Genomic DNA, 55,399 nt, shown 5'->3' on the forward strand with positions numbered 1-55,399 from the left:
AGAACCTGAAGAATTTGTATAAGTGGTTTCTAGTGCTCTACTGCCTAGAACATTTATGCTATATCGCCCATAACCTGGGATAGGCAGTGAAATATCTTTCGTGCCATCAAATGTTACGCCATTGATAGCGCGTGGAAATGCTAATCGTCCAGCTGATGATGCCATACCGATACCATTACCAGTACCACCATTCGACTCTGGTAGCGGAATATTCCCAATATTAGGGTCGTAACACCCCCAATTGCCAGCATTGACAAAAAGATAGCGACCAGCATTATTACGAAGTACTGCTTCTGAACTTGTACAGGAAAAACCTCCTGCAGAAACAACACCTGTAAAAGTTTCATTATCTGTATAAGCAAGTCGTCTAGAGGCTCCCCAATTTCCAGCTCCATATGGTGCATTGTAATGATGAATACCTTGGCCATTTTTTCCTAAGAATAAACCATTCTTATTTCCGCCTGATTGATCACCATAAGTATTGAATGTTAAAAAATCGCCATACGAAGCATTACCAACTCCAGAATTTAATCCACCCGAGCTAGTAAAATAAGACATAACACCTGATGGAATATCAATGGGTTTAATTGCTCTATTATCAGATGAAATTAATGAAACAGCTTTATCAATTGATCCTGTGATTTTTTCATCGAATGTCACAGCATTCGCAAATCTCCAAGCACCTGATGTATATGTCCCATTGATGTCAATCCAAATACCATTGCCATTTCCAACCTCCCAAGGACTTGTTGAATTAATAGTCATGAAAATTCGTTCACACGTATCAGCCTGACCATAGGCTCCTTGCATTGCTTGTTTTGTAGTATTTGGAGTTGCTTTAAATAAATTACCCGTCGCCCAACCACCACTTTTGTGTGTATCCCAAATAAAAGACCCAGCATCTGTCATGGAATTTATGCTGTTTACGTCAGTCAATGTAATATTTTTGAGATATTGATATGAGCCATCAGGGCGACGAACGCCATTCATAACTTTTACTTTAGTATCGGTAGGAGCCATTCCCATGATGAAATAAGAACCATCAATAAGATTAGAAACGATACCTGTCGTATATGGAGAAAAGAATTTTCCTGATCCATTATCGTAAAAAAATGAACTCGTTCCCGAAGCGGTGACTTCATTCAAAAATGCAAAATCTGTTGTCATTGTCGATGATTTTGTTTGATTTCCACCATTCAAAGTCCCTGTGAATGAAGGTGCTTTTATATCGCCTGTAGCTGTACCACCAGCCTTATCAAGTTTGGTATCTTGTAATACTTTACCTTGTGCTGCTGTGAGTGCCTTGGTTGAATCGTTTGTAAGTAAATCATTAACCAATTGCACTACACCTGTTTGAGTGGTGGATGCTGAACGAATGGCTTGTTGTGAAATAGCGGTAATTTGGCCTTTGGCATTGACTGAAATAGTGGGGATTTGAATAGTTGAACTATATGTTCCCTCAACAACACCTGAATTGGCCAGTGTAATTAGACATGAAGTATTTGCAGAGCCGTCAAAATTAAATGAACCAGTCGCAGCCCCCGAAAAACTAATGGTGCGTACAATTTCTAATTTCGATGCTGAAACAGCATTCGCAGCTCTATCTAATTTTCCATCAATAACTTCATTAACTTTCAAAGTTAAGTCATTGAATAACCAGTTAAACCACTGACGTGCAGGTTTAAGGTTGACGGGAAAGCCTGTATCTAAGTTTAAATTGTCAGTATTCTTATTGCCGTTTTTAGCAAATTCAATTAACTTTTCTATAGCCATGTTAGTTCTCAATAATTAATTCAACGCCTGCTGGCAATGGAAAAAACATTTTTACAAGGATGCGCTGCGTGGTATTTGCATTGGTTAAAAATGTAAAACTGACCGTCATATCATTATTGTCGGTGACTTTAAATAACTCGTGGTCGAGTACTAATTTGATAATCTGCTTGGATTCATCAATATTCCCAGTACAGTTATTTCTTAAGATTTTTGCTTGAATTAAGCGTCTTAGAAACTCACCTTTCGGTACTAGACCACCCGTCCCAGACTGACCACTTTCACGAAAATATCCGCCTACTTCTGGATCATCAATTTCGCCAAAGGTCATAGAATTGTCTTGATCGATAAAACCGAAATACTCCAACTGTGCAGCACCAGAAATAACCAAGGGTGCACCAACCCAATGTGCTAGGGTTTGTAAATATGGATCATTCGCGCTATCTACATCGTAGTGAGCATTTAGCTGATCTAAGAAATTCAGACAATCAATTAAAGGATTAATAGAAGTCAGGACTGAAGCTAGAAATAACGGTCGGGTTTTATGTTGGCTTGTAATTAAGCCAATATACTTTTGTTGATCCTTATTCACTGGTAATCACCACTTCAATTGAAGTTGGATCACAAAATGCGACTGACCCAAATGGCAAGGTGTAATCTCCTGAAATCACCACACCATCAGCTTTAATCTGAATACTGGTTACTTCATAGGTTTGGCTTTGAATTGCACCATAGAGATTAGAAACACCTACCAACTTGTTATGCGTAATTTTGTCGCCAATCCCTAAGTCATTGGTATATTCAGCCAGTAATGCTTTAATTTTTTCAGCTGTATCCGCGCTATAAGCTTCATTAGTTACAATGGATAATAAGTAACTAATATTAACGACCGTAGCTCGATAGAAAGAAATAACCTCAGGTTCGTTATACACATTCAGCAATGTAATATTTGTATTGCCATACAGTGCACAACCCATGGATTTTTTGGATTTAATAACTTTGGCTATTTCTTGAGAATCACCGCCATAAACTACTGCACAAAAAGAATTAGCAGGTATGCCGTTTGCATCATCAACTTTTTTGGTATTTGAAAACGTCCGACACCGAGTAACCCCCTCAAGCTCAAGAATTTTACCTCGCGCTGATTCTTCTAGTGATACAGCACTATTCGCAACGGATAAAGCTTGTCGTTGACGTAATTTCGAGTCAGATTCAATTGGCATACCTAAAGTCGATGGAGTTAAATTAATAACGCTTTTCCATCCACGAGTTGGTTTTCCAGTGGTATTGATTGAACCTGCTACTGCAAGGATTGCACCAGCTTTCTCGGCAGTCGCTGAAACAACAATAGATCCGCTAGGTGGAATAATGACATTGGTTGGCAACATCCATTTATTACCGTTTCTATCTGGTGAATAACCATTGGAAATTGCAGTACCTGGTGTGCCGCCTATAGTTAAATCGACTGTTGAAAATGTCGGAATTGCTCGTTTAATTCCATTTATAGCAACATTGCGAGATAGGGCCTCTTTGGTTGCAGTCTTAGGTGAAAATGTTGATACAGCATCAACACATGCAGCACCACAATCGGTAATCACTCTTGCAATCACACCGATCCATTGACCATCTTGGCTATCATTATCTAAATAAGCATCGGGACCATATATTGCTCGGTACTCAGCCTTTAAGAATTCAACCACTTCATAATAGGTTGGTGCAATGACACCCGCATCCGTTATTACTGGCGCAATCGTTGTTAAAGTCATCCATTTAGACTCCTATTTAAAACGGCTGTGCCGTAAATCGTGTTTATAGTCATTGAGACTGAAAGCATTCTTGTTTCAGCATCAAGTGAACTTTGAAATTCTTCTATGCTCTGCACACCCGGTGTTTGTAAAACACGTTGTCGTAGTGTGAGTTCATATAGATTCCCTGATTGCTTACCTAAAATTGATTGATTCCAACCTGTTCCATCCGACGTATCTGCAAACCACTCTCCCATCCAAAGGCGAAGGCGAGTCAAAACCGCTTGCGCCACCGCTTCAGGTGTATTGCTATGGAAATCATTTACACCTGACCCAAACGAGTAATCGTCATTTTCATCTAGTTTTCTATAGCGCATAAAAAAGACGCTTTCGCGCCCTCCTGAAATTTGATGATTTATTTTGGAGTCCCAGTATCACTACCACCAGACTGAACCCCACCATGCTTATGAGTAGAAAACTCAATACCACCAATGCCAGCACCACCTGTAAGTGTTGATTTTCCTTTTACGCTAAGGGTGCTATCTACTGTTGCTGCGCCAGTTACTTCCAAAGTCTGCTGCATTTCAACGGGATGGTGGAATACGGATTTTGTGCCGATGAAGTGTATTTCCCCATTAGGTTTAATCTGAATTTTGCAGGTATTGTCATCATTACGGATTTCTAAAGCAGTGGTTGAAATATCACTTATTTTTTTGGATTGAGATTGAGGTCTAAAGAATGCAAAGCCATCTGATAAATCATGCTTACGTGTATCAAAAGGATTTTGAACACCACCTGACTGCCACCAAATATCTATATTGCGAGATGCAAATGAAACAAAGCATTCATCACCTTCATGAATTGGATGGGTAATGGTGAAGCCACCTGCACATGGAAACATTACAGGTACATCTTCCAAGGTTGGTAGCTCTACTGTCTCGACTACTCCATCTTTATTCCGAATCGGTATTTTGATAGTAGGTTGAACAGATACCGTTACAGCTTCAGGATCGTAACTCTCAACTACACAAGGAAGTGAGGTCCAGAGATTTGCCAATTCTCCACGGATCGCATCTTTAATAATTTGAAGCATATCGGGAGAGCGTTCACTTAATGATATTGCCATTAATTTGCCACTCCTGTAATTGATACACCTGACTTGGGGACAGTAGCACCCACAGCAATACAAACAAGGCTGTCATGCCAATCATTACCGCGATTATCACCTGTTCTTTCAAGTGAGCAGATGATAAACATTCCATCTGCGCCAGTTGCTAAATTTGGGTTTTTATAGGGCTGATCCACCATCTGGCCACCATAATTAATATCATATGACTCGGTCTGCATATTCGTCATATCGACCTGTACGCGACCACCCCACTTTAGTTTTGGATTAAGCAAGCAAGTTATATTTAGACCTTCACTTGTTAGCTGAGGCATACCAATAACGCCAGTTTGTGCACTCAATATCTGTACCGGTTCAACCGTGTATTTATCAATGATACGCATGTGAATTTCTTCATCTGATAGCGTGTAAGCAAGATCGTTGTCTTTACTGAATTGCTGCATATTTGCATCAAGCGAACCAAATAATACACGCCCACGTATTAGTTTTTGATCGGATAATTGCGGTGATTCACCAAGTTGTAAACCCGCACCTTCATACCCTTTTAAAAGTATATTTTTGGTCTGATCTACACTTGTTCCTGCTGGTACAGACTGGTTGATAATTGTATTATTTTTTGCAACAGTACTTGATTGGGCGAGTATGCAGAGCCACGTATCTGTCTGATTGTCACGTCCTCTGCGATATTGAAACACCGTACCTTTGAAAATTATCTCCAGTCCAGAATCAGCATAACCCACCTCTAAAATAACTTGGCCATTTAAATTCTGATCATCTATTCCGCAAAGTAAATCCATCGTCTGCTTAGACATATTGTAGATATAAATCTCAGCAGCCTTAGGTGCTTCAGTTGTTGGTTGTGAGATATGAAAATAAATATGAAAATCGGATAAATCCAGTGCTTCAGGTGCATCTTTATTAATTTGGATTGTGAGGCGACACAGTCTTTCCCATTGCAATGACATATCAATCTCTCCAAAATAATTGAATTTTCACACCTAGATCGTTAAAGGATTGGCTTTCATCGGCATTGTTATTTAATACAAACAGCCCGCCTTTAATTAAATGCTGATGCTGATCTAAAAGGTTTACACCTTGCACCATTGGCAGTGCTGCTAGTATTAATTGGCCCGAACTATCTGAAACATCCAAGAACCAGGTATCTAAGCGGTAAATTAGACGGAGCTTGTAAATTATTGAGCCAAGTCGCACATTGAATTGCTGATTTGTATTGATCAGCGGTATTTCATATAAAGCCATAATCTACCCCCACACCCCACCAACTTGAGCACTACCTGTGAGCTTCCCCAACATAGAGGTTGGCACTTCCTTTTTCTGCACTGTGCCACCATCTTGGACACCTGCTGTAGCTTCGGGTGTTTTTTGATTTTCTACCAATACAGTCGTTTCTGATGTCATCACACGAATGACTTTCTTGAATGTGATATCAATCATAAGGACATTCTCTGTCGTCTTATCTGTTGTGCACCCAAGCGACTTAATAAGCATGTTCGTGTATAAGCGCTTACCACTCATAACAATTAGCGGAACTTTGCTTTTTTGTAGTAACTGTAATGCTTCATAGACAATAATCAGGCTCATTGTTCCGCCTAAAAATGAATTTCCAACATAACCATTCAACTTGCCCGCACTCTCAGACCAACCTACTTTTATTGTTAATTCTGGGGGTTCCATATAAGCGTGATCTGAAATTGATGCCCCCGCCTCGGTTGGATGATCTGTAATATTCAATTCATCTTTATGCTTTTCTTCAATTGTTACATCAGCAAAAAGACCCATGATTGTTCGGCCTTTACCTGCAAGTAGTAAGGATCCAACTGACTCGGTTAAAGATGATGATGTGACAGTATTAATTAATGAGCCAATTGTCATGTTTGCTTTTCCTTAGGTGTAAAAAAACCACCTTATGGTGGTTTTAATTTAGATTTTAAAAATCTGCAAAAATTTAAATATTCTTATTTTTTCCAGACTTTCTTAAACCAGCTAAACATTTTTTTCTCAGGATCATTTGTGGTAACTCCAGCCCATGTGTCTGATTTTTCATTAATTTCAACTACAACAAAACGTTCACCAGGTACAATTTCTTTCACTTTATTTCTAATATCACCAGCGCTGAATTTATCAGATGAATCCGTGACAAACCAAGTGTCGCCAACCCAATGCCACCACCCCAATCCATTGCTTTTAAAAAATTCCCTTAACTTGTTATTGTGCTCTTCTGTTAAATTTTGCAAGCAAATTATATATCTACGCTTCATCATCAACAGCCTCAATTGAGTCAACACTTGTTGATAGTACTTTGGTATTTGTTGCTGAATTGATCGTCTTCAATTGACCATTCAAGCTATCTTCAGGTACATGTTTTTCTATGGCTAGTTTTTCAATATTGAATTTTTCACTTCTTAGTGCATCTGTTTTATTGGTAAATAGACAAAAGAAGAAAGCAACCAGTACAGAAAAGATCATTAAAACCAAAAGCGCAAACAATCCAATTAGAATCCATTTTTCCGCCTTAAATATACTGGATAGGGTTATTGCAGCAAGAATAGACCCAAGTATCCATGCAAGAATACTAAGTATCGAAGATCTTGATCCAAATGAATTTGCTTGAGAAAGCACATGTTTTACAAATTCCATAAAGCTTTCATAAGCCTCATTATTTAATTTTAAATAAGTTTGCATATTACTCACCTCTTCTTTATAAATCTATAAATTGTTGCTTTTTAAAGAAACTCAAGGAATCCATAATGAAAAAAATACTACTTTTGGTAGTCGCATCCACTTTTGGCGCTGGAGCTTGGGCATCACCATACGATTCTAATTCTTTCGGAGCAATGCCCCATAAAGATATTATGAGAATAAATGTAGATAACTGTAATATTGAGGCAAATGCCACTGGAAATAAAACTTCTGCAGAAGAATGTATTAACAATCAAAAAATAGCCTTTGAAAAACTATTAATTATCTACAATGACCATGCTATTACTGCGCCATCTTGGAGTTTATGCGTAGGCGAGGCTAAAACTAGGCACTCCTATGACTACGTGGTTATGTATGCCTGCATGAAGGTTGTTAAAGACATATGTAAGGAAAAACCTGATGGTCAGTGGGAGAATCCTAATTTGTGCATTCGGAGTATGCAATCAGGTGCTTGGCTGAATAATCCTAAAATCTATCAGCCATATAAAAAGCAATGAGTTCCTATGTCAATACACTCTGTGCACCCCTAGCCATAAAGGCTAATGAATTTTCATTATGCCTTTTTACAGCCTTGGCTGATTCAATTGGATCTTTAGCTCCATTAATCGTCATGTCGGTTTTGAAACTCTGGTGGATCGTCACAGTTGAAGCTGACATATTTGACGAATTACTTACTTGTGGTTTATGTGGGTTGCCATTTGGTAATTCTGCATTTTGTGCAAAACTTGCTAATGCTTTAGCCTCTTGAGGGGTTTGTTTTTGGTTGGCAGAAACCCCTGTTCGACTAATCTTACCCTCTTTAACGCCTTCAGCTTTAACCATCCCTTCCGCTAACGCAGCAAACTCAGCTTCAGACATTTCACCAATTTTCTTACCCTTGAGGCTTACACCTTTTGCGGCAGCAGTTTTATTGATTGTATCTTCATATGCTTTGTAATTTGTCTTACCTGAATAATCATCAACTGCGTAGCTTCTAAGCATTTTTGAAAAAGTTTTATCACCATGTTGTTTCTTTAGTAATTTAGCTTTAGCAATCGCCCCAGCTTCCATTGTCTCAAATACAGCATTACCCCATTGATCTAGAGCAACAACACCAGCATATCGCTTTCTAGCATCGCTCAAAGCCTTATCTTTGGTGCGCTTTGACTTGACTGTTTTATCTGCACTACCTTTAAACTCAAACTTTAAATTCCCTGGATTATTGTTTCTCCAGGCAACAGTTCCGCCAGTTCTAGTTTCAGTCTCACCATTTCCCATTTGATAAATGCGTTTTGTCCCCTCGGTCTTAATAAGACTTATAATCTTATTTGACTCTTTGGCTGTAGATAAGACCGCCCCCTTAACAACATCCTGTACAACCTTCGCAGTACCAAGCGCTAAATCCTTTGCAGTCACGGCGGGCTTACCTTCATTAATCTCAACCGCTTTTTTAGCATCTTCGTTACCAAAGAAAGCTAAAGCCTTAGCCACACCTGAGCCAACTGCATCAAGGGCCTTCTTACCCGTGTCAGTTTCAGCAATTTTATCATTGAGAGCATCAGCACCTTTTTGTGCAATTTTTTTAGCTTCATCCTTTGCAAGATCGACTACTTCTTTAATAGCTGTCACTGGATCTGAGATGATCTTCTGAACAAAATTAACGACCTTGTCCTTAACTTTCTCCAGCAGGGCAATAAAGTCCTTAATCTTCTTCATGATCGTATCAAAGCCACCAATCCACTTATCCCAATCTATGAATGACTTACCACCTTCTTGCCATGTTTTGTAGTCGTCATACAGTAAGTACAAAGCGGATGCTAGGGCTAAAATGATGCCGATCGGTGATGCAAGGAAAGCTAGTCTAAATAATTTAAGCAGTCCGATGAAGCCTTTCAACATTGGTATAAATTTAAAGATCATCCCAAAGGTTTTAATGAACGAACCCAGAACCAATGCAGCCATACCAAAGCGTAGCGCAACCCCTAAACCCTCTTTAATCTGCGGATTTAACTGGCCGAATGCAGATACACCCGCCATGATCAAAGTATTAAGCAATTTCAGAATAGGTATTAAAGCCTTACCCGCCTGCATCACAATGACCTGAAATCCTGTCTTGGTCATCATGGTTAAATCGCGGTATTCAGACATGAACTCATTGCCTGATTTAGCAAGGTCATCATTCATGCCGAGTTCTTTTTGTATCTTCTGATACTTGTCCATGTTGGCTATGAATTTACCGTCACGCATGGCAAGCAGTGTGTTTTGATCAATACCTAATGAGCTGGCATAAGCATTAGCTTGGTGCGCTGGCATCGTGGATAAAACACCACTTAAGTCTTTCATGACCTCAACACGGTCACGAATTTCACCATTAGCATTCTTGGTCTGTACGCCAAGGCTATTAATCATCCCCTCGTAGCCTGGAGAATTACGCATTTTTTCAGCTAAGGATTCAAGCGAACCCACAGCACCTTCAGCACTACCACCCATCTGAGCAATGGCGTTGCCGTATGCGTTGATGTTGGTGACGCTTGCACCAATACGCTGTGATGAAAAGTACAGCTTATCTAGCTCACTTGCTGTTTGACGTACCGCTAAAACTGCACCAGTGGCCAATGCCAGTAATGCACCTTTTAACGCTGTTGCTTTAAGCTCAACACCGCCCATGGCATCTTGCATTTGTTTTAACCCTGAATTGTCAGTCTTAAAACCTAATGCAACCATGAAGTCACGAATCACACCTGCTTGTGCCATGAGGATACCCTTTTACATTTTCCAGATATAAGTACAAACCACAATCGTTATGAGGATTGCCATAAATCGCCATGCTTGCATTTTTCGTAACTCCGTTAGACACCAACCTGCTAATTTGATAAAATCTTCCATACGAAATACTTTTCCTCTTTTACTTCTCGGTTAAGTGGATACAAAAAACCCCGATAGCTACCAACTGTCGGGGTTTTGCTTTTTCTGATTATTCAATTTTTAATTTCTGAATAACATTCATGCCACTTGTATATAAGCCATATACAAGTGGCTTATTTTTTACTTTCCTTTTCTCTAGCTTCTTCGATCAAATACTCATTGTCTGCAACAACATCCAGAGCGTCATTCATCAAAGCAATATCAGCTAGATCCAAGGTTCCATCGAGCAGAGATTCATACTTGCACATACCTTTGATAACTGGCCGTAATAGCCAGTCTTCTTGATTAGGCAAGTTTTTAAAAGTTACTCGACCTGCTTCATGCTCGATGCCTTCATAAGCAGATCTTGAATAAAATTTCCTAAGTTCTTACGAATGACAGCAACAACAAGTGGGAGGATTTGCATCATATCCAAGTCATCAAACATGATGGATTCACCGCGACACAAGACAGCACCATCACGGTGAACAATACTGAGTGTCTTATGAATGACAAGATTGGTGTCTGCTTCCGACATACCTGCAATAACATCCATGAGTGGTGCCAGTGCTGTGGATAGGCCATCCAGTTCACTTAGATCAATATTATCAAGCTCAACATCATCACCAGATTCCATTGACTCAATCACTTTAGATAGACCACCTTTGGCTACCTCACTGATGATCGGAATTAAGCTCGGGATAACGGGAGCAATTTTTCGAGACACATGAAGTTGATCGAGCGCATTTAAGCGCCCGATCGTGTAGTTTTTACCGCTAATTGTTATCTGCATTTCAATTACTCATATTTGCCAAGTTTCATATCAACTTTGATTGAGTCGAATACCCATTCCACAGTCGAACCATCTTTAGCATTTGTATAATCAGGTGCTTTCTTAAATGCGCACTTTGATGCCGTGTGGTTATCACCTGAACCAACATGGTTAAGTGTGATTGTGTTTTTACCCCACTTTCGCGCTGATGCTTTTTGGGCAATATAAATATTCATCAACTTGGCATTAGTTGGTGAAGTTTTTAAAAGGCGGATTGTTACTTGACCTGAGTTATCCGCGTGAAGTGAATGCATACCTTCACCATCTGCACCCACGGTCATTGTATTTTTGTCGCCAGCCATGGCAAAGGTGATGCCTTCGTCAGCAATAGCTGCACCATAACCCAAATCAACAACACCTTCTGCACTCGTTAAAGAGCACTGAGTGTCCATGAAACTATATGTAGACATTAGCTACTCCTTAACGATTTACAGCAACAAGCACGTCGGCAAAATGCGTGGCGCCTGCCAACTTGATAGCGATTTGAAATACTGGTGCTTTACGTGCTTCGCGTTCAGACTGCGCTTGATCATCCAAACTATTGGCATAAACATAAAATGCCTTAGATAGATAATCACCCGTTTCTAATGCACCAAAGCTGTCGCCATTCCACTGTCCCTCACCAAGTAAACCATTCGTCACACCTTGTGCACAGGCACGCTCTAAAACACCACACTGGCGATTTACACCTGCAGGCGTTTGAGGGATTTTAGTATTTGAGGTGTAGTACAGATTCCAAAGTGCAGTCTCAAGATGATTCTGGAGCCAATCTAGACCATGGATCTCATCAATGAATGAGCCGTCGCACATCACACCCTCTTGTAAGATTGCTGTGTCATTGTCATAACCTGCAAAAACATTACAGTGCTTAGCAACGAGAGATTTTGCTTCACTTGTTTTTAAATCTTCTGGGATAATGCCGGGCAACTGCTTGAACTTCAGCGTAATGGTGGTGTTGGTCCCCATAAAATTAATACTGAACATTCGACCGAATAAGGATGCCGCCGCATAAGGATTGTCACTAGAGAAAATCGTAAATGTACGGCGATACTTCTTATTTGATAGTTTATAAGCATCATCAGTAATGCTTGTACTAATCAGCGAGTTTTCATCTTGAGTTGTATAACCAAAAAGACGCACTGGTGAAGCTGCTTCAATTAGCGATGCTACAGAATCCACCTCAGCTGTAGTTAGATTGGCCGCGATAACCAAACCATACCATTTAAGTGATTCTAAGCATTCTGCAACAATAGCCTCAGCAGTTTCGGGCGTATCCCCTGATTTATCCCAAAAGCCAATATATAAAATTCGAGGTTTTGGGGATTGTCCAAAATAAGATTTAGCGGCAGCGTATTCTGGATCATCTACACCATAATCTTCAGCAACCTCGGCAATGCTTGAGTATTCACGCATACGTTCGATTGCATCGATTACACCAGTAGTAGTACCGAGAATGAGTAAAGATCCAAAAGATCGTGGCCCTGCCGCCAATGCAGCTAAGCTAATGCTGACATTGACGACATTAGAGACAGGTAAAGTCATTTAAGACTCCTAATTTTTAATATTGACGTGATAATCAATAAAAGTTTTGACCGCATAAATACGCTCAGTCTTGCGTCTAAAAGTCGCAACCAAGTCATAGCGATGCACATATTGTTGATTTAGAAAGTCGGGGGCCGTAACGATCTCACCACAGCCAACGTATTTAATTTTGTAGTCACGCAGTTGCGCGATGTTTTGCGGTATCGCTAGGCCATCTTTGAAGATGCTTGCGAATGATTGCCCATGGTGACCATAGAACGAGAGTGATAATTCCAATTCTTCATGTCGTATCGAATCCATACTTTCAGCATGTTGCTCAAAATAAGGCCCATCGTCAGGACGTATCGACTTGACTGCGAAGGCACACCAATCCACGCCAATGGCGGGCATAGGTGGTGGCTCTGGTTGCCATCGTGGACGCACAAACTGTCCTGACAATGATGTTATGCCGACTATGAGTTCTTGAAAGATATCTTCTAGGTCTTGATCATGAGTAACAATCCCGCTTGGTGCGATATACCCACCAGTTGCAGAATCACCCATATTTACCCCGTGATAGGTTTAAGCTCGCAAATTGCTTTAATAAACCCTCGACCATATTGAGTGTTGGATAGAACTTGCGAGACGATATATTTACGACCTTGCCATTCAATTTCATCCGCTTGGGAACTTGCATCACCTTCAGATAAAATAAAGCGCGTATGTAAATTAATAGCACCAGTAATAATCGTTCCATCAGGCTTACGATCCATTTTGTCACCACTGTTTGTAGTCACCACGGCGTTAAACTTATGAACTGTTTCAGTATTTTTAGATCGCCCATTATTACCAGCGACTACAGCTGTGCGAGTACAAATCAGTCCACGACTCATAAAGTCAGGATCAAGCAAAACATCACTTACATCTAAATTTGGCATTATTTTTCAACCTTCTTAATGATGTAGGTAATTGAATTACGCAGCTGACCGGTATCAATCAAAGGTTTTGTTCGTGTTTTACCTGCACGTCGTCTAGCCCTTAATGTTGCCTCAGATAATGGAGTAAAGTCACCACTATTAATTTTTGCTCTTACGCTGTTTTGAGCAACCATTCCCGCACGATTCAAACAACGATCTACACCTTGCGAATTACCAGCTAGTGCTTGATCAATTGCCTTGGTTAATTGTGCAGCCGTCTGCTCTTGGCAATCCTCTACACCCGGTGCAAGAAATGCACGTGATGGAAGATTCATTGCAGGTGAACCCGTTTCTTGAATATAACCAATTTGAGCATTAGTCATATCAGTATCAGAACGTGTCTCACCGTGCGGAATACCAACCAACACCTCTTGAGATATTAGTTTTTCAATTGCTTCAAGAATGCCAGCGAGTCCGTCACCAGTCGAAGTCACGCTCATAGCTGAATACCTCCTGCTCCCACCATCATCATTAATTGGTAAAACTGAATACCGAATGTAGTTTGATTCCAGTGACCTGCATCAGTAATCATGACACCCGATACATCCATTGACTTAGAGACACCATCAATAGACTTGGAGGTTTCATTCCCAACAACCTTGCCACCAATACCACCCACATCAACGAAAGCCATATCACGCGCATAAAGTGTTAAGTAATGAGCCATAAATAACGTAAGCCCATCATCTAGCAAATCATCCCATCGGCTTTCAGGTAGCAGCTTCTTTCCAAGTTTTAAATAAAAATTGAATTGCATCGATGGGTATAAATCCAAGTCAGCAAATACTGGCATCGTCTGCCGAAAGGTAGATTCATCTAACATTACTTAGCCTTTGGATCAGGTTTTGTTTCAGGCAGTGTTTGAGCCTTGGCCAACTGAACTTTCAGTGCTTCGATTTCTTTATCTTTAGCCTGACCCGATTTTTCTAATTCAGCAATCTTTTCATCAGCTGCAGCTGACTGAACTTTCAGTGCTTCATGTTCTACAGTTAATAGATCATGTGCATCTTGCAGCTCTTGATTGACGGCAACTGACGAGGTAATTTCCTGTGCATGTGCTTTGACAAACCAGTGATCAGCAATTTCAGCATCCACCTCCTGCACACCGGCAGGAAGCGTTACTGTTTTTTGCTGACCATTTTCATCTTTACCAAGATTCACAACGAGTTCTTTCGTTAAAAGGATCTGTACAAGTTTAGTCATGGTCAGTGCTCCTTATAGACCGTCAGCGTAGTAAGCTGTTTCTGGGTAAACCCACTCAACTGCACCCAAGCGACCAAAATAAGTAGTCAACTGGCGTAGATCACGATATTCAAGCGGTGTACGTTGTAGTGGTACTAATGGGAAGCGAACTCGATTTTCTGATTGAGTATAAGTAACCATACGATCTTTACCACCAACGCCACGACCTACTAGCCATTTGGATGGTTGAATATCCAAAGGCTTGCCATTCACGGACATGCAAAGGTTATTGATTTTTAGATATTCAAGAATTGAGATATTACCGGCATCACTAACTACACGAGTGGTTAACCAACCAAACTGAACTGGTGGTAAAAGTAATTTATCTGGGCATACAGCAAAACCAGACGCAATCCATGCATTATTCAGAATCAGGTTTACATCATCCACAATCTGCTGTGGTGTGGCAGTCGCCCAAGAGGTATTGACGTTTGTTGCGCCAACTTTGCTTGAGTTTACTAAACCCTCCAAACCCAATTGAGCATCACCGATATAGACTTGCTCATCTACATCCATATTGTATTTAAGCGTTAGGCCTGCATGTTTTTGTGCATCAACTGGACGACCAACTTTTAAAGCTGATTCAAGCTCAGGCAATGTATAACCGATTTGCATAGCCCATAAAGTTAATGGTGCTGCGGTTTTACCAATGTCCAATGCAATACCTTGGATAGCATCGGTATTTTTACCAACCCAAGCTTTACCACTTCCCGACTGACCACCTGCAGCAGCAAATGTCGAATTCGTAAATGATGATGTTTCATCAGCAATTGAAACATCCGAACGCAGATCAATATCACGTGTCCATGTAACACTTGCTAAAGGCTCATGCATGGTTTGATCTAAGCGTTCAAGCTCACCCACCAAAAAAATACCAGAGCTATCAACTGTACGCTGATCAAATGTCATCATCTGGTCACGTGTACGTGCGCGAATAGGATTACCCATCGCTACAGCTTGAGCCATGGTTGTGGCCAAGAGTAATTTACTCATATTTACTTTTCCCTAGTCGTAAAAAAAGACGCTTTAAGCGCCCTCGATTTACGTCATTTAAATTTAGATGTTGTAAGAGATTTCTACATTGCCACTAGCATCAGCTGCATGCATGAAGATTGCATCCACTTCAATTGTGTTTGCTGCATCTGCAACCGCTTCGATACCACCAATTGGTTTTGCTTCTGTGCCAGCATTTATACGAACAAAAACTTTACCACCAGTTTTTGAAGCACCAGCATTACATTTCACGGTCATATAGCCACGGCGTAATACATCATTAAAGCCAGTAACTGGAATAGCAGCACCTAAACCATTTGTTGCTGATTGAGTTGGGTATGATCGAACGATAAGACCGTAAATATTTGAGGCAGTATCAGCAGCAGTCAACGGTGCAAATTTACCGTTAGCATCCAACTTACCGAACAAGCCAAACCCTGCAAAACCAGTCACTGTATTATGGGCTTCAATGGTTGAATGTGATTTACGTGATACATCACCCGCAATACCTGACGGCATACGGTATAAGAATGAGTTACCCATGATTACTGTCCTTTATTCCAGAAGGCTTTGTTTTTAGCGTTAATGTCGGCAGGCGTTGGAGCTGAGCGACCGAAGTCACGCGTCGTTACACCAGTGCGTACACCTTTCGCATTGTTTTGCTGTTTGATAAGTTCAGATGCACCAATGAATGCCGCATCAACCGTATAAGCTGGTAATGCATCAATATTGGCATTGGCACCACCAACAAATGGCCCAATCGTTTTAACGCCATCCGCAGTTGCGTACGCTAATTTCAGAGCATTACGTTTTGCGGTGTCAGCAACCTTGCCGATATCTTTAGATGCTGAATCCAACGTAGGAAGTTTTAAACCCGGTGCAAGAATTTCAGCACGTGCACGAATATCCTGAAGTGAATCGCCCGTGTATTTTTCCACACCACTTTCATCTAATTTCTTAGCTGGTTCAGCTTTGGTCAAATCACCGTCGTCTTTTGTTGGCTCACCTTCAGGATCATCATCTTCGGTATTCTTTTCAGGATCATCCGAATCTTTGGTTTTTTTCTTTTCCAAGGCACCCATTCGTGAATCCATGGTTTTCATGAATTGCCGCATTTCTTTTTGGAATTTCGCATCAGCAGTTTTGCCTTTACCTTCTTCCTCGTCATCATCTTCCGGTTCATCGGAATCATTGGTTACGCCCGCTTCTTCCAAAGCCTCATCAATCGTAAGTTTGATTTTCTTGCGCAAACTATCTAAAAAGCCAGTTTTTTTAGGCATCTGTTTATCTCCAATTGAGCAACGCGAACCGCACCGCCCTTTGTCTACTAATGCAACGTGATTACCAATAATGTTGCTCTGAACCCCTTTGCCTTTACTGACTTCTGTATAGTCAGCGTCATAGCCTAGAGAGATTTGTACTTTCCCACCCTGAACCGCTTCAATCGCATCCTTGTCTTGAACAAGTAAATCAGCAATTAACAAGTGATCTTCAATACCCTCGCCACGGCGCACGTTCTGTGCCGTACCTTTTGACAACTCTTTCCAATTGTCTGGTGTTACCCAATCGTCTGGATGGTCATCTGTGATGGGCTTACCTTCAAAACTTGCAATCGTTTCAGGTCGGAATAAATCATCATCACCGCGAGTAATGACTATCAAACCGGCATCCGCTGTGACAGGAACTTCGCCTTCGCCATAAAGCAAACTACCAGTACAAGCAATCGCTACGTCACGACATAGCAAATAGCCTTCTGGTGTAACTTCACGAGTCTTGCCAAGTTTACCGACGGTGTAAAAATTGGATCGATCTTTGGTCTGCCGATCCTTTGTATGTTTTTTCTTAAACATGATTCACCTTTGAATAGGCAATAAAAAACCACCGCATGGGTGGTCAATCCTCAGGAATAACTGGTTCTGGATAACAGCGACAATTCCAAATACAACCGGCATGAGCACGTGTACCTGATCTCTCATCGGCGATTGGTGGTTCACTCCATTTAAAGAACTGACCGTTCAATTTTTTATGCTCATCACGTACATCGCTATCTTCGGAACTTCGCCAAATATAACCATCACTGCCTAAGTCCTTTGCACGTGCTTCAGTGAATGCTGTAGTCGCTCTGGATATCTCTGTGCGCGCAATGGTATTAGCTCTAGCCTTAGTGACTCCACCAATAGCCATAATCAGACCTGATATCTCATCAGCTCGACCGCCTTCAATGACGGCGCGTGTAGCTAGATCATGAACTCGTTGAGCAGCATTAAGAGGAAGCGACTTAATCAATCCAACTTGATCAGCAAGAAGTTTTTGCATAACCGCACCAACATCAGTGTTCCTGATTTGATGCTTCACGCCAATAGACATATCCGTTGCATAAATCAGCCATGTCTTTTCATCACGTAAAGCCACATCCATCAAAATACGAGAAGATGCATTCACAGCCCATACATCGAGTGATTCAGCATATTTCCTTAAAGCAGTCACAATCGATGGATAAACCGTTTCATCTGTTACATCAAAACCCTTAATAATTGAATCGATATAACCAGATATTTTACGCAGCTGCTGTCCGTACTTCTTCTCCACCTTTCTTGCTCGGTTCGGTGTGTGGCGGATTCTCTCCATCGTCATAATTCTCTCGAGGTTTCGGCACTTCATCATCAGCGGCCTCAATATCTGCATCTGTGATATTTGAATAAATACCTGTGATTTCACTCGACTGGCGGAGTTCTTTCATTGCCGCTTGGGTACTAATCAATCCTTGCTCTTCCGCCTTGCAAACAGCATCGGTAACTTTGGTCGCAATATCAGCTTTCTGAACATCGTCAATTTGCCACAATGATGCAAAATCAAATGTGAATGAATTAGGCAACGGCTTACCAAGCGTGGACAACGAGACAATTCGCAAAAGCTTGCCAAGTCCTGTGCGCATACGGCGTTCTTGTTGCTGATTGATATTGTCGTAATAGTTGCTTAGATCAGATTCACCTGTTGCATTCATACCAGATGGGGATTGACCAAATAAGCGCACCAGTGGAATTTGTGAAGCGCCTGATAGCTGTTGCCCAAACTGCAGTAGCACAGCATCAAGTCCTGCAAAGCTATATGTATGTGTTTGAAACTCATCCTCGGAATCCATAAGGGTCATACCCTCATTGGACTGCCATAATCGGATATGTTCAATCTGCTTTACTAGGCCCTCAAGTGCTTTACCACCTGCCGCAATAATTGAACGTAAGCCTTTAACCTTGTACGTGCGTAAGTGCGCTTTATAAACCAATTGAGCAATACCGGTCGTCGTACTATCAAATGCAATTAAACGATCAAGCAGACGCTCAATAACCGACTGCCCCCATAGGTTTTCAGCAACACGTTGCCAATAAGGTAGATCCACACCATCAAATCGAATGACACGTGAATAATGAATACGTTGATTAGATAAGCCCAATGAGTCAGCAATCACATCGTAGTATTTCGGCTTACCAAAGTCTGGGCCATACTCGCTGACCAGATCTTGCAATGTAGGTTGCACAAGCCAGCGATCCAAGACCATAAGGCCTTTAAATGAATCTTTGCCCACTGAGTCAATATTTAACGGCGTACTGACATTTTGACCATCAATCAGCATGACAGCGATAGCACCACCATAGAGGCGACCCCATTTAATTACATTGGTAATCTCATTCCAGATTTCCAGCTCATCCAATTTCGACTGAATCAACTCTGCATCTTTAGGGTCTTCCAATCCTCGAATATTAATCCCTTCACGGGTCATATCCTCAGCTACCACATCAACCACTTGACCAACGATCCAAGATGATCGATACATTGCTTCAAGCTTTAAACGGTCACGGCTCAGGAAATCGAAAGCATAACTAGATTGATCGTTTTGACTTCCTGCACCCAAGCCGAGTCGCGCAGCAAAGTTTTGAAAACCATCTGCGGTAAAAATATTTGAAAATTTCATTTTTTATCTCGGTTAGAGCTTATCCCATATCGCCATATCGGAAATTGCCGGGTTAAAGCAGATCATCACGCTATCAGCACGGTTAGGAGATACAGCACCATCAGGTTGCTTATTGACTAAGATTTTTCCGACACCATTTTTCATATAGGTTGGTTGGGACAACTCCATCACCAACTGGTCAAACTCATTCTTATTAATATGCTCACTAGATAGTGAAATTAGATTGTCGGAGTCATACTCCATGCCTTTTAAAGCACGATAAGTATTTTGGAATCTCATGCGTAAAGCCCACCATGATTGAGCCTTCAGGTTGGCAAAGAAGTCTTTATTTTTACGCTTCTCTACCATTTCACCTTCAGGATCATGCACGGCGGCTGAGCCACGGAACGGTTCAACAGTAATTTCAGTACCACCAATTTCACGTTGCTGTTCATTGATCACACGCGCATCACCACGGACGCCAGCACCTAAGCCATCGGCATCGTAATAAAATAAGCCGTAGTCTTTATCTATGCAGACATCCATAGTCTTTTGCGTAGTACCAAAGATGTCATCACCTTTACCAGACCATGACTCTAAGTACTCCAAAATAATGCCATGACGGCCTGCGAATGAGTTCTTATCTCTACCCTCATCTGCAACGTCTAGTGCACCAATACGATCACCAGTGGCCTCAATATTCAGTTTCTTGTGTGAATCAATAGCAGCTTGAACCCATGTAGAGGGGATCAGCACCCCTTCAACCGAAGCGGCATAGTTAATATCGACCTCTTGAGCCAATACCACTTCGTCTAAAGTGGCCAACTGTTTTTCATACCATGGGTAAATTAGCTTGCCACGTAAATCAACCTGCCAATTCTTATCAGGGTTAGCACGCCACGGCATCGTGAATACTGAGTAACGACCGCTAAAACGATCACGATGAAAACGATCACCGATACCGTTTGGTGTAGATCCTTTGATATGTACGTTAGTATTTTGAGAAATTGCAGCATCTACAGCTTCTTGGCGCTCAACAAATGCCCACTCATCCAAAAAGTACATTGAGGTACGACCACCACGACCAATGTTGTCACCCGCCTCACCTGTGATAGTTGCGCCATTATCAGGATTGACGATACGCATGTAGTTATCATGGTCACGCTGATTGAAGTTTTTAGGCTTCATCCAATCGGGCATCTTGCTGAACATATCTCGAAACTTATGTAATAGCGTTTTAGGATCGCCACGCTTATCTACAAGTTCCTCTTTACGACTACCGACACCACCTGCAAAGCCTTCAATGTATAACCATCGATGCAAGTAAAAACCCAATACAACGTAACTCATGCCCTCATCGCGTGACTTCTCAATCAAGCCATGAGTTTGTGTACCTTCACGTTCAAGTAGCCAATCAACCAGTTCAACTTGCTTGGGCCGTAATACAAAAGGAATATTGGCAGGCAACCCAAATGCCATACCGCGCGGATCGTATGTCCATATCCAGTGATTAAACCAATGCACTGGATCTTTACTGCATTTATAGATTTCAGCTTGTTTACTTAATTCACTTTGCTCTATCACAGCTTTGTAGTAGTAACGCCTCGTCATCTCAGCAATGACTTCAGGTAGACGTGTATTAATCGTCCACTCTTTAATTAGTGGCGCTATTTCTTCCAATGCATAAGTCATAGCTTTCCATTAATCGCTAAACGTGAAAGTTCCTGTGGTGTTAATTTTGCTAGTTCATCTGGGCTATATGCAGGCTGTGCGGTTTTTTGTTCATTCTCAGTTTTAATTGCACCACCATTGGCACCAGTAACCTCTTGCCGAGTAACACGCCCATCAGTTTCTTGAAATGCTTGTTTGAGTAGATTTTGCTTTACTCTTTTATTACGACCAGCATCTTCATACATACTCTGAAGCTCACGTAGACGAAATGCCTTATTTGCTATCGCAATATCCTCAACATTCTCTCGAAAATCTTTGCGGGTGCGGTTAAATAAATCTTTTAATTTCTTGCTGAGATTACGACCTGAGTATTTGGTTGGGTCGTATACTTGACACTGACTGCGACTAACTTCAATGCCGTATTCTTGCTTGACAGCATCTGCCACCTGTTGAGGGGTTTCAAAGCAAGCAAGAGACTGAACTATAAAGATTTTTACAGGCTCTTTAAGTGCCGCCATAAACTCACCTCTGTACAGCTACGTACAGCAAGACAGGCAAAAAAAAAGAGCCACTCGGCTCAATTAATCACACAGTTCCCACAACACGCTGAAATATTAGTTTCTGAAACAAACGGTGCATTCTTCGCAATTTCTAAAAGCCGTTTGACTGACTCGTCAGCACCCCATCGTTTTGTCTCACCGAAGAATACTTCGACATCATGTCCAGCTAAGTAATGTTTAGGCAGACCAGTGTTATCGCTATAGATCGCTTCACCATCTTCATCACGCTCTACACCAATGTGATATAGCTCATGCTCAATGAGTCGGCAGAATTCACGGTCAGTCGTATTCTCACAGTAACTGGCATCAATCGTAATCAAATAAACTGGTACACAACCAAACCAATCACGCATCTGTTGCTCTTGCCGTGCCTTCTTCCATCCGCCCTGGTTAAACATCACTTTTTCACATTGGCCCAATACCATGCGCTTTTTAGCCATACATGCAGATGATGCCCAAGCAAATGCTAAAAAGGTTTCATCGTCATGTAAAAGCTCAGCAATGTGATCATGATCAGGGTTATGAAGTTCGCCACCAATGGTTAACCAATTCTTAATCACCCAATCTTTTAGATCTACAGCGGGTGCAAGCAGAATTGCCTCTTGCTCTTCTGCTCGATCAATCAGTTCTGTCGGTGGGAATGGTCTGATCTGCTCCATTGAATATATGTCTCTTTAAATTCTTCAGCCACTGGCTTGCCCGATAAAAATCAATCTGTAATGGGCCTGATTCTTGAATCCTGTAGCGTTCCGCAGACTCTAATCGAACTACAGTAAAGCCCATTGCTTCGGCATCATCGTAACGATCCAGACTCCAAGCCTTATTTTTAAGTTTGCCACCGCGTCCACCAGACCAAGGTCCGCCCGAAATCTCAACCAAAATTCGGTGTTCAATTAAATGGAAATCAAAACGCCAATGTTTTGTAGATTTAAACTGGAATTTCTTTTCATATCTAATTTCAAGAACAATAAGTGATTGTTCAAAATCTTCTTCAGCTTCTAAGTATTTTTCTTTAGCCTTGGGTAATGGTTTGGTGCGCGGTTTAGTTTTGAGTGGGCATTTCTTTGTTTTCCAGAAATATTCTTTTTCGTCCATATACACTCCTTGTATCAGCAAGGTATCGAGAAGATATAAATTAAATACCTTGACTATTTAAATAGTGATATAGATCAATCTGGCGATGAGTTTATTATAAAAACCTTTGAAATATAAATAAGATATAAATATTTAAATCCTACATATATCTACACTTGCCTCTCTAAATCATCTCACTGTAAGTGCTTCCACTATGTCACTCTTACTAGGTCGAATCTTCGACAACCAAAATTGAGAAAATTATGTTAGTTAATACAAATACCGCTCAAAAAGCTTCTTTTAATCAATTTTCAAATAACGCAACCCAAAACAAACCTGCATCAAATGACCAAGCGCAAAAGCCTGCTCAAGACAAACCTAATCAAAATGAAACAGCTCCCACTAAAGAGCAGCATGATAAAAAAGAAAATACTGATAAAAAATAAATCATAGCTCAATATTTTGATTAGTAAGAAAAGCCTATCTATTTGATGGGCTTTTTTTTTATTTAACATGCCAGCTATATCATGCATCACTGTAAACCATCTAGCATCATGCATGCAGAACCGTACGCAAATTCTTAATCTGTTCTTTTAAGCGAATCATAATATTGTCCATAGCGACCAGTTCACTATGTCTTAAACCCGTTCGACTTAAATTTTGATACTTAATCAGTTCATCACAACAGAACTGCAAATCTTTTTTAGCTTGTACACGATCTGTCATGATAAATATTCCTTATTTGAATTTTCCCAATCGACGCGCATTTAAACGGCGTTTCTTTTGGCTTAAACGATTTGGTTTAGATTTATATTTATTTGGCTGATTTAAGCGCATAACTTGAAATAAAGCATTTAAGCTATTGGTCGCTCGATCCATCCCATCTGCAAATACTGCACTCATACCCAAAAATGCTGTAATAGCACCTAATAAACCACGACGATTCATTCGCATATTCACCACCAATAAGAAAAGAAAAACCCCTCAACATCTAGAATGCGAGGGGTCTTTATGTGCCGTAATGCGCCCAGCTAATTAGAGAACCACTTAATCATCTTTACCGCATTTACGGCATTCTTGTGTATATCCATGCTCATGATCGTAATCAAACTCATAAGCATGAAAGCAGAATAATTTACGTAAAAAATAAAGCATAGTTTTCTCCATGCAAAAAAAAGCCCGATCAATGACCGAGCTTTCGTTGGCATATCTGGTGGCGGCATTCAATTTAAACCACTACGAATAAAAGAAAACCGCCATTAAAAAAGCCCATCTTTTGATGAGCTTTTTAAGAATTTATTCTATTTAGAGATCATGTAACAAACATTCATTGAACCTTGTACTTGTTTATAACAATCCCATTGACCTTTTTTGTATTTTTTAGACAAAAGCGCATTTTCAGGAGTTGTACCTAGGTAAGGTTGACAACTCTGACCACAAGTTGTTGATTGCTCTATTAGAAACTCTTTTTTATCAAATTCTAAATAAATAAACCCGCCACCAGAACTCACACCCTTTTGGATTGAGCATCCTTGAGCTTTTTTCTCATCAAGCACGAAACACTTGCCCGAGTAATCTGTAATTTTATAAGCAAAACTTGATGTGGGTAGCAGAATAAGAGCTATCGGTAAAATCCATTTCATTTCTTAAACATCCTAACAAAGCAAAACCCCGCAATTAGCGAGGTTTTTAAATATCAGTTGGTCAAACTGTAATACGACCAGTATAGTAAAACTATAGCTTACTCAGTAAAATTTTACTAGCTTTATATTTTTGCGTCTCTATATGTATTTTTACGGTATTTTTCAATAGCTTTTGAAGCACAACCAATTGATGACTCAAGTGCCAAAACCAAGAGTTTCTCGTATTGCTTCCATGTGCAGTCATAAGCTTTTAATGTCATCTGCCATGACCGAATTCCTGCATAATATAATCGACCCTGCTTTGTGAAATTATCCTCAAGTTCAGGATTTAAAGAAAAATCAATAACCATTCTGGCAATCAAATCAGCAAGCTCTTTGATTTTAATTTTCTCTGGCTCACGCTTCCCATCAAGTCCAGCATTGGTATTAAATATTGCGGCTAAATGCGCCTGAATATACCGATAATCAATTTCAGATTTTTCCCCAAAAACAATAACCGATGTAATAGACTTTTCCAATTGAGTATCCATTGAAGCAATAGCACCCAAACGATCTTGATAATCCAATGGCTTCTCCCCAGTACTGTGAGACTCTTGACCAAAAATAGGCGACTGCGCTGTAATGCCATGAGTCAACCATTCAAACTGTTCAAATTTTTCTGCTACTGCATTCATAAAAAATCCCTCAAACTTCTTTAATGTCTATGTCATGTACTGTTTTCATCAAGTGTTTCTTGTTTCTAAAACTTGCCAACTTTCTCGTTACTGCTGACTTCACATCTTCAACGATCAACTTGTCATCCTTGAGGTATGTAAAATCTGCAAAATATCTCAATGCAGGCTTAGCCCTCTTTTCCCCTGCAATTTTCACCTTAGGTGCAAGCTCAAATTTGACCTGACACTTTAAATCTTGAATTTCACCTCTCTGCTGCATCGCTGTAAGCTCGATATAGCGTTTGTACTCCTTTTGGCTATCGAACTTCATTCCATCTTTTTCAATCTTCACAGCGTTGTACTTATTTGGTTTAGAGGCAGTCTTCCGACCACCTCCAAATTGTTTGTGATATTTAGCGAGGGAAATTGAGGTCATTTACTCTCTCTAATAAAATTTTATTTTCTTCACGACAGCATGAGAGTTGGTTTTGAAGATCATCAATCTCAGCCTGTCGGGATTGCCGACCACCATCAAAAGCTATGCGGCAACAATTAGCATGACGGATAACATTCAGACCTATTGTGCTCATCCATTTATCAAATTCACTCATCGCTCAATCCCCTCAGTCAAAGGGCTAATGTGGTTACGAATGTCGGTGCAATGGTCGGTGAAATGGGAGAGATTGTCGGTGTTAAGGGTGCCTTCATTTGTGGGGGTACCATGTTCAGCAATGGCAGCGCGGAGGTCATCAATCACTATGCAGTCCTCATAATGATCAATTGAATACCCATCCTGAATATCCCCACAAAACATATACTCTTGATCTTCAGTGTCGTATGCAAAAGCAAGCTCAGGCGCACCCTCAACAATCGCCCGACACTTCTCCAACCCCAATTCTTCGATTAAGTTCATGCTGAAGCTCCAAATAATTGTTTTGCTTTGTCCGTAGCTTTAAGGCTCACAGGTTTTTTGCTATTCGTTTCTAAGTACCCCTCAGTAATCAACTGACGTACAAAAGCTCCACTGGCAGAACTACTAATGCCGATCCATCCCTGAACCTCATTCATGCTTGTACGACCACGTTTATTTATGATGTTCTTCAATACAATGATCATGCGTTCGCCTTGTTTCACAGCATGCTTGGAAGTGAAGCAATCCACAGTTTGATTATCTTTTGGATGTTTCATGCTGCACCTTCCATTAATACTTCTAGGGCCATCCCCCCTAAACAATCAACCTCAGAAAAACCTTCTTTGGTTCGAGAAAACTGAGGTAGAGAGGTAAAACCTTTACCACGAACAATTTCAAATTTAGATGCTGCCTCAAAAGCCTCGTCATAGATTTTTTGGGTTAAAGGGATGCTTGAAAATTTAAAACTCCAAGTTCCACCTTTCCGATATTGACTCAAGGCAATTAAGCCTTTGGTCTCTAATTTTTTAGCTAAACGAAGTCTTTTTGATGGGCATTCAAATGGAACATTACAGAGGCCGTAATTACTCAATCGAATTTGATAATCTGCGCACTTTTTCCCACCCATAAGATGAAAATCAAATTCAGCACGATCTATTAATCGGTGGGCCGCAATCGCACACATTCCGCGTAATAGTTTTAATTCTTGATCCTTCACACCCCACCCCCTAAACGCTGATCAACCCAATTACACTCAATCGTTGTTAATCCACCTTGCTGAAACCGAGACCACAACCGATCCCCTAAATCATCCTTGAGCTGTTTTAACGTGAAATTAGAAATCAGCATCGTCGGCTTCATCGCGTCATAACGTGCATATAAAACTTTGTGAACCAACTCCAAACGCTTATCACGGTCATGTAAGCCGTACTCATCCAGAATCAATAAATCGTATTGAGTAAATTCATAAATCACTGATTGTTCACTTGAACCTTTGGTGTCTTTATCCCAAGCATTCATGATCTTTTGAGCCATTTCTTCACTGGTGATATAGCGTGCGTACATACCCTTATTCAGCAATGTGCGAGCCGTAGCACAACTCAAATGGGTTTTGCCTGTACCAGTCTTCCCTGTCATCACTAGATTGCATTTCAAACCGTTTAGCATCGACTTAGCGAACTCAACACTTTTGCTCAATGCATTGGCTTGACCAGATAGGTTTGGATTTACGGTGTAATTCTTAAAACCTGAATGGGTATGACGGTCTGGAATCATCGCACCAGCAAAATGCAATTCACTGACCATTTTTTTGACTTGCTTGTGGTGTTCACGGTTATTTTGATTCACAAGTTCTTTGGCGCATTCAGGACAAACTTGATTAGGCCCTGCTTGAACTTTTTGAATATTGTGCTGTGAGCAATAGCCCTGCACTTTTTGAAGTCCGTTTGAAATCATCGCCATTGCGTTCATAGGAAACCCTCAGGTATTTCAACTGGTTTTACTTCGCCTTGAAACTGAGGAACGTTTTCCCAAGCATCGTTGACGTTGCGGTTAATTTGATTTTTTTGTTTTCCAGATGTGCTGCGATCCAATTGAAATTTCGATTCACGCTCAGCTTTCGCCAATTGCTTTTCAAACTCCTGAATCAACCAAGCGATGAACTTACGGTTTTTTTGGTTTTCAGTAAGATCAATTTTATTTTCCCAATGCGCATTAAAATTCCCAAGATGGAATTCATAGTTTTCCATCCCTAGTATTTCTTCTGCTCGTTGAGAGTGTCTGGTGGTTCTCAAGATTTGGATTAGCGTGTTTTGATTTGGACTCCAAGAATCATCCAAAATTTCAGGTGAATTTTCCTGTGTGTGTATTTCTTTAATATTTTCTTTAAGTGTTTCTTTATTAGTCCCCCCTTTGGTGGGGGTGGTGTACCCCTGTTCTATGGTGGTACTCCCCCCACCTTGCATGGGGGTACTACCGTTTGATGGGGGTACTCCCATTTCATGGTGCTGGTTGATGGTCGGTGTGTAGCTATTCAGATACCCTTTTTTGCGCTCAACAGTGATTAATTTGTATTGCTCAAGTTCACGAATAACCTTGGTCACTGTCTCTTCTTTTTTAATGCCACAGAACTTTTGAAACTGAGTGATTGCGATAGTATGTGATGTACGATCAAAGCCGACTGTGTGGCGTACAATGAGCATAAGACACTTGAATGCTTTATCGCTTAATTGCGCCATGATTTGGTCATCAACTAAAAGGTTCGGCATTCTTGTATAACCCTCTTCCTTTTTCGACATAACTTGTCGCTCTTTCTTTGGAAAATGAACCATTTCACCTTGAGGTATTGGTGGCTCATGTGCTAAATTTGATTTCATATTCAATGCTCTCAAGTTTTGAATTAAGAAGCCTGATGTACGAGATCAGGCTTTTTCTTTGTCTGAGTTAATGCGAATTCCTTCCGATCCCTCTGAATCCCACACCTCTGTACTTAAATCCCGTATCAACCCTGTTAATCCCAAGCGTTCAAAAGATTTAGCCTGTAAATTAAGGACATGCCACTCACCGACGATTTCTTTTTCAATCAGAAACGCTAAGTAAGAGGCAACATCTTTACCTTTTAATGAGGCAAGTGTTTTAGCTCGCTCATGAATTTCAGGAGACAAACGAACATGTGTAGATTTTTTATCAAGACTCATAATTTCCCCTATGCGGTTAATGTTTGAAATTCTTTTAATGATGGACAGAGTTCAATTGCTTTGAATTTCCCATCTGTTGCTTTTTCAGCACGCATTGCCACAAGTGCGGACATATTCCAACGACCTGAAAGATACCCACTAATGTTTGATTGACTAACAAGTAGTGTTTTAGCCGCTGGAACTTGACCTCCAAAATGATCTACAAGATCTTTGTATAAGGTTTGCATTAGCATTCTCTTATTTAAAATATAAGTAACACTCAAATAGTATTAGTATTCTAATATACAGTCAATAAGTATTCTTATTTGATTTCATATTAGTAGCCTAATATTATTAATTAGAACTAATGAAGGTGAGCAGATATGCTTAAAGACAGACTGAAGCTAGCAAGAAAAAATGCAAAAAAGTCACAACTTGATGTTGCTGAAGCTATAGGTATTACTCAATCTGCATATAGTCAATTAGAAACTGGACGCGTTGATTCTTCTTCTCACCTACCTTCAATCGCTAAATTCTTAGGAGTTGATGCTTATTGGTTGCAAACTGGCGAAGGCTCCAACACAAGCCAGCAAAGCAACTCTGGATTCACCAACGTAGCAATAAATGAAAGTCCTCTACGCAAAATCCCAATTTTAGATTTTGTTCAAGCAGGTCTTTTCTATGAGGCAGGCTATGATGGTATTAATCCTAAGGGTGAAACATATACAACCTATATAGGTTGTAAGCCTGAGAGTGTATTTTCACTCGAGGTTTCTGGATTAAGCATGAGTCCTGATTTTGCGCCTGGTGACAAGCTTGTAGTTGATTCAGCAAAAGAGCCATATCCTGGTTGTTATGTGATTGCTCAAAATGGTAGTCATGAGGCGACATTTAAAAAATATAGAGCTATTGGATATGACGAACATGGACGCGAGACTTTTGAGTTAATACCACTGAACCCAGACTTCCCTATCATGAATTCCACACAACAAGAAATTAGAGTTATCGGGGTTGTTGTGGAGCATTTAAGATCTTTTGGGAAATAAAATTATTATTAATTATAAAAAACTGCGAACCCAACGAAGCTTGCTAATCAAGTTATCAAAAATGCTGCACTGGATAATTAAAATTTCTTAAAGAAGAGAGAATATAATGATCGCAACACTTAATAAATCTAAAACAGCACTAACGATTAACCGTCAAGAATTTAAGTTGGCATTAGAAAAAATTGGCACAGCAATTGATAAACAAATAGTCTCGCTTAAAAAAGCCAAACAAAGCTATGACGCTGCGGAAATGGCACGGGAAGTTATTAACGAAGCAAATATCTTTGAAGCTATTATTGAAGGCTTTAATGAAGCAGAAGGCACCAATCTAAAGCTGGCTGACATAACTAATCTTGAGAAAGCGCAGGAATGGATAGATGAATTTTTAGAAAAGTATTCAGATATATAAATAACCCATTCATTTTTCTGGATAGATTAAATAACTGCGAACCCGACGCAGTACTTTGGATCGGGTGGAGATAAAATGGCGGCATACTCAATTACGTATGATTTACATAAGATTAAAAACTATACTCGACTTCAGGAAGGTATCGACGCTCTGTCGGGAATGATTTGGGTTAAACCAACCTTGTCTCAATTTATTGTAAAAACTACTTATACCTCATCACAGATAAGAGATTTTTTAAAATCTTATGTTGATCATGACGATACAATTTTTGTGGCTAAAATTGATCTAAATGATTGGGCTTCTTATAATGTTGAGCAAAAATTAGTTGATCCATTAAAAACCACTTTCTTTTAATTGATTATTTAGAGCTCCACCAACAACACCAATGCCTTTGTCAAAATTTTCTTGTTCTTTAAGAATGTAATCAAGATTGGCTTGGTTCGCCTCAACCTTGGTGTCTTCCATTAAGGTAAATCGACAACCCATGATGCTTACATAAGAACCTTTTGGGATAATCGCAATTTCTTTTTTACTCATAATAAACTCCATCCAACCCACCCTGCGTGGGTTTTCTTTTGCCTATTAAAACACAACCATTAAAATACTTATAAATAATATTAGTAAACTTATTGACTACTAATATTAGTGTGCTAATATTTATCTCGTACCCAATAAAAAGCCCTGACAACTTTCGATGGGAATCAGGGCTTCAAACTAGCGAGATGATTATGAATCAAAACCCTATCCAGAGTCAAACTGCGAGCTTTTCTAAAGTTCATAGTCAAACGACTCCACGCTTGTTCCAGCACCCTACACCTGCCAACACGGTGAAATATAAATCTAAGTCAGGTTTAGTCCTTGCTTCAATTATTGCCATTGCAGTTTGTGGTGGCGGTCTATTCAGTTGCACAGCGCATCAAAATGCTGTGGCGAAGATTGGGAGTGCTCAATCATGAATACTCAAACTCTTAAACAAACCCTCGCTCCTGCTCAAGTCTTTGAAGCTTTGGCAAGAGGTTTAAATATCGACTATGCAGAAGTTGAAACTAATGATTGGGAACCTTTAACCCCTCAAGCGCGTTTAGGCTTTGCAGACTTCTTCGGTGGCTTCATCAAATTCCGTTTCTCTCAAGGCTTAGATAACGGCATTCAACGTGATCTAAAAAGTATATCTGCAAATGCTTTCTCTGAATTTCTTAATTTAGATGGTGATGGCAATGAGCGTTACCGTGTTGGTAAAGATCGTCCTAGCTTTTATGTGCTTAAACCTGCGGGACGTAGTGGTACTAATTTAGATGGCTTCAATATCTATAAAGAATTTAACGGCAGTCTGACTCTTGTAGATAAAGCAACTGCACCGGAATGGCTCATCAAAGCATTACTGGTGGCTCGTAAAGCTAAGCGCAATTCTGAGTACAACCAAGCTTTAGAAAATGCTGGCCACTTTCACTCACCAGAATATAAGAAATGGTCTAAAAGCCATCGTGCAGTTTAAGGGGAATTATAATGTCTGTATTTTTTAAAAAAGCTGAACGTAAAAATGCCAAGTTACGCCTTGCTCTCGCTGGTCCTACTGGCTCAGGTAAAACTTTAGGTGCTCTACTGATTGCTAAAGGGATTGGTGGCAAAGTTGCTGTCGTTGATACCGAAAATAGTAGTGCTGAGTTATATGCTAACGTGATGGATTTTGACACTGCCAATATCCAACCGCCTTATTCCCCTAAGAAATTTATCGCTGCGATTCAAGCTGCAGAAAAAGCTGGTTATAACACGGTTATTTTAGACAGCATTACACACGAATGGTCAGGTGTCGGTGGTTGCCTTGAAATGGTTGATGCTTTAGGTAAGGGTAAATTTAAAGGTAATACTTGGGGTGCATGGAGTGAAGTTACTCCAGAGCATCGCAAATTTATTGATGCCATGCTGCATTCCAGTATCAATATTATTGTGACCATGCGCAGTAAAATGGATACGGTTCAAGTAGATGCAGGCGGTGGTAAAAAGAAAGTTGAAAAGCTTGGGCTTAAAGCTGAACAGCGTGATGGTATCGAATATGAATTCACGACTGTTTTAGATATTACCCATGGTGATTACTATGCCATCGCCACAAAAGACCGTACTGGCCTATTCCTGCAGCCTGAGCAAATCACTGAACAAACTGGCATCAAGCTCAATCAATGGCTTTCGTCAGGATCTGCAGATGCAGCGATCAATGGTAATCAATATTTAGAACTTGAAGCACTCATGACACAGGCAGGTGTAGATATTGAAAAGTATTGCATCAAGCGGAAATTAAACAGCCTTCAAGATGTACGCCAACAAGTCTTTGAAGAAACCTGCAGTAGCATTCGAAAAATCATTGATCGTAATACGCAGTCAAACCAAGAATCTGAACAACAGCTGCAGCAAGAACAAGATGCTCTTTTAGATGATGATTATCAAAAGGCACTGGCTGCAATTCAAAATGCACAGAATGAAAATGATCTGCAATACCCCGCTGGATATTTCAAAGGCAGTAAGTACGAACAAAATATTCTAAATGCATGTCAGGCAAAAATGGATATGGAAGGATGGGCAGCATGAAATTCCACTACTCCACCATCACCCGGACACTCAATGTGTTCGGGGAGAAAATGACCCACGTATTTTCCAATGTCAGTAGCGGTGAAATTGAAGCTCTGGTGATCGATGCAAAACTTAAAGAAGCGATTTGGAGAAAGTGATGGATATTAAAAAAGAAGTATCGCTTGAACAAAAACAAACCTTTTGGGCTGAACAATTGCCAAACTTTGAAGCTAAATATTGGCTCCCTGATCATTTCAGCTTTTTAGTGTTTGATATGGAACAAGGCAACTATGTTGTTAAAAATGACCTTGATCCAATCTATGAAGATGACGCAAATGAAATTTATCATCGCGTAAATACAGGTTGGGCGATGTGGAAAAAAGCTATTAATTTTTCAAAATCACAAGTGTCTGAAGGTTTTGTTTTGGTGCCAGCTGATCAGGTTAAAGATACGGAGCGATTAAATTTTTTACTTGATGACTCAAGATATGTTCGAACTGTAGTTGAGCGTGATATCGAAGATGAAGATTACAACAAAATTGGAAAGCATTTCATGTACGCGGAAGTGTATTGGATTGATGGCTGGGATTATCACGAAAGTACCTCATCAAACTCTATGCGTGGAGCAATCGATAAAGCCATGATTGAAGCACAGGAGCAAAGTCATGAGTGAAATTACATTTGATCAGACTGGTGACTTCGTGGCGGTTAATGCAGCTCGCGCTTGGTTAGAAAAACACGGTTATAGCTACGGCCCAATGTGCATGGATATGCCGATTGGGATTCTTAAAGGGAGTTGGGCTATTGCGAAATGGCGGAATCTGACAGCTAAAGAACGCAAACAATTAGATGGCCAGTTAATTTCAAAAGATTTTCGTGAAGGCCCTGTAATACTTCAACTGAAAGACCCTGCTACGGATGAGGAAATTAAGGCAGGCAACCGGATAAAACAAGGGGCAAAGTCATGATTGAGCAAGCATTTAAAATCAAACCAGTAGAATTACCTGATGACTTAAATAGCAACTGGTTTCATCCTGACATTGAGTCACACGACACTATTGATGATGGCGCTGAACATTACACCAAAGAACAATGGGAACAACTTCAAAAAAATCTTGGTGTCGAGATTATTTATAAAAATTATGAGTACGAAGATATACCTGTAATACCTGAAGATGATTGTGCTGACTGGTCAAAATGGAAACCAGAACCACCTAGGGAAGACTTATTTTTGATTGCTGCGTACGATACTGAAAATGGCCCTGTTTTATGGTGGGCTAAACCCAAAACAAATTTACCCGAAGAAGTGGTTAAAAGTTTGAAGGAGGTGTCATGATGGGGGCGTTAAAATTAAGACCTGAGGAAAAGCTTCAGCAGTTAATCGAATCTGGTGCTAGTTTGGTAAACACAATAGATGCAGCAACTATTCTTGGACTAAAACCAAATACACTTCGAGTTTGGGCTTCTCATGGTAAAGGTGATCTAAAACCAGTTATGACAGGAAATGGTGCAAAATGGCGTTTAACTGATATTAGAAATATTGTTGGTGCTTAAACAATCAATCCGACTCGTTTAGGTTTTTATGTGCTTACATGGATTGATTTTGATTGCTTACATAGTGCTTACATGAGATCAGGAATTAAAAAAGCACTTAGGTTTTATGCCCCTAAGTGCTTGATATATTTGGTGGGCCCACCGTGACTTGAACACGGGACCAACGGATTATGAGTCCGCTGCTCTAACCAACTGAGCTACAGGCCCTTTTAAAAGTTATTAACTATTTTTCAATAACTTGTGATGACTGCAATACTATCCAACTTTTTTGATTATATCAAGTTTTTTTTCGAGTAGACGCACAGTAGACCCCAAAAAGTAATGTGATATATTGTTAGGGATTGCAATAACAGCGATTCTAACTATGTCGAATACAAGAGTAAAGCTCACAAAGACATTTATTGACCAACTCGATTTAATACCTGCTATCTATCGTGATAGTGAGTTGATTGGTTTTGCTGTTCGTGTAAATGCAAGCTATAAAACTTATATTGTAGAAAAAAAGGTTAAAGGTAAATCAGTTCGGTCTACTATCGGTTTATATGGAAACCTCACCCTAGCGCAAGCGCGGGAACTGGCACGTAAACAATTGACCAGAATGACTCGAGGAGTAAATCCCAATGAAAGTACGCAAAAAGAAATTATAGATGAGAAAGTAAAGACAGAATTATTATGCAGTATCCCAACCCTATATGAAGCCTATCAAAACTATATCAAACATAAGACTTTAAAACCTCGCACAATACTTGATTACAATGTTGTAATGCATAAATATTTATGTGATTGGAAGGATATCAAGATGGATGAAATTTCCAGATCTATGGTCCAATCAATTCATACAAAATTATCCAAAGATAGTAAAGCGCAAGCCAATATGGCTATGCGTGTCTATCGTGCTATTTATAATTTCTCTGTTGAACATTATCTCGATGAAAACGATAAGCCAACTTTAGAGTCACATAATCCTGTTCTCACTTTAAATAATAAAAATGCTTGGAATAAAATAAAACGTCGTAAAACCTATATTAATGAGGATCAATTACCAGATTGGATTAGAGCTGTCTTTAATTATGATGATAGAGGTCAGCATTTAGAAACTAACCGAGATTTTTTACTTACGTTAATTTTGACTGGATTTAGACGCGATGAATGTGAGTCAATACCTTGGACAAGTATAGATTTAAAATATAAACGCATCACATCTATTGATCCTAAAAATGGGGAACCACATACATTACCTATGGGTGATTTTCTATTTGAATTAATGAAGAAACGACGAGCCAATGTACAGAGTGATTGGGTCTTCCCTTCTGCCAAGTCAGTTTCTGGACATATCACTAATATATCTAAAGTGCGTGGTAAAATTAATGCTTCATGTGGCGTGGCGTTTACATTCCATGACTTAAGAAGAACTTTTAGCTCCATTGCAGAAAACCTAGATTATGAGCGATACACAATTAAGCGACTACTAAACCATAAGGAAAAAGATGATTACGATGTAACTTCGAGCTACATTCAAGTCAGCGACAAGACGTTACGTGAAGCTATGAATGCTATTGAGAATATTATTTTAGGTCCATATAAGCCTGAATATACTGTAATATTTCAAAAATGATAATTGATTAAAAAAGTATTTTTCATGAGATTATATTAAGTAAATTTCAGGAAAATTTAAATTTAAAACATGGCTTTACGTCTACTTATAACACAATAAAATTTTTATATTTTCAATAGAACCATAATAAATCATTAACATGAAGATTAGTTTCGACTACTTCGTATTCTTAAAAATTCCCCTACTCTACAATCAGCATGGCAATTCTCTACATTTTAAAATGGGGGTATCGCATGCGTGAAAATAAATAAAGTATGTTCAGCCCACATTTGAAGCCATCATATTGTATATCTAATTACATTCCATATCAAAAAATAAGAAATTCTGATACACCAAATTGTAAAATTATGTTAGTGAATTTTATGTAATTTTTAATATTATTTGCAATTACAAAGAATCACTCTAGAATCCTCGGCTTTATAAAATTTAAATTAGGCCTAGACATGCAGTTTAGATATGACATCAATGGATTACGAGCCATCGCAGTTATTGCTGTCGTTATATTTCATTTTAATCCTGAATGGCTGCCTGGTGGGTTTGCAGGAGTTGATGTTTTCTTTGTTATCTCTGGTTTTTTGATGACCTCTATTATTTTTAATGGTATTGAAAATAATACTTTTAACTTATTTAAATTTTATACCTCTCGTGCTAACCGAATTATTCCTGTCTTATCTGTATTAGCAATTGTTTTATTAATTTTTGGTTGGTTCTACTTACTTCCATCGGATTATCAATATCTCGCAAAACAAGTCGAAAAAAGTATTATTTTCACCTCTAATATTTTATTTTCTACAGGTGGTGGATACTTTGATACCAATGAAAAAACTAAATGGTTATTACATACTTGGACTTTGTCGGTAGAATGGCAATTCTATATTTTTTACCCATTGCTAATTGTATTCCTAAAAAAGTTTTTCAATATTTCTAAAATCAAAAAAATTATTCTTGCTCTCTGTATTCTAAGTTTTATTTATTGCGTTTTTTCGACTTATAAAAATCCAATTTCGGCATATTTTCTTATTTCTAGCCGTGCTTGGGAAATGCTACTTGGTGGATTAGCATTCTTGTTTCCCTTTACAATTCGCAATATAAAAATAGCGACATCATTACAAATTTTAGGAATTATTTTAATTATTTTTTCTTATTTTTTAATTTCCGAAGCTACACCATGGCCAGGATACTTAGCATTACTTCCCGTAATAGGAACCTATCTTATTATTAGTAGTAATATTCAAAATAATCCTTTAATCAATAATATTATTTTCAGAAATATTGGGAAATGGTCATATTCAATCTATGTTTGGCATTGGCCTATTGTAATATTAGGCGTTTACTTTTCCATCAGTAATTGGTGGTTATATGGTATTCCTTTATCAATTTTTCTTGGATTTATAAGCTATCAAGTTATAGAAAGAAAAAAATTACCTACCTTTCAATCATGGAAAGAAATATATAAAGTTAAACCACTTTATATGGTGGTTTTTATTTTTTTAGCAGCAGATTTAATTAAGAAAACGAATGGGATGGAATGGCATTATTCAAATACTATTATCGAGGCACTCAATGAAATAGAAAATACAAACCCCTATAAGTGTGATGATGACTTTCAAAAATATAATTATAAATTATTAGAATGTAAAATAGGTAATCAAGAAAATATTAAGGCCATTGTCATAGGTGATAGTCATGCGGATGCTTTAACGACAGCTGTTTTAGCCACCTTAGACTTAAAAAAAGAAGGTATTGTATCTATAATAAAATTTGGATGCCCATTTATTTTAAATGCTAGAAATAATATGGATAAAGATCAAACTTGTTATAAAGAAAATAATGAGCGTATAAAAGCTTTAAAGAAGTATGAAGGTATACCCATTATTTCTATTGCCAGATGGTCTGAAAAGTTACAAGGTGAGACAGATCCAGAAAGAATTAGAGGTTCAAATACGCCAGAAATGTATTTTGGGAATACTCCTCTGATATCTCAAAATCAAATGTTTAATGATTTTGAGAAAAATTTAAAACTTACAGTCTGTTCAGTCAAAAAACACTCGCCTGTTTATCTGATGCAACCTCTACCAGAAATGAATTTTAACGTTCCTAAAACAATAGGTAAAAATTTCCTTTTTGGAAAGCAAAATGCTGATCTTTCTATCACACTAACTCAGTATTTAGATAGAGCAAGCGATGTAAGAAATATCATAAAGACTGTAGCCGATAAATGTGGAGCTAAAATTATCGATCCAACAGAGATATTATGTAAATCAGGCAAATGTATTGCTCAATATAATGGTCGTTCCATCTACCGTGATGGTGATCATATGAGTGAATACGGAAATAAACTATTAACACCGATGTTTAAAGAGGCTTTGAATTTAACAAAATAATTTTTTAATTTTTGATCAACTAGCTATTTTCTGCTGAAAGCCCTTAATTGAGGGCTTTTCTTTATTTCAATCCACTATTTCTTGAGTGCTGATTAAACTAATAACTAGCGGCATAATTAACATTAAAATACTTTGAGTAATTATTTATATTATGATTTAAATTTAATAAATAATATTTTTTATAGTCCCCCAACTTTTATCAGCTTATCTTGTTCAAGCATAATTGATAAATATTTACTAATTAAAATATCAAATTACAATATAGAAACATAGATAATCAAAACTATCACGTTAACTTTTTAGTGACAAAACACTAAATATTAGCACTTGAATACTGTGACTTTAAATTGCTACAACAATAGAGATAGATGTTTTTTATTTATTTAAAAACTAGCTGAAATATCATTTAAAAATAAATAGAAATTATTCAAATTCCAATGATCTATTTCTATTTATCTTCTCGTGTTGAATTCAAACTCAGCCAATCAAGGAGTAAGATTTTGATTACATTCATATGGTTTTTAGTCACGCTATTCATTCAAGCCTTAACCTTATGGGCAATATTCTTTTTTTCTTTCTCAAGAAAAATCGGCTCACTCACTATTCTTATCATTGCTTTATTTACTGCATTCATTACGCCATGGTCACTCATTTTAGGGCTTCCATTAGTTCTAATCAGCTTAATACTCGTCATTGATCCGCTTAGAATGTTCTTCATTACTAAACCCGCTTATAAAATATTAGCTAATTCAATGCCTAGTATGAGTACAACGGAACGTGAAGCTTTAGATGCAGGTACAAGTTGGTGGGAAAAAGAATTGTTTATGGGTGCACCAGATTGGTCTAAGTTTGATGCGTATCCCTATCCTGAATTATCCGAACAAGAACAATCCTTTATTGATAACGAAGTCGAACAACTCTGTGCCATACTAGATGAATGGGATATTCACACAAATCAGGATCTTTCCCCTGAAACGTGGCAATTTATTAAAGATAAGGGTTTCTTGGGCTTAATTATTCCTAAAACATATGGTGGTCTAGAATTTAGTGCTTTTGCACAAAGTCGAGTTATGAGCAAAGTTGCATCTCGCTCGCTCACTGCTGCGGTCAGCTGTATGGTTCCAAATTCACTTGGGCCTGGTGAGTTATTACTTCATTATGGTACTGAAGAACAGAAAAACCGTTATCTTCCAGGCTTAGCCAAAGGTACTGAAATCCCCTGTTTTGGTTTAACTGGACCTGAAGCAGGTTCTGATGCAGGTGCAATTCCAGATACAGGTATTGTCTGTTATGGTGAATTCGAGGGGAAAAATGTACTTGGGTTGAAAATGAATTTTTCTAAGCGATGGATTACGCTTGCTCCAATTGCAACGGTAGTCGGACTTGCTTTTAAACTTTATGATCCTGACGGTTTATTAGGTGATACCAGTAAAAATGACTATGGTATTACCTGTGCATTGATTCCCGCCTCTCATACAGGAGTTATAATTGGGCCACGCCATCATCCTGGTGGTTCTCCATTTATGAATGGTACCGTTGAGGGAAAAGATGTCTTTATTCCTATTGATTGGATTATTGGTGGTGCCGAAAATGCAGGTAAAGGTTGGCGTATGTTAATGGAATGCTTGGCTGTAGGCCGTGGTATTTCTCTTCCTGCGCTCTCTACTGCAGCAGGTGAAATGACCTATTTAACTGTAGGTGCATTTGCCAAAATTCGTCAACAATTCTCAATTTCTGTTGGTAAATTCACTGGTGTTCAAGAAGCGACTAGTGAGATTGCTAGTGATACATATATGTTGGAAGCCTTTCGCTATTTGGTCACATGCGGATTAAACCAAGGCGGTAAACCTGCTGTCATGACAGCTATGGCAAAATACTACGCCACTGAAACTATGCGTAAGTTAGTCAACCACGGCATGGATGTTGCTGGAGGACGTGCAATTCAACAAGGGCCTCGTAACTTCTTAGCTTTGTTGTATCAAGCCATTCCAATTTCGATTACCGTTGAAGGTGCTAATATTCTTACTCGTTCATTGATGATTTTTGGTCAAGGCTCAATGCGTTGTCACCCCTATTTATTTGAAGAACTTCAACTACTTCAGATGGATGATAAAAAGACTGCACTCAAAGAAATGAATACAATCCTTTATAAACATTTAGGTTACACCTTGAATCGAACTGCGCGTGCTTTAGCTTATGGTTTTACGGGTGGTTCAAATCATGCACCAAATAGTGTAGATACTTTTACTGCACCTTATTACAAAATCATAAATCGTTTCAGTACAAATTTCGCCCTCACTGCTGATATGTGTTTAGGCTTGTTGGCAGGTGAAATTAAACGTAAAGAAATGCTATCAGGTCGATTAGCAGACATACACTCATATATGTTTATTGCAACGGCTATTCTCAAATTTTATGAACATGGAAAACATACCCAAGCAGAGCAAACTCATGCTCAACTGGCTTTAGAAAAAATCTTATTTCAGGCACAGGAAGCATTTATAGGATTATTTGATAATTTCCCTTATCCACTGGCTGCTAGTTTAGTAAAGTTTGTTTGTTTCCCATTTGGTCGACCGCTAGTGCAACCAAGTGATAAATTAAAGCAACAAGTTGGTGATTTGATTATGGAAGACAATGCCTTTCGTAACCTGTTAAAGCAACATGTCTATTATAATACCAACCCTCAAGACGTAACTGGTCGAATGGAGTCTACTTTCCAAAGCTTACTTGAAATTAATGATCTTTGGGATAAATTTAAAAAGTCAGAATCAAAGGACTTATTTAAAGGTTTAACTTTTGAAGAGCATATACATGATGCCATTCAAATCAATTTTATTACTCAAGCCGAAGCAAATCGTTTACTTAAATATAATTCAATGCGCTATGACAGTATGCTGACGGATATTTTCAATGAACATTTAAATGAGGTTTTACCTTTGGAAAATCCACACTTATCTTCATATGAATAGTCTATTGATATTTACTAAAGACCCTCATTTTGAGGGTTTTTTATTTCAATTAATACAATGAGCAAGTTAGCCTAAAAAACTGCTCTTGGCTTGTATTCTGCTCATAAATATCAAGATAACGCTCCCATTACACGATATTAAAAATTTTAGTAAAAACCAAATTTATATATTGCAATCTAAAATTTTCTTAAAGCCTCACCAAATAGCAATTATAAAGTCATTCTTTTGTAATTACTAATAACCTCTATTTTATACCAAATATAACTAATTGATGATTCATAATAAGTTGCTTAAAAATTATTTTAAGTGATATTTAAGAAGCGGTTTCTGACTAATCGCAAGATCAATATGCCTTTGTCTTCTACCGACAGATAGTCAAATACTGATACTAGAGACTGAGTTGAGTCCACATAATATGTCACCTTTTGATTCTACATATCACTGCATAATTAGGATCAAACTAAACCATCAACTCTCTCAATTGATTAATCTTGCGCATTATGCTGCTCTACTAATAGGAAAGCCAATTGATTTTATGCAATAAATTTGTAAAGACTTATTCACTGGAAAATAATAGAGTTGAATAGGTTATTAGTACTCGGTTTATGCAACAAAGCCAAAGAAATTAAATATTAGATGTGCAATCAATACTTAATTTCTTTGAATAACCACTCATAATATTATTTAAATCAGCCAAATATTTCGCTTGAGATTCTGGACTTCCAATCGCATGACCGTATTTTAAACTTTTTGGGATATATTCTTCTTTATATAATTTCTGAAAATCATTACATAAAATAATTTTTTTCCCTTGTTGTGATATGTTTTCATCATCCAAATTAAGAAGAATTTGCGTAATCTTTAAATCAATTGCATCTAAGTCTTTGCTAATAGAGATTAACTCCAGTTCATTTATTTTTTCTTTGTTAGCATTTGAGCATGCTGTAAGTAAGGCAAAACTCATTATTAAAATTTTTTTCATAGTACTCTTCTTTTTATTTATAAAAATTTATCTTAATTAAAATAGTGTACAAAGTCTATGTCATACGTCTAATTGAGACTTAAATCAACATTTATGTATTTATAGTGATATATTCATGAAAGTCTATCGATTTAAAGCAAAAATTCAAAAAGGGCTTAAAAAAATAGTTGGCAACTTTTCTAAATCATAAAAGGTACAAAAAATATTAAATACAAATTAAAACAATTATTAGTCACTCTAAATAATATAATTGTAAATACCTTTAAATAGGTATTTTTGATACTCTTAAAAAGTATTAATTTAAATAGGGTTTAATTTATTTTAAATCAAATCTATCTCTAGGATGCTATATTTTATAAGGAGATACTATGAGTATTAAAATAACCAATAATTCGGAATTAGCAATTAAAGCATGCGTAAACAAATGGGGTGATGAAGGCGATACAGTCTGGTTTATTATTCAATCTGGGACATCTGAAACATGGGCTAGAGAAACGGATAAACCACTGATCATGCTTATTGAAAAAGATAAGCAAATCACTGGATATTGCATTTATTCCGAGAGTAAAATTATTATAACTGAGACCAAAGTAACCGACCGTGGACTGGAAAAAAACAGTCTGTCTTGAATAATATCCAAAAGCCCTTTTAGGGCTTTTTTATAAATAAGACTCAATAATATATACTTTTTCACTCTACATATTTTTCAAAACCAGTGTAATCTTACTGCGTACTAAACTTATAAAAAAAGATAGTTTTAAATTAATTTCAATATAAATCAAATAAATAAAGATCAGTCACATCATTATCCTCCTATTAAATTTATTGCATAAAACTACAAACAACATCTAAAATTAGCATTCCAATCATTGTTTTTTTAAATTTAAACTCGCAAAATTCTTATTTAAATTTTCATGTATTACAAAGGGCTAAAATGAAAAAACAACTTGGTAAACTTACTTTTAAACTTGCAGGTTGGAAGTATCATGTTGAGCCAAATGTGCTTGAAGATAAACAGGTGATCATTGGCTTTGAACATACCTCAATGATGGATGCCATATTATCGTTGGCAATTTTTCAAATATATGATTTAAAGATACACACCCTTATCAAAAAAGAACTCTTCAAAGGCCCAATGAAGCCCATTTTAGAAGCACTTGGCGGAATAGCCGTTGATCGAAAATCAAATCAAGATATCGTGACACAAATGGTTGAACTATTTCAAAATAATGACCAATTTAATTTAGTCATTGCACCAGAGGCTACACGTGCTAGAAACAGTCAGAGTCGTAAGCCTATCCGTACAGGATTTTGGCATATTGCTAAAGCCGCCAACGTTCCGATTGTTTTAATGTTTGCAAATTCAAAAACCAAACAAGGCGGAATATTTGGAAAAATCTACCCGAGTGATTTAGATCATGACCTTGCTGAGATCAAACGCCTGTACAAAGAAAATACAGGATTAGATATTCTGATTCCTGAAGCTAAAAAATCTTAATAATTGACGTTATTCTAGTCCTTAAGTACTTTCTCACAAAAAAGCGCTTATGGTAGAATCTCTGCAAAATGATATGGCATAAGGCCAATCTACAAGGAGCATATTTCGCATGGCGGGTCATTCCAAGTGGGCTAACATTAAGCATCGTAAAGCAAAACAAGATGCTAGCCGTGGTAAAGTTTTTACAAAATACATTCGCGAGCTTGTCACTGCTGCTAAACTCGGTGGTCCTGATGCTGCAAGCAACCCTCGTCTACGCGCTGTAGTTGAAAAAGCGCTATCTGTAAACATGACTCGTGATGTTATCAACCGTGCCATTCAACGTGGTGCTGGTGGTGAAGATAATGACGATTTAAAAGAAATTACATACGAAGGTTACGGTGTAGGTGGCGTTGCTGTATTAGTGGAAACAATGACTGATAACTTGAACCGTACCGTTCCAGACGTCCGTCATTGCTTTTCTAAAACTAATGGTAATTTAGGTACAGCTGGTTCAGTTGCTTATCTCTTTACTAAACGCGGCGAGATTACTTTTGAAGATGTTTCTTTAGAAGATAAAATCATGGATGTTGCATTAGAAGCTGGCGCTGATGACATTGAAGTCGGTTCTGATGAAATTGTAGTCATTACTACACCTGAAAGCTTCGGTGATGTTCAAGATGCCTTAAGTGCTGCGGGCTTAAAATCTGATAATGCAGAAGTTGTGATGAGTCCATCGACTAAAGCTGAAATCAATGATGTTGATCAAGCTAAGCAAATCTTAAAAATGATTGATATGTTTGAAGATCTTGATGATGTTCAAAACGTTTATACCAACGTTGAATTCTCAGATCAGGTTTTAGCGCAACTTGATGAATAATCAAATTGAATTTAAAAAACGCACTTAATTGTGCGTTTTTATTTAAGAAAAGTATCAAAATAACCGCTTCGACATTACTGCAATTGATATACGCTATTTCTCAAAATTTGATATTTTAATTAATGATTAAACTTACACGCGACTGAGTAAGCCATTGCAATTAAAAACATTATATTTTTTAATCACAAAACTTGAATGCAATGCCACCACATGTTCAATTTTACCAATCCGCTTCAACAAAATGTCACTATAATTTTCCATATCTTTTGCAACAACTTCAACTAAAAAATCTGCCGATTGCCCTGTTACCAAAAAAGCATTAATCACTTCAGGAATATTTTCCAATTCTTCCAAGAATTTTGCAAAAGTATCGGTATCATGTTTACTCAACGATACCTGTAATATGACATGTAATTTAAAGCCTAATTTTTCGTAATTAATATCGCGCTTTAAGTTAGTCATGAGATTCGTTTCTATGAGGTGCTTAATACGACGATGTACCGAACTTACAGAAAGACTAATCCGCTCAGACAGCTCATTTAGATTAATATCTTCATGGCTTAATATTTCAAGTATTTGTTTGTCGTAACGATCTAGTTCCATCATTGGCTCCAATGTTATTCTTTATTTGGGTATGATGAACTCATCATGCTGATTACATCTGAGAATGCTAAAACTTAATCGAAAAACAGGATTTACATCAAAAATTATTTGCTGGCCACTGCATAGCAGTTCTCTATAAAATTCTATGCTATCCAAGCCCTAAGCAAATCAAAATTTTTCTAGTATTCCCCGTCTTACCCCATCTCAGTTTAATGTATACCTTACATTCATCCTTACTGGATTATTTGCCTAAAATTTATTAATTTCTAGTATTTTTTAGAAAATATTTTCATTAAATTGCATAAATTTGTATTTATTTTCTACAAAAACATAAATAACGGTAAATTTATCTACATTTTAGTGAAATTTTGATAATTTTTCATTCATGTAATATCAAAAATTCACTTATCCTTTCTGAAAACAGCTTAAATACCTCGCCAATCTACACGTGCATTTCTTTCAGTCATATAGATTCGTTGAACATATTGCCCTAAAGGTAGATTCAGTAATTCATTTTTATATCCAAGAAATGCATCTGACTGAATTTCATGATTTTCATTTTCCCAAGGCGTACCCTCGAGCTCCAATAGCGGTGCCAGCATCGAACATACTGCAATATCGGCCAGCCCCAAACGATCTCCGACTAAATAGCGACAATGATTTTCAATTAAAATCTGATTTAATTCAGCAATAATAGCATCCATCGTATTTTTGGATACCGCTACCCTTTCAGCATCTAGTTGATAGTTTTTAGCAATTAATGTTTTTAAAATTGGTTTAGAAATTTTTTCAAATCTACGTAAATAACCTTTTTCACCAATCATAATTTCTATAGGTTCATCACTAATTGATAAGGTGAGTGCGAGGCCCCAACGACGGACGTGTAAGCCAAGCTCATTGGCGAGTAAATTAATTTCCAGTGTTTTTTCACGTAATCTTAGATCTGAACGTAATAAAGCGTGCTCAGGATAAATCTCATCTAAATACAAAGCGATTTGGGTCGAGTCAGCAATCCACCGCTCCCCATCTTTTAAAATAGGTAAATTATTTTGCCCTGTTTTTAATTGTGAGAATGCCCGATGCACCCCTGGAATTAAATTATGCGCAATAAAATCCAACCCTTTATGATCAAGCAACCAACGTGCTTTTTCACAATAATGGGAAAGTGGAAATTGGTAAAGCGTGCGCATAAATTCTCCAAATTATTTTTTTAATCAAGTCTTTAATCAAGATTAGTCCTAATAAAGCGTTACTGTAATCATTCAATACATGAAATACAATGAACATTATGTGTATAGCTTCTGTCATTTTAACAAAACTTTTTTAAGACTTTAAATCTTGTGACGGAGACCTGACTTTGTCATGGCTTTCATGTAAAATCGTCGGCAATTTTTATATAATACTTTGTGAGTCATTTCATGGGTTTTAATTGCGGTATTGTCGGCTTGCCGAATGTTGGTAAATCTACACTTTTCAATGCATTGACTAAAGCTGCTATTGCTGCTGAGAACTTCCCATTTTGTACCATTGAACCCAATACAGGAATTGTTCCTGTACCTGATCCACGTTTAGACAAATTAACGGCGATTGTAAAACCACAACGCGTTATTCCAACCACGATGGAATTTGTAGATATTGCAGGTTTAGTCGCTGGTGCATCTAAAGGTGAAGGCTTAGGTAACCAATTCCTTGCCAATATTCGTGAAACTGATGCAATTGCACATGTTGTACGTTGTTTTGAAGATGAAAATGTTATTCACGTCAATGGTAAAATTGATCCATTAGATGATATTGCAACCATTAACACTGAACTTGCACTTGCAGACTTAGAAACTGTTGCTAAAGCAATCACTCGCTTAACAAAATCTGCAAAAAGTGGCGATAAAGAAGCAATCGCAACCAAAGCGGTTTTAGAAAAAATTCAACCTGTATTGGATGAAGGTAAACCAGCTCGCGCGACTGATCTTGATGATGATGAGCGTAAATTGGTTCGTGGCTTTGGTTTAATGACTTTAAAGCCAACCATGTATATCGCCAACGTTGCTGAAGATGGTTTTGAAAACAATCCACACTTAGATGCTGTGAAAAAGTTAGCTGCAGAAGAAAATGCAATTGTGGTTCCACTGTGTAACCAAATTGAAGCTGAAATTTCTTTACTTGAAGATGAAGATCGTGCTGAATTCCTTGAAGCTATGGATATGCAAGAACCAGGTCTAAACGTGGTAATTCGCGCAGGTTATTCACTACTTGGCCTACAAACTTACTTTACTGCTGGCGTACAAGAAGTACGTGCATGGACGGTAAAAGTTGGTGCAACTGCACCTCAAGCTGCTGGTGTTATTCATACCGACTTTGAAAAAGGCTTTATCCGTGCTGAATGTATTGCATACGATGACTTCGTTCAATATAACGGTGAAGCTGGTGCTAAAGAAGCTGGTAAATGGCGCTTAGAAGGCAAGACTTATATCGTACAAGATGGTGATGTTTTACATTTCCGTTTTAATGTATAAGTTTTAAAAATAAAAGCCTCAGTCTAGCTGAGGCTTTTTAATTTCAGGGAAAAATGTATTAAGTATTATGGCTTGAAAAGATCGAATAGCGCATTGGAACAAACTTCATTCCATTAAATGTCTGAACAGCTTGCTCCAGTCGATGAAAGCCTAAACGTTCATAAACACCTACTGAGTTCAAACTTGCATTTACAGTTACCTGTATAACCTCACTCACATTAGAGCAATGCTGTTCTAATAAATAATCCCACAATACCCGTGAATAACCTTGCTTCTGAAATTTTTCAGCAATAAATAAGTGATACAAATGACTGGGTTTCTTTAAAGCAATGACACCAATCAGTTCTTGTTCACTTTGCATAAGTAAATATTCAAATTCATTACTTTGAATAAATTCATCAATCTTGTGACACTTAAAATGTTCGAGCGTATCAAAATCTTGCTCCTCTAAAAATAAAGGTGCAAGTTGCTTAATCAATTGGTAAATGTGATTTGTATCAGCCTTTGTCGCTTTTCGAATGATAAAATTCATATAATATTAACTTTAGATATTCTTATAATACTTGTATCAAAAAAACCTAATAAATTCATAATTAATAAAAAAATATATAAATAACTTATTTTAATACAATAAAAATATCAATCTTTATGACAAAGCTTAAATATAAATTAAAAATTCAACTGTGCTGCAATAAGACTATAAATGTTTGCTTTAATTAACAACTTTGTGCTTTTCAAAATTGTTATGTCATATTACATTTTAGTTTAGGTACTAACGCCTTACCATATAAAGATAAAGACAATGAAAAAAATCATAAAAGTTATAACCGTTGGTTTATTTGCCATGTTAAGCGCGACAGCATTTGCATGCCCAAAAGGCACAACGCTGGTCGGTGGAACTGGACCAAACCATAAAGGCGGAACATGTGTTGCTGCTTCTGGTATGAGTAAAGCTGCCACAAATAGTAAAGATACAGCCATGAAAGCTAAAAACGATACGACTAAAGCAAAGGATAAAGCCACTCATAACGCTAAAAATACAACCGATCTCACCACAAACAAAGCAAAAGAGACAAACATGGGTGCAAAACACGACTCAACACATGCAGCAAAAACAACAGCCGACAAAGCGCACACGATGAAAGATACGAGCAACAAAGCAAAAACAGATGCTACAAAACATTAATTCTCAGGCTAAAAAGCGAGATTTAAAGATCTCGCTTTTCTATGACTTAGTTTAAAGTAGTGCATCTTTAGAAAATATTATTATTAGCTTTGGTATTACCTAATGCTGGGTGATCAATCGCATCTTTACATTGTGCTTTATCATGCTCATAAGCTTTTTGTTTTGGCAAAATATTGTCACCTTTTTCCAAATTTGCTCTTGCCCAAGTATCTAAACTGGTCAATGCTTTACGGCATAAAGCATATTTACCTTCAGTAACTGAGTCAGTCATTTTGACATTAATACGCCAATCCATACTGAGTTTACGAATAGGTTTCCGAACTTTATCCTCAATTAAATTCAACTGCTTACGATACACATATGGCTCAACCTGATTCATCAATATCCAAGCTTGTTTAGCATACGCTGTTGCATCATTGGTCAATTTAGGTGCAGCTTTAATTTCCACCTTGTCTTTCGGATCAGAAGATGAATTTCCACACGCTTGCAAACCTAAAATACTAGAAAATACAACCATCATTAGGAAAGAGTGAGGCTTGACCGCAAACATAGTGAATACCTGAACAAACAATTAACTACTATGCTAGTGAATTCGGGTACAATACTCAACTTCAATTTACCTTTTGATTTACTCTTTTAAGGTGTGTCGTGTCTGAGCACAAATATCCTCCAATCAAACCTGCTGGTTTTTGGCAAGGCGCTAAAGATAGTCAAGCCATTATCTTTACTTATTTACCGGTTTCTTTTGCCTTTGGCGTGTCTGCAACACAATTTGGTTTCAGTGCATGGGAAGCATTATTTCTTTCATGCTCGATGTATGCTGGTGCCAGTCAATTTTTAGTAGTTGCCCTTTTAGGCAGTGGTACATCCATTTGGATGACTGCTTTAACTGTAATAGCACTAGATATTCGTCATGTCCTGTACGGCCCTGCTTTGCAAAATTTAATTCAAGATCGTTTAAACTTAAAAAAAACTGCAATTTGGTCTTGGGGCTTAACTGATGAAGTTTTTGCCAGCGGTATGATTAAACTTTCACAACGTCGTGAAGAATGGTCTGAATCTTGGATGTTGGGACTAAGTTTATTCAGTTGGCTGTCTTGGGCACTGGGTTCACTATTGGGTGGTTTATTTGCAGACCAAGTCAGCAACCTGCCACATTTTTTACAAGCAGCTTTAGACTTTTTACTACCTGCATTATTTTTAAGTTTTTTACTGGCCGCATTTGAAAAGAAACATACATTGGTCGTTGCAGTATCTTTAATTATTTCCGGATTGGCTTGTTATTTTATTAATTTATCCGCCGCAATCTTTATCGGCATTCTCTCTGGCATCGGTGCTGGACTGTTTAAATACTATATTTTGAAACAGCATGATGACTTAAAACCAGAAAGTTCGGGAGCACCACATGAATCTTGAAGTTATATTGGTTGGTATTGTGGTAGGTATCGCCAATTTTGCATCTCGTTTTGGCCCGTTATTTTTCATTCAAAAACGGCATCAAAATAGCCCAAAACGTGGCTCTGTCTGGTTAAAAATTGCCTTAAGTAGTATTGGTATTGCTGCAATCAGCTCTATGTTAATAGTTGCGACACTCCCCCCCCTAATTGAAACGCCCAATAAAAGCTTTGCCATGTTGGTTGGTTTTATGGTTTTGATCACCTTATATTTTAAATTTAAAAAACTTGTACTGGCAACATTAACCGCGGCTTTGGCTTATGGATTGGTATACACCTATTTCCCTATGCATTTTTAAATGCATAGCCAATGCAAAGTACTTAAAATCTAGACAATAAATTATAATTCAATAAGATAACTTAAATAAAGTATAAAAGTTAGCTGACTCAAAGCTTCCAAGTATTACAACTCTTGTCCAACAAAAATTATTATTTTATGCAAATCAAGGCTTAACACTGGTGTCAGTTCTGCTATGCTTAAAAGCCAAAAACATAAGCATGGATGGTTCACATGAGCGTCACTCTTGGCACCCCACTTCAATCTTCTGCTTTCAAAGTCCTGTTACTTGGTTCAGGGGAACTTGGCAAAGAAGTGGTCATTTCACTACAAAGATTAGGTGTGGAAGTACATGCCGCTGACCGTTATGACCATGCCCCTGCAATGCAAGTGGCACATTTTTCCTACACGTTAAATATGGCTGATCCAATCGAACTTAAAGCCCTTATCGAAAAAATCCAACCCAATTTAATTGTTCCTGAAATTGAGGCAATTGCAACTGAAGTCTTAATTGAAATTGAAAAAAATAACATAGCAACTGTTATTCCTTCGGCAAAGGCAGTGAGCTTAACCATGCACCGCGAAGGTATTCGTCGACTTGCTGCCGAAGAATTAGGATTACCAACATCTGCATATCGCTTTGCCAATACCTTAGAAAGCTTCCGCGCAGCATGTGATGATATTGGTTATCCAAATTTTGTAAAACCAGTGATGTCATCTTCGGGTAAAGGTCAATCACGAGTTAAAGAATTTTCAGAAGTAGATACTGCTTGGGAATATGCACAAACAGGCGGCCGTGTGAACCAAGGTACGGTGATTGTCGAATCACAAATTGATTTCGATTTTGAAATTACACTTCTTACTGTACGTGCTAAAAATGCTGAGACAGGTGAAATTGAAACTCATTTCTGTGATGCCATTGGGCACCGTCAAGATTCAGGTGACTATGTCGAAAGCTGGCAACCTCAAGCAATGACTACTGAGGCATTAAAAGAAGCAAAACGTATTGCCAATAAAGTCACTGTAGCTTTAGGCGGCTGTGGTATTTTCGGGGTCGAACTATTTGTCAAAGGCGACAAAGTATGGTTTAGTGAAGTTTCACCACGTCCACATGATACTGGTTTAGTCACTTTAGCATCGCAATTTCAAAGTGAGTTTGAACTCCATGCACGTGCCATTTTAGGCTTACCTGTCAATACTGCTCGACATAGCATTGCAGCTAGCGCGGTGATCTATGCAGGCGTTGATGCTACGAATCTGTCATATTCTGGCTTAAATCTTGCACTAGAAAATCCAAATACCGACTTACGTCTTTTTGGTAAACCTAAAGGCTTTAAACGTCGTCGTATGGGTGTTGCTACGGCCCGTGCTGAAAATACTGATTTAGCACGCCAATTAGCACTAGAAACAGCTTCAAAAGTTACGGTCAATCAAACTCAATAGTTTAAAGTTGCGGACAATAGAATTCATGATCAATACAACGCCTCTGCTCTCTTACGTTTCAAGTAATCATGATATCCAAGCGATTAATCAATGGCGCACAGATATTGAAAAGCAGCTTCAGGAAAGTTTTGATTTAGGGCATCCGATTCGTGAAATTGTCCGCACACGTTCAGACGCAATTGATGAAGCCTTAATTTTTTTGTGGGATCATGCTGAATTAAATCAAACTAATCTGAGTCTGTTCGCGGTTGGTGGTTATGGCCGTCGTGAAATGTTGCCCTATTCTGATGTCGACATCATGATTTTATCAGAAGAAGAATTGACGCAAGAGCAAGAAAAAATTGTATCTTCGTTCATTTCTTCACTCTGGGATGTTGGTAATTTCAAACCTGGAATTAGTGTCCGAACTATCCGTAGTTGTTTTGAGCAAGCCACAAGTGACTTAACTGTTGCCACTGCATTAATTGAAGCGCGGATTATTACTGGCAACCAACATCTAGCGAAATGGCCACGTCGAGTTGTTTCACAAACGTGGACGGATAAAACCTTCTTCGATGCAAAAATGGATGAACAAGCCCGTCGTTATGCTCAACATAATCATACTGAAAGTAATTTAGAGCCTGATATTAAAAATGCACCTGGTGGTATTCGAGATATCAACCAAATTGGTTGGATTGCTAAACGGCATTTCCGTGTCAACCGAATCTATGATTTAGTACACTTAGGCTTTATTTCTGAGTTTGAACTAGGCGTACTCGAAGAAGCTGAAAATTTTCTTTGGGAAATTCGTCATCACTTACATCGTTTAACCAAACGCGATGAAAACCGATTATTATTTGATTATCAACGTGAAATAGCCGCAAAATTTGGCTACACACGTGAAGATGATCATCATCCTAATTATCCGATTGAACAATTCATGAAGCGTTATTATCGTACAGCTCAACAGGTTTCAACCCTGAATGAGATGCTACTCGCTTATTTTAATGAATCAGTTATTACCCCACGTTTACCCAATTACGAACGTAAAATTGAAAGTATTAATGAAAACTTTAAATTGGTAGATGGCAAGCTTGCGGTTCAACATCACAAAATATTTGCAGAAAGACCCAGCGCCATTTTAGAAATATTTTATTTATTGGCCAATCGTCCTGAAATTGAAGGCATTCGTGCCCGTACACTACGCTTACTCATTCTTGCTGCAAAACGCATTGATGGCAATTACCGTAACAATCCTGTTCATCAAGCCTTGTTTATGTCAATTATTCGCTCCCCTTATCGTCTATACGAGACCTTGGTGGCGATGAAGCGTTATGGTGTATTGGGCAATTATATTCCTGCATTTGGACAAATTTTGGGGCTCATGCAATATGACTTATTCCATATTTATACCGTAGATGCGCATACCCTGTTGCTGATCCGAAATTTAACCCGTTTTAAAGAACCCGAATTTGCGAAAGATTATCCTGTTGTTAGCTCAGTTTTCCAACGTTTAGTTCGTCGTGACATTGTTCTACTGGCTGCATTATTTCATGACATTGCTAAAGGTCGTGGTGGTGATCACAGCGAATTAGGTGCGGCAGATGCAATTGAATTCTGTCGAGCACATGGCTTTACTGAACGCGAATGTAATCTTGTCGCTTGGCTCATTCAAAATCACTTATTCATGTCGATGACGGCTCAAAAAAAAGATATTTCTGATCCAGATATCGTCAAAGGTTTTGCTGAAAAACTGGGAGACATGGAGCATCTTGATTACCTGTATACCTTAACGGTCGCAGATATCAATGCTACCAATCCAAAGCTTTGGAATACTTGGCGCGCATCTCTGATGCGCCAACTCTATACGCATGCTCGAGATGTCATCCGCTCAGGTTTAGATCGTCCAGTCGACTATCAAATGTTGATTGAAGACACTAAATTTATGGCCAGTGAAAATTTAGTCAATGATTTTTCTTTGGATGATGTCGAAAAAGTGTGGCAAGAGTTGGGCGATGAATATTTTATTAAAGAATCAGCAGATGAAATTGTGTGGCATACCCGCGCTATTTTACAACATGGTGACAATTCTGCACCTTTAGTTCTCATGCGAGCGCACCGTAAAGCTGCACAAGATGCCGTACAGATTTTCATTTATACTCAAGATCAGCCCAATTTATTTGCCACCACAGTGGCTGTACTAGATAAAATGAATTTGGATGTCCAAGATGCACGCATTATTACTGCAACCAAGGCATTTAGTTTAGATACCTATGTAGTTTTAGATCGTTTTGGAACATTACTTACGGATTCAGATCGTAAACTCACAGTGAAAGAAGCATTAGTCAAAGCTTTAAGCCACTCCGATATTTATCCAGGCCTAATGCAGCGCCGTATTCCACGCCAATTACGACATTTTGAAATTGAAAATACGGTGGATGTCACCTTAAACGAAGCTTTGCAACAAAATATGATTGAAATTTCAACCCTAGATCAACCTGGTTTACTTGCAAAAATCGGTGGCATATTTATGATGCAAGGTTTAGACATTCACTCTGCTAGAATTGCGACACTGGGTGAAAAAGCAGAGGATATCTTCTTTGTCACCAAAACGGATGGTCAACCATTAAATGAGCAAGAGGCACAGATATTTGCTGAGCAGTTAAAATCAGCACTTGATGAAGCTTCTAATCAGGTTTTCAGTCAACATTAATCTTGTTTTTTAATTTGGTAATTGTTTCATGAACTCAAGTTTGTCCCTATTACATCCTTATCCATTTGAAAAGTTAACTCAGCTTTTTAAGGATGTGCAACCTGCAGCCTTACCTTTGATTCCACTTTCGATTGGTGAACCAAAGCATCCTGCCCCAGAGTTTGTGAAGCAAGCCATTATTGATAATTTTCAACATCTTTCAACCTATCCAAACAGTAAAGGCATTGTTGAATTACGCCAAAGTATTGCAAATTGGTTGACTCGCCGTTTTAAGCTTAACTCGATCAGTGCTGAAGATCAGGTTATTCCAGTCACAGGTACTCGTGAAGGTATTTTCTCATTTGTACAAGCCTTGATTAATCGTGATGAAGCACCTTATGTGGTGATGCCCAACCCCTTCTATCA

Annotated in this window: 73 protein-coding genes and 1 tRNA gene (2 of these 74 cut by a window edge); 25 read left to right on the forward strand and 49 right to left on the reverse strand. The window is 38.3% G+C overall.

Annotated features, from left to right (window positions below):
* The 10 genes from B9T27_RS08880 to B9T27_RS08925 all read right to left on the reverse strand — a co-directional run.
* Nucleotides 1-1,773 carry the 5' portion of a hypothetical protein gene (locus B9T27_RS08880; RefSeq protein WP_086206471.1) on the reverse strand. It extends 183 nt beyond the left edge of the window, so only the first 1,773 of its 1,956 coding nucleotides appear in the window; it begins with the start codon at nt 1,771-1,773; its stop codon lies off the left edge, out of view.
* A gap of 1 nt (nt 1,774) precedes the next feature.
* Complete coding sequence (locus tag B9T27_RS08885) at nt 1,775-2,362, reverse strand: DUF2612 domain-containing protein (RefSeq protein WP_086206472.1); 588 nt, start codon at nt 2,360-2,362, stop codon at nt 1,775-1,777.
* Complete coding sequence (locus tag B9T27_RS08890; protein ID WP_086206473.1) at nt 2,355-3,536, reverse strand: baseplate J/gp47 family protein; 1,182 nt, start codon at nt 3,534-3,536, stop codon at nt 2,355-2,357. The genes B9T27_RS08885 and B9T27_RS08890 overlap by 8 nt, the downstream gene beginning before the upstream one ends.
* On the reverse strand, nt 3,533-3,892 hold the full coding sequence (locus B9T27_RS08895; RefSeq protein WP_086206474.1) for a hypothetical protein: 360 nt from the start codon (nt 3,890-3,892) through the stop codon (nt 3,533-3,535). The genes B9T27_RS08890 and B9T27_RS08895 overlap by 4 nt, the downstream gene beginning before the upstream one ends.
* A 38-nt stretch (nt 3,893-3,930) precedes the next feature.
* Nucleotides 3,931-4,641 (reverse strand): Gp138 family membrane-puncturing spike protein, encoded by a 711-nt coding sequence (locus B9T27_RS08900; protein ID WP_086206475.1) that lies wholly within the window; start codon nt 4,639-4,641, stop codon nt 3,931-3,933.
* Entirely contained in the window at nt 4,641-5,606 is a 966-nt protein-coding gene (locus B9T27_RS08905) for a baseplate hub protein (protein ID WP_086206476.1), read from the reverse strand. Before B9T27_RS08905 ends, B9T27_RS08900 begins: the two co-directional genes overlap by 1 nt.
* Nucleotide 5,607: 1 nt before the next feature.
* The gene (locus B9T27_RS08910) at nt 5,608-5,901 is read right to left on the reverse strand and encodes a phage baseplate plug family protein (RefSeq protein WP_086206477.1); all 294 of its coding nucleotides are present in this window, start codon (nt 5,899-5,901) and stop codon (nt 5,608-5,610) included.
* Nucleotides 5,902-5,904: 3 nt separating this feature from the next.
* Nucleotides 5,905-6,534 carry a phage baseplate protein gene (locus tag B9T27_RS08915; protein WP_086206478.1) on the reverse strand — a complete coding sequence of 210 codons (630 nt, stop codon included), beginning with the start codon at nt 6,532-6,534 and terminating at the stop codon, nt 5,905-5,907.
* 83 nt (nt 6,535-6,617) lie between these two features.
* Complete coding sequence (locus tag B9T27_RS08920; RefSeq protein ID WP_086206479.1) at nt 6,618-6,923, reverse strand: hypothetical protein; 306 nt, start codon at nt 6,921-6,923, stop codon at nt 6,618-6,620.
* On the reverse strand, nt 6,910-7,344 hold the full coding sequence (locus tag B9T27_RS08925; RefSeq protein WP_086206480.1) for a hypothetical protein: 435 nt from the start codon (nt 7,342-7,344) through the stop codon (nt 6,910-6,912). Before B9T27_RS08925 ends, B9T27_RS08920 begins: the two co-directional genes overlap by 14 nt.
* 65 nt (nt 7,345-7,409) lie before the next feature.
* Between B9T27_RS08925 and B9T27_RS08930 the strand changes: the two genes are divergently transcribed.
* Complete coding sequence (locus tag B9T27_RS08930; RefSeq protein WP_086206481.1) at nt 7,410-7,859, forward strand: hypothetical protein; 450 nt, start codon at nt 7,410-7,412, stop codon at nt 7,857-7,859.
* 4 nt (nt 7,860-7,863) lie between these two features.
* On the opposite strand, the gene B9T27_RS08935 is transcribed toward B9T27_RS08930, so the two are convergent.
* The 19 genes from B9T27_RS08935 to B9T27_RS09025 all read right to left on the reverse strand — a co-directional run bounded on the left by B9T27_RS08935 (nt 7,864) and on the right by B9T27_RS09025 (nt 23,085).
* The gene (locus tag B9T27_RS08935) at nt 7,864-10,095 is read right to left on the reverse strand and encodes a phage tail tape measure protein (protein WP_086206482.1); all 2,232 of its coding nucleotides are present in this window, start codon (nt 10,093-10,095) and stop codon (nt 7,864-7,866) included.
* A gap of 284 nt (nt 10,096-10,379) precedes the next feature.
* On the reverse strand, nt 10,380-10,514 hold the full coding sequence (locus tag B9T27_RS08940) for a DUF6889 family protein (RefSeq protein WP_416224400.1): 135 nt from the start codon (nt 10,512-10,514) through the stop codon (nt 10,380-10,382).
* 56 nt (nt 10,515-10,570) lie between these two features.
* On the reverse strand, nt 10,571-11,038 hold the full coding sequence (locus tag B9T27_RS08945; RefSeq protein ID WP_171263371.1) for a phage tail assembly chaperone: 468 nt from the start codon (nt 11,036-11,038) through the stop codon (nt 10,571-10,573).
* Between the two features lie 5 nt (nt 11,039-11,043).
* Nucleotides 11,044-11,487: a phage structural protein gene (locus tag B9T27_RS08950; RefSeq protein WP_086206484.1), complete on the reverse strand. Its 444-nt coding sequence runs from the start codon at nt 11,485-11,487 to the stop codon at nt 11,044-11,046.
* A 10-nt stretch (nt 11,488-11,497) separates the two neighbouring features.
* Nucleotides 11,498-12,619, reverse strand: a complete 1,122-nt coding sequence (locus B9T27_RS08955) for a DUF3383 family protein (RefSeq protein WP_086206485.1) — start codon at nt 12,617-12,619, stop codon at nt 11,498-11,500.
* 9 nt (nt 12,620-12,628) lie between these two features.
* On the reverse strand, nt 12,629-13,162 hold the full coding sequence (locus B9T27_RS08960; RefSeq protein WP_086206486.1) for a hypothetical protein: 534 nt from the start codon (nt 13,160-13,162) through the stop codon (nt 12,629-12,631).
* A gap of 2 nt (nt 13,163-13,164) precedes the next feature.
* Nucleotides 13,165-13,536: a hypothetical protein gene (locus B9T27_RS08965; protein WP_086206487.1), complete on the reverse strand. Its 372-nt coding sequence runs from the start codon at nt 13,534-13,536 to the stop codon at nt 13,165-13,167.
* Entirely contained in the window at nt 13,536-14,015 is a 480-nt protein-coding gene (locus B9T27_RS08970; RefSeq protein WP_086206488.1) for a hypothetical protein, read from the reverse strand. The genes B9T27_RS08965 and B9T27_RS08970 overlap by 1 nt, the downstream gene beginning before the upstream one ends.
* Nucleotides 14,012-14,398, reverse strand: coding sequence for a DUF4054 domain-containing protein (locus B9T27_RS08975; RefSeq protein WP_086206489.1), 387 nt, complete (start codon nt 14,396-14,398; stop codon nt 14,012-14,014). Before B9T27_RS08975 ends, B9T27_RS08970 begins: the two co-directional genes overlap by 4 nt.
* Complete coding sequence (locus B9T27_RS08980; protein ID WP_086206490.1) at nt 14,398-14,778, reverse strand: STY1053 family phage-associated protein; 381 nt, start codon at nt 14,776-14,778, stop codon at nt 14,398-14,400. The genes B9T27_RS08975 and B9T27_RS08980 overlap by 1 nt, the downstream gene beginning before the upstream one ends.
* Nucleotides 14,779-14,790: 12 nt before the next feature.
* Nucleotides 14,791-15,810, reverse strand: a complete 1,020-nt coding sequence (locus tag B9T27_RS08985) for a DUF2184 domain-containing protein (protein WP_086206491.1) — start codon at nt 15,808-15,810, stop codon at nt 14,791-14,793.
* Between the two features lie 63 nt (nt 15,811-15,873).
* The gene (locus B9T27_RS08990; protein WP_086206492.1) at nt 15,874-16,353 is read right to left on the reverse strand and encodes a hypothetical protein; all 480 of its coding nucleotides are present in this window, start codon (nt 16,351-16,353) and stop codon (nt 15,874-15,876) included.
* A 2-nt stretch (nt 16,354-16,355) separates the two neighbouring features.
* Nucleotides 16,356-17,660 (reverse strand): DUF2213 domain-containing protein, encoded by a 1,305-nt coding sequence (locus B9T27_RS08995; RefSeq protein ID WP_086206493.1) that lies wholly within the window; start codon nt 17,658-17,660, stop codon nt 16,356-16,358.
* A 43-nt stretch (nt 17,661-17,703) separates the two neighbouring features.
* Nucleotides 17,704-18,399 carry a phage minor head protein gene (locus B9T27_RS09000; RefSeq protein ID WP_228146186.1) on the reverse strand — a complete coding sequence of 232 codons (696 nt, stop codon included), beginning with the start codon at nt 18,397-18,399 and terminating at the stop codon, nt 17,704-17,706.
* Nucleotides 18,368-19,780 (reverse strand): DUF1073 domain-containing protein, encoded by a 1,413-nt coding sequence (locus B9T27_RS09005; RefSeq protein WP_086206495.1) that lies wholly within the window; start codon nt 19,778-19,780, stop codon nt 18,368-18,370. Before B9T27_RS09005 ends, B9T27_RS09000 begins: the two co-directional genes overlap by 32 nt.
* A 12-nt stretch (nt 19,781-19,792) precedes the next feature.
* Entirely contained in the window at nt 19,793-21,451 is a 1,659-nt protein-coding gene (locus B9T27_RS09010) for a terminase (protein ID WP_086206496.1), read from the reverse strand.
* Nucleotides 21,448-21,948: a DUF2280 domain-containing protein gene (locus B9T27_RS09015; protein WP_086206497.1), complete on the reverse strand. Its 501-nt coding sequence runs from the start codon at nt 21,946-21,948 to the stop codon at nt 21,448-21,450. The genes B9T27_RS09010 and B9T27_RS09015 overlap by 4 nt, the downstream gene beginning before the upstream one ends.
* Before the next feature lie 59 nt (nt 21,949-22,007).
* A complete protein-coding gene (locus B9T27_RS09020; protein WP_086206498.1) occupies nt 22,008-22,649 on the reverse strand; it encodes a putative metallopeptidase in 642 nt (213 codons plus the stop codon).
* Nucleotides 22,609-23,085, reverse strand: a complete 477-nt coding sequence (locus tag B9T27_RS09025) for a hypothetical protein (RefSeq protein WP_086206499.1) — start codon at nt 23,083-23,085, stop codon at nt 22,609-22,611. Before B9T27_RS09025 ends, B9T27_RS09020 begins: the two co-directional genes overlap by 41 nt.
* Nucleotides 23,086-23,327: 242 nt before the next feature.
* Between B9T27_RS09025 and B9T27_RS09030 the strand changes: the two genes are divergently transcribed.
* Nucleotides 23,328-23,510, forward strand: a complete 183-nt coding sequence (locus B9T27_RS09030) for a hypothetical protein (RefSeq protein WP_074947584.1) — start codon at nt 23,328-23,330, stop codon at nt 23,508-23,510.
* A gap of 106 nt (nt 23,511-23,616) precedes the next feature.
* Here B9T27_RS09030 and B9T27_RS14905 read toward each other — a convergent pair whose 3' ends face one another.
* The 13 genes from B9T27_RS14905 to B9T27_RS09090 all read right to left on the reverse strand — a co-directional run bounded on the left by B9T27_RS14905 (nt 23,617) and on the right by B9T27_RS09090 (nt 29,193).
* Nucleotides 23,617-23,790: a hypothetical protein gene (locus B9T27_RS14905; protein WP_171263372.1), complete on the reverse strand. Its 174-nt coding sequence runs from the start codon at nt 23,788-23,790 to the stop codon at nt 23,617-23,619.
* Nucleotides 23,791-23,802: 12 nt separating this feature from the next.
* On the reverse strand, nt 23,803-24,018 hold the full coding sequence (locus B9T27_RS09035; RefSeq protein WP_228146187.1) for a hypothetical protein: 216 nt from the start codon (nt 24,016-24,018) through the stop codon (nt 23,803-23,805).
* Nucleotides 24,019-24,365: 347 nt separating this feature from the next.
* Nucleotides 24,366-24,707 carry a hypothetical protein gene (locus B9T27_RS09040; RefSeq protein ID WP_086206500.1) on the reverse strand — a complete coding sequence of 114 codons (342 nt, stop codon included), beginning with the start codon at nt 24,705-24,707 and terminating at the stop codon, nt 24,366-24,368.
* Between the two features lie 122 nt (nt 24,708-24,829).
* Nucleotides 24,830-25,381, reverse strand: coding sequence for a hypothetical protein (locus B9T27_RS09045; protein WP_086206501.1), 552 nt, complete (start codon nt 25,379-25,381; stop codon nt 24,830-24,832).
* Nucleotides 25,382-25,391: 10 nt separating this feature from the next.
* On the reverse strand, nt 25,392-25,796 hold the full coding sequence (locus tag B9T27_RS09050; RefSeq protein ID WP_086206502.1) for a DUF1064 domain-containing protein: 405 nt from the start codon (nt 25,794-25,796) through the stop codon (nt 25,392-25,394).
* Nucleotides 25,774-25,971 carry a hypothetical protein gene (locus B9T27_RS09055; protein ID WP_086206503.1) on the reverse strand — a complete coding sequence of 66 codons (198 nt, stop codon included), beginning with the start codon at nt 25,969-25,971 and terminating at the stop codon, nt 25,774-25,776. The genes B9T27_RS09050 and B9T27_RS09055 overlap by 23 nt, the downstream gene beginning before the upstream one ends.
* Nucleotides 25,968-26,273 (reverse strand): hypothetical protein, encoded by a 306-nt coding sequence (locus B9T27_RS09060; protein WP_086206504.1) that lies wholly within the window; start codon nt 26,271-26,273, stop codon nt 25,968-25,970. Before B9T27_RS09060 ends, B9T27_RS09055 begins: the two co-directional genes overlap by 4 nt.
* Complete coding sequence (locus B9T27_RS09065) at nt 26,270-26,548, reverse strand: hypothetical protein (RefSeq protein ID WP_086206505.1); 279 nt, start codon at nt 26,546-26,548, stop codon at nt 26,270-26,272. The genes B9T27_RS09060 and B9T27_RS09065 overlap by 4 nt, the downstream gene beginning before the upstream one ends.
* Entirely contained in the window at nt 26,545-26,988 is a 444-nt protein-coding gene (locus B9T27_RS09070) for a hypothetical protein (RefSeq protein ID WP_086206506.1), read from the reverse strand. The genes B9T27_RS09065 and B9T27_RS09070 overlap by 4 nt, the downstream gene beginning before the upstream one ends.
* Complete coding sequence (locus B9T27_RS09075; RefSeq protein WP_086206507.1) at nt 26,985-27,740, reverse strand: ATP-binding protein; 756 nt, start codon at nt 27,738-27,740, stop codon at nt 26,985-26,987. The genes B9T27_RS09070 and B9T27_RS09075 overlap by 4 nt, the downstream gene beginning before the upstream one ends.
* Nucleotides 27,737-28,567, reverse strand: a complete 831-nt coding sequence (locus B9T27_RS09080) for a replication protein (RefSeq protein WP_228146188.1) — start codon at nt 28,565-28,567, stop codon at nt 27,737-27,739. The genes B9T27_RS09075 and B9T27_RS09080 overlap by 4 nt, the downstream gene beginning before the upstream one ends.
* Before the next feature lie 123 nt (nt 28,568-28,690).
* Nucleotides 28,691-28,966: a hypothetical protein gene (locus B9T27_RS09085; RefSeq protein WP_086206509.1), complete on the reverse strand. Its 276-nt coding sequence runs from the start codon at nt 28,964-28,966 to the stop codon at nt 28,691-28,693.
* 8 nt (nt 28,967-28,974) lie between these two features.
* Nucleotides 28,975-29,193, reverse strand: a complete 219-nt coding sequence (locus B9T27_RS09090; RefSeq protein WP_086206510.1) for a hypothetical protein — start codon at nt 29,191-29,193, stop codon at nt 28,975-28,977.
* A gap of 135 nt (nt 29,194-29,328) precedes the next feature.
* Between B9T27_RS09090 and B9T27_RS09095 the strand changes: the two genes are divergently transcribed.
* The 3 genes from B9T27_RS09095 (at nt 29,329) to B9T27_RS09105 (ending at nt 30,754) form a co-directional block, all read left to right on the forward strand.
* Nucleotides 29,329-29,991: a LexA family protein gene (locus tag B9T27_RS09095; protein ID WP_086206511.1), complete on the forward strand. Its 663-nt coding sequence runs from the start codon at nt 29,329-29,331 to the stop codon at nt 29,989-29,991.
* Between the two features lie 106 nt (nt 29,992-30,097).
* Nucleotides 30,098-30,400, forward strand: coding sequence for a hypothetical protein (locus B9T27_RS09100; RefSeq protein WP_086206512.1), 303 nt, complete (start codon nt 30,098-30,100; stop codon nt 30,398-30,400).
* A 75-nt stretch (nt 30,401-30,475) separates the two neighbouring features.
* Entirely contained in the window at nt 30,476-30,754 is a 279-nt protein-coding gene (locus B9T27_RS09105; protein ID WP_086206513.1) for a hypothetical protein, read from the forward strand.
* Here the strand turns inward: B9T27_RS09105 and B9T27_RS09110 are convergent.
* Nucleotides 30,734-30,937 carry a hypothetical protein gene (locus B9T27_RS09110; RefSeq protein ID WP_228146190.1) on the reverse strand — a complete coding sequence of 68 codons (204 nt, stop codon included), beginning with the start codon at nt 30,935-30,937 and terminating at the stop codon, nt 30,734-30,736. The two genes, B9T27_RS09105 and B9T27_RS09110, sit on opposite strands and share 21 nt — an antisense overlap.
* A gap of 191 nt (nt 30,938-31,128) precedes the next feature.
* Between B9T27_RS09110 and B9T27_RS09115 the strand changes: the two genes are divergently transcribed.
* From B9T27_RS09115 to B9T27_RS09145, 7 genes are all read left to right on the forward strand, one after another.
* A complete protein-coding gene (locus B9T27_RS09115) occupies nt 31,129-31,356 on the forward strand; it encodes a hypothetical protein (protein WP_086206514.1) in 228 nt (75 codons plus the stop codon).
* The gene (locus tag B9T27_RS09120; protein ID WP_086206515.1) at nt 31,353-31,895 is read left to right on the forward strand and encodes a hypothetical protein; all 543 of its coding nucleotides are present in this window, start codon (nt 31,353-31,355) and stop codon (nt 31,893-31,895) included. Before B9T27_RS09115 ends, B9T27_RS09120 begins: the two co-directional genes overlap by 4 nt.
* Before the next feature lie 11 nt (nt 31,896-31,906).
* Entirely contained in the window at nt 31,907-32,983 is a 1,077-nt protein-coding gene (locus B9T27_RS09125; RefSeq protein WP_086206516.1) for an ATP-binding protein, read from the forward strand.
* Between the two features lie 139 nt (nt 32,984-33,122).
* A complete protein-coding gene (locus tag B9T27_RS09130; RefSeq protein ID WP_086206517.1) occupies nt 33,123-33,638 on the forward strand; it encodes a hypothetical protein in 516 nt (171 codons plus the stop codon).
* On the forward strand, nt 33,631-33,933 hold the full coding sequence (locus B9T27_RS09135; protein ID WP_086206518.1) for a hypothetical protein: 303 nt from the start codon (nt 33,631-33,633) through the stop codon (nt 33,931-33,933). The genes B9T27_RS09130 and B9T27_RS09135 overlap by 8 nt, the downstream gene beginning before the upstream one ends.
* Nucleotides 33,930-34,301 (forward strand): hypothetical protein, encoded by a 372-nt coding sequence (locus tag B9T27_RS09140; protein WP_086206519.1) that lies wholly within the window; start codon nt 33,930-33,932, stop codon nt 34,299-34,301. Before B9T27_RS09135 ends, B9T27_RS09140 begins: the two co-directional genes overlap by 4 nt.
* Complete coding sequence (locus tag B9T27_RS09145) at nt 34,298-34,519, forward strand: helix-turn-helix domain-containing protein (RefSeq protein ID WP_228146192.1); 222 nt, start codon at nt 34,298-34,300, stop codon at nt 34,517-34,519. Before B9T27_RS09140 ends, B9T27_RS09145 begins: the two co-directional genes overlap by 4 nt.
* A gap of 130 nt (nt 34,520-34,649) precedes the next feature.
* On the opposite strand, the gene B9T27_RS09150 is transcribed toward B9T27_RS09145, so the two are convergent.
* Nucleotides 34,650-34,726, reverse strand: a tRNA-Ile gene (locus B9T27_RS09150).
* A 157-nt stretch (nt 34,727-34,883) separates the two neighbouring features.
* On the opposite strand from B9T27_RS09150, the gene B9T27_RS09155 reads away from it, so the two are divergent.
* The 3 genes from B9T27_RS09155 (at nt 34,884) to B9T27_RS09165 (ending at nt 41,490) form a co-directional block, all read left to right on the forward strand.
* Nucleotides 34,884-36,134 carry a tyrosine-type recombinase/integrase gene (locus tag B9T27_RS09155; protein WP_086206593.1) on the forward strand — a complete coding sequence of 417 codons (1,251 nt, stop codon included), beginning with the start codon at nt 34,884-34,886 and terminating at the stop codon, nt 36,132-36,134.
* Nucleotides 36,135-36,577: 443 nt separating this feature from the next.
* Complete coding sequence (locus B9T27_RS09160) at nt 36,578-38,518, forward strand: acyltransferase family protein (protein ID WP_086206520.1); 1,941 nt, start codon at nt 36,578-36,580, stop codon at nt 38,516-38,518.
* Nucleotides 38,519-39,021: 503 nt separating this feature from the next.
* Nucleotides 39,022-41,490, forward strand: coding sequence for an acyl-CoA dehydrogenase (locus B9T27_RS09165; protein WP_086206594.1), 2,469 nt, complete (start codon nt 39,022-39,024; stop codon nt 41,488-41,490).
* A 625-nt stretch (nt 41,491-42,115) separates the two neighbouring features.
* Here B9T27_RS09165 and B9T27_RS09170 read toward each other — a convergent pair.
* Complete coding sequence (locus B9T27_RS09170) at nt 42,116-42,472, reverse strand: hypothetical protein (RefSeq protein ID WP_086206521.1); 357 nt, start codon at nt 42,470-42,472, stop codon at nt 42,116-42,118.
* Nucleotides 42,473-42,840: 368 nt separating this feature from the next.
* Between B9T27_RS09170 and B9T27_RS09175 the strand changes: the two genes are divergently transcribed.
* From B9T27_RS09175 to B9T27_RS09185, 3 genes are all read left to right on the forward strand, one after another.
* Nucleotides 42,841-43,101, forward strand: a complete 261-nt coding sequence (locus B9T27_RS09175; RefSeq protein WP_086206522.1) for a hypothetical protein — start codon at nt 42,841-42,843, stop codon at nt 43,099-43,101.
* 305 nt (nt 43,102-43,406) lie between these two features.
* Nucleotides 43,407-43,970, forward strand: coding sequence for a 1-acyl-sn-glycerol-3-phosphate acyltransferase (locus B9T27_RS09180; protein WP_086206523.1), 564 nt, complete (start codon nt 43,407-43,409; stop codon nt 43,968-43,970).
* 109 nt (nt 43,971-44,079) lie between these two features.
* Complete coding sequence (locus B9T27_RS09185) at nt 44,080-44,829, forward strand: YebC/PmpR family DNA-binding transcriptional regulator (RefSeq protein ID WP_086206524.1); 750 nt, start codon at nt 44,080-44,082, stop codon at nt 44,827-44,829.
* Between the two features lie 132 nt (nt 44,830-44,961).
* On the opposite strand, the gene B9T27_RS09190 is transcribed toward B9T27_RS09185, so the two are convergent.
* Complete coding sequence (locus B9T27_RS09190; RefSeq protein ID WP_086206525.1) at nt 44,962-45,432, reverse strand: Lrp/AsnC family transcriptional regulator; 471 nt, start codon at nt 45,430-45,432, stop codon at nt 44,962-44,964.
* A 425-nt stretch (nt 45,433-45,857) separates the two neighbouring features.
* The gene (locus B9T27_RS09195) at nt 45,858-46,622 is read right to left on the reverse strand and encodes a glutathione S-transferase family protein (protein ID WP_086206526.1); all 765 of its coding nucleotides are present in this window, start codon (nt 46,620-46,622) and stop codon (nt 45,858-45,860) included.
* A 228-nt stretch (nt 46,623-46,850) separates the two neighbouring features.
* Here B9T27_RS09195 and ychF point away from each other — a divergent pair, with 228 nt between their 5' ends.
* A complete protein-coding gene (gene ychF, locus B9T27_RS09200; protein ID WP_086206527.1) occupies nt 46,851-47,942 on the forward strand; it encodes a redox-regulated ATPase YchF in 1,092 nt (363 codons plus the stop codon).
* Nucleotides 47,943-48,000: 58 nt separating this feature from the next.
* Here ychF and B9T27_RS09205 read toward each other — a convergent pair whose 3' ends face one another.
* The gene (locus B9T27_RS09205) at nt 48,001-48,474 is read right to left on the reverse strand and encodes a GNAT family N-acetyltransferase (RefSeq protein ID WP_086206528.1); all 474 of its coding nucleotides are present in this window, start codon (nt 48,472-48,474) and stop codon (nt 48,001-48,003) included.
* Nucleotides 48,475-48,744: 270 nt separating this feature from the next.
* Between B9T27_RS09205 and B9T27_RS09210 the strand changes: the two genes are divergently transcribed.
* A complete protein-coding gene (locus B9T27_RS09210; protein WP_086206529.1) occupies nt 48,745-49,128 on the forward strand; it encodes a hypothetical protein in 384 nt (127 codons plus the stop codon).
* A 67-nt stretch (nt 49,129-49,195) separates the two neighbouring features.
* Here B9T27_RS09210 and B9T27_RS09215 read toward each other — a convergent pair whose 3' ends face one another.
* Entirely contained in the window at nt 49,196-49,678 is a 483-nt protein-coding gene (locus B9T27_RS09215) for a hypothetical protein (RefSeq protein WP_143222572.1), read from the reverse strand.
* Between the two features lie 98 nt (nt 49,679-49,776).
* On the opposite strand from B9T27_RS09215, the gene B9T27_RS09220 reads away from it, so the two are divergent.
* The 5 genes from B9T27_RS09220 to dapC all read left to right on the forward strand — a co-directional run.
* The gene (locus B9T27_RS09220) at nt 49,777-50,544 is read left to right on the forward strand and encodes an AzlC family ABC transporter permease (protein ID WP_086206530.1); all 768 of its coding nucleotides are present in this window, start codon (nt 49,777-49,779) and stop codon (nt 50,542-50,544) included.
* On the forward strand, nt 50,534-50,881 hold the full coding sequence (gene ygaH, locus B9T27_RS09225) for an L-valine transporter subunit YgaH (RefSeq protein WP_086206531.1): 348 nt from the start codon (nt 50,534-50,536) through the stop codon (nt 50,879-50,881). Before B9T27_RS09220 ends, ygaH begins: the two co-directional genes overlap by 11 nt.
* Before the next feature lie 203 nt (nt 50,882-51,084).
* Nucleotides 51,085-52,302: a formate-dependent phosphoribosylglycinamide formyltransferase gene (gene purT / locus B9T27_RS09230; RefSeq protein ID WP_086206532.1), complete on the forward strand. Its 1,218-nt coding sequence runs from the start codon at nt 51,085-51,087 to the stop codon at nt 52,300-52,302.
* Between the two features lie 25 nt (nt 52,303-52,327).
* Nucleotides 52,328-54,994 (forward strand): [protein-PII] uridylyltransferase, encoded by a 2,667-nt coding sequence (gene glnD, locus B9T27_RS09235; protein ID WP_086206533.1) that lies wholly within the window; start codon nt 52,328-52,330, stop codon nt 54,992-54,994.
* A 28-nt stretch (nt 54,995-55,022) separates the two neighbouring features.
* A protein-coding gene (dapC, locus tag B9T27_RS09240) for a succinyldiaminopimelate transaminase (protein ID WP_086206534.1) crosses the window boundary here: on the forward strand, nt 55,023-55,399 show its 5' portion. The gene runs 793 nt beyond the window's last position; the window shows 377 of its 1,170 coding nt (coding positions 1-377); it begins with the start codon at nt 55,023-55,025; its stop codon lies off the right edge, out of view.

This window comes from Acinetobacter sp. ANC 4648 (genome assembly GCF_002135345.1).
Taxonomy (GTDB): domain Bacteria; phylum Pseudomonadota; class Gammaproteobacteria; order Pseudomonadales; family Moraxellaceae; genus Acinetobacter.

Coding starts and splice junctions, on each gene's coding strand:
- B9T27_RS09160 (WP_086206520.1), top strand. CDS start 36,578: ATGCAGTTTAGATATGACATCAATGGATTACGAGCCATCGCAGTTATT.
- B9T27_RS09205 (WP_086206528.1), bottom strand. CDS start 48,474: ATGAATTTTATCATTCGAAAAGCGACAAAGGCTGATACAAATCACATT.
- B9T27_RS08985 (WP_086206491.1), bottom strand. CDS start 15,810: ATGAGTAAATTACTCTTGGCCACAACCATGGCTCAAGCTGTAGCGATG.
- B9T27_RS14905 (WP_171263372.1), bottom strand. CDS start 23,790: ATGACAGATCGTGTACAAGCTAAAAAAGATTTGCAGTTCTGTTGTGAT.
- B9T27_RS09120 (WP_086206515.1), top strand. CDS start 31,353: ATGAATACTCAAACTCTTAAACAAACCCTCGCTCCTGCTCAAGTCTTT.
- B9T27_RS09010 (WP_086206496.1), bottom strand. CDS start 21,451: ATGACTTATGCATTGGAAGAAATAGCGCCACTAATTAAAGAGTGGACG.
- ychF (WP_086206527.1), top strand. CDS start 46,851: ATGGGTTTTAATTGCGGTATTGTCGGCTTGCCGAATGTTGGTAAATCT.
- B9T27_RS08975 (WP_086206489.1), bottom strand. CDS start 14,398: ATGTTAGATGAATCTACCTTTCGGCAGACGATGCCAGTATTTGCTGAC.
- B9T27_RS09110 (WP_228146190.1), bottom strand. CDS start 30,937: ATGAGTAAAAAAGAAATTGCGATTATCCCAAAAGGTTCTTATGTAAGC.
- B9T27_RS09180 (WP_086206523.1), top strand. CDS start 43,407: ATGAAAAAACAACTTGGTAAACTTACTTTTAAACTTGCAGGTTGGAAG.
- B9T27_RS08980 (WP_086206490.1), bottom strand. CDS start 14,778: ATGACTAAACTTGTACAGATCCTTTTAACGAAAGAACTCGTTGTGAAT.
- B9T27_RS09015 (WP_086206497.1), bottom strand. CDS start 21,948: ATGGCGGCACTTAAAGAGCCTGTAAAAATCTTTATAGTTCAGTCTCTT.
- B9T27_RS09145 (WP_228146192.1), top strand. CDS start 34,298: ATGATGGGGGCGTTAAAATTAAGACCTGAGGAAAAGCTTCAGCAGTTA.
- B9T27_RS08990 (WP_086206492.1), bottom strand. CDS start 16,353: ATGGGTAACTCATTCTTATACCGTATGCCGTCAGGTATTGCGGGTGAT.
- B9T27_RS09140 (WP_086206519.1), top strand. CDS start 33,930: ATGATTGAGCAAGCATTTAAAATCAAACCAGTAGAATTACCTGATGAC.
- B9T27_RS09020 (WP_086206498.1), bottom strand. CDS start 22,649: ATGGAGCAGATCAGACCATTCCCACCGACAGAACTGATTGATCGAGCA.
- B9T27_RS09125 (WP_086206516.1), top strand. CDS start 31,907: ATGTCTGTATTTTTTAAAAAAGCTGAACGTAAAAATGCCAAGTTACGC.
- B9T27_RS09060 (WP_086206504.1), bottom strand. CDS start 26,273: ATGAACTTAATCGAAGAATTGGGGTTGGAGAAGTGTCGGGCGATTGTT.
- B9T27_RS09170 (WP_086206521.1), bottom strand. CDS start 42,472: ATGAAAAAAATTTTAATAATGAGTTTTGCCTTACTTACAGCATGCTCA.
- B9T27_RS09055 (WP_086206503.1), bottom strand. CDS start 25,971: ATGAGTGAATTTGATAAATGGATGAGCACAATAGGTCTGAATGTTATC.
- B9T27_RS08925 (WP_086206480.1), bottom strand. CDS start 7,344: ATGCAAACTTATTTAAAATTAAATAATGAGGCTTATGAAAGCTTTATG.
- B9T27_RS09035 (WP_228146187.1), bottom strand. CDS start 24,018: ATGCGAATGAATCGTCGTGGTTTATTAGGTGCTATTACAGCATTTTTG.
- B9T27_RS09080 (WP_228146188.1), bottom strand. CDS start 28,567: ATGTCGAAAAAGGAAGAGGGTTATACAAGAATGCCGAACCTTTTAGTT.
- B9T27_RS09090 (WP_086206510.1), bottom strand. CDS start 29,193: ATGCAAACCTTATACAAAGATCTTGTAGATCATTTTGGAGGTCAAGTT.
- B9T27_RS08995 (WP_086206493.1), bottom strand. CDS start 17,660: ATGTTTAAGAAAAAACATACAAAGGATCGGCAGACCAAAGATCGATCC.
- B9T27_RS08895 (WP_086206474.1), bottom strand. CDS start 3,892: ATGCGCTATAGAAAACTAGATGAAAATGACGATTACTCGTTTGGGTCA.
- B9T27_RS09065 (WP_086206505.1), bottom strand. CDS start 26,548: ATGAAACATCCAAAAGATAATCAAACTGTGGATTGCTTCACTTCCAAG.
- B9T27_RS08955 (WP_086206485.1), bottom strand. CDS start 12,619: ATGACTTTACCTGTCTCTAATGTCGTCAATGTCAGCATTAGCTTAGCT.
- B9T27_RS09075 (WP_086206507.1), bottom strand. CDS start 27,740: ATGAACGCAATGGCGATGATTTCAAACGGACTTCAAAAAGTGCAGGGC.
- B9T27_RS09185 (WP_086206524.1), top strand. CDS start 44,080: ATGGCGGGTCATTCCAAGTGGGCTAACATTAAGCATCGTAAAGCAAAA.
- B9T27_RS09040 (WP_086206500.1), bottom strand. CDS start 24,707: ATGAAATGGATTTTACCGATAGCTCTTATTCTGCTACCCACATCAAGT.
- B9T27_RS09190 (WP_086206525.1), bottom strand. CDS start 45,432: ATGGAACTAGATCGTTACGACAAACAAATACTTGAAATATTAAGCCAT.
- B9T27_RS09100 (WP_086206512.1), top strand. CDS start 30,098: ATGATCGCAACACTTAATAAATCTAAAACAGCACTAACGATTAACCGT.
- B9T27_RS08930 (WP_086206481.1), top strand. CDS start 7,410: ATGAAAAAAATACTACTTTTGGTAGTCGCATCCACTTTTGGCGCTGGA.
- B9T27_RS08960 (WP_086206486.1), bottom strand. CDS start 13,162: ATGGGTGATTCTGCAACTGGTGGGTATATCGCACCAAGCGGGATTGTT.
- B9T27_RS08950 (WP_086206484.1), bottom strand. CDS start 11,487: ATGTCTACATATAGTTTCATGGACACTCAGTGCTCTTTAACGAGTGCA.
- B9T27_RS08945 (WP_171263371.1), bottom strand. CDS start 11,038: ATGCAGATAACAATTAGCGGTAAAAACTACACGATCGGGCGCTTAAAT.
- B9T27_RS09030 (WP_074947584.1), top strand. CDS start 23,328: ATGTTAGTTAATACAAATACCGCTCAAAAAGCTTCTTTTAATCAATTT.
- B9T27_RS09215 (WP_143222572.1), bottom strand. CDS start 49,678: ATGTTTGCGGTCAAGCCTCACTCTTTCCTAATGATGGTTGTATTTTCT.
- B9T27_RS09045 (WP_086206501.1), bottom strand. CDS start 25,381: ATGAATGCAGTAGCAGAAAAATTTGAACAGTTTGAATGGTTGACTCAT.
- B9T27_RS09005 (WP_086206495.1), bottom strand. CDS start 19,780: ATGAAATTTTCAAATATTTTTACCGCAGATGGTTTTCAAAACTTTGCT.
- B9T27_RS08905 (WP_086206476.1), bottom strand. CDS start 5,606: ATGTCATTGCAATGGGAAAGACTGTGTCGCCTCACAATCCAAATTAAT.
- B9T27_RS09155 (WP_086206593.1), top strand. CDS start 34,884: ATGTCGAATACAAGAGTAAAGCTCACAAAGACATTTATTGACCAACTC.
- B9T27_RS08915 (WP_086206478.1), bottom strand. CDS start 6,534: ATGACAATTGGCTCATTAATTAATACTGTCACATCATCATCTTTAACC.
- B9T27_RS09025 (WP_086206499.1), bottom strand. CDS start 23,085: ATGGACGAAAAAGAATATTTCTGGAAAACAAAGAAATGCCCACTCAAA.
- B9T27_RS09130 (WP_086206517.1), top strand. CDS start 33,123: ATGGATATTAAAAAAGAAGTATCGCTTGAACAAAAACAAACCTTTTGG.
- B9T27_RS08910 (WP_086206477.1), bottom strand. CDS start 5,901: ATGGCTTTATATGAAATACCGCTGATCAATACAAATCAGCAATTCAAT.
- B9T27_RS08965 (WP_086206487.1), bottom strand. CDS start 13,536: ATGCCAAATTTAGATGTAAGTGATGTTTTGCTTGATCCTGACTTTATG.
- purT (WP_086206532.1), top strand. CDS start 51,085: ATGGTTCACATGAGCGTCACTCTTGGCACCCCACTTCAATCTTCTGCT.
- B9T27_RS09195 (WP_086206526.1), bottom strand. CDS start 46,622: ATGCGCACGCTTTACCAATTTCCACTTTCCCATTATTGTGAAAAAGCA.
- B9T27_RS08935 (WP_086206482.1), bottom strand. CDS start 10,095: ATGGCACAAGCAGGTGTGATTCGTGACTTCATGGTTGCATTAGGTTTT.
- B9T27_RS08890 (WP_086206473.1), bottom strand. CDS start 3,536: ATGACTTTAACAACGATTGCGCCAGTAATAACGGATGCGGGTGTCATT.
- B9T27_RS09085 (WP_086206509.1), bottom strand. CDS start 28,966: ATGAGTCTTGATAAAAAATCTACACATGTTCGTTTGTCTCCTGAAATT.
- B9T27_RS08920 (WP_086206479.1), bottom strand. CDS start 6,923: ATGATGAAGCGTAGATATATAATTTGCTTGCAAAATTTAACAGAAGAG.
- B9T27_RS08940 (WP_416224400.1), bottom strand. CDS start 10,514: ATGTGCAAGTATGAATCTCTGCTCGATGGAACCTTGGATCTAGCTGAT.
- B9T27_RS09115 (WP_086206514.1), top strand. CDS start 31,129: ATGAATCAAAACCCTATCCAGAGTCAAACTGCGAGCTTTTCTAAAGTT.
- B9T27_RS08970 (WP_086206488.1), bottom strand. CDS start 14,015: ATGAGCGTGACTTCGACTGGTGACGGACTCGCTGGCATTCTTGAAGCA.
- B9T27_RS09095 (WP_086206511.1), top strand. CDS start 29,329: ATGCTTAAAGACAGACTGAAGCTAGCAAGAAAAAATGCAAAAAAGTCA.
- B9T27_RS09105 (WP_086206513.1), top strand. CDS start 30,476: ATGGCGGCATACTCAATTACGTATGATTTACATAAGATTAAAAACTAT.
- ygaH (WP_086206531.1), top strand. CDS start 50,534: ATGAATCTTGAAGTTATATTGGTTGGTATTGTGGTAGGTATCGCCAAT.
- B9T27_RS09135 (WP_086206518.1), top strand. CDS start 33,631: ATGAGTGAAATTACATTTGATCAGACTGGTGACTTCGTGGCGGTTAAT.
- B9T27_RS09050 (WP_086206502.1), bottom strand. CDS start 25,796: ATGACCTCAATTTCCCTCGCTAAATATCACAAACAATTTGGAGGTGGT.
- B9T27_RS09175 (WP_086206522.1), top strand. CDS start 42,841: ATGAGTATTAAAATAACCAATAATTCGGAATTAGCAATTAAAGCATGC.
- B9T27_RS08900 (WP_086206475.1), bottom strand. CDS start 4,641: ATGGCAATATCATTAAGTGAACGCTCTCCCGATATGCTTCAAATTATT.
- B9T27_RS09210 (WP_086206529.1), top strand. CDS start 48,745: ATGAAAAAAATCATAAAAGTTATAACCGTTGGTTTATTTGCCATGTTA.
- glnD (WP_086206533.1), top strand. CDS start 52,328: ATGATCAATACAACGCCTCTGCTCTCTTACGTTTCAAGTAATCATGAT.